The sequence below is a fragment of the Methyloversatilis sp. genome (assembly GCF_030698125.1).
In the GTDB taxonomy this organism is placed as follows: domain Bacteria; phylum Pseudomonadota; class Gammaproteobacteria; order Burkholderiales; family Rhodocyclaceae; genus Methyloversatilis.
The window spans coordinates 1-56810 of the sequence record NZ_JAUYNV010000052.1; the positions used below are offsets into that span (position 1 = coordinate 1).

Annotated in this window: 54 protein-coding genes and 1 pseudogene (1 of these 55 running past the window's edge); 31 read left to right on the plus strand and 24 right to left on the minus strand. The window is 65.4% G+C overall.

What is annotated here, in order from left to right; translation table 11 throughout:
- Window positions 1–636: pseudogene (locus Q8Q80_RS17055) on the minus strand (phosphomethylpyrimidine synthase ThiC); the annotation flags it as partial.
- Window positions 637–1106: 470 nt separating this feature from the next.
- Between Q8Q80_RS17055 and Q8Q80_RS17060 the strand changes: the two are divergent.
- The 3 genes from Q8Q80_RS17060 (at window position 1107) to Q8Q80_RS17070 (ending at window position 4628) form a co-directional block, all read left to right on the plus strand.
- Window positions 1107–2288: a porin gene (locus Q8Q80_RS17060; protein ID WP_305634071.1), complete on the plus strand. Its 1182-nt coding sequence runs from the start codon at window positions 1107–1109 to the stop codon at window positions 2286–2288.
- A 69-nt stretch (window positions 2289–2357) separates the two neighbouring features.
- Window positions 2358–4040, plus strand: coding sequence for a PQQ-binding-like beta-propeller repeat protein (locus Q8Q80_RS17065; protein WP_305634072.1), 1683 nt, complete (start codon window positions 2358–2360; stop codon window positions 4038–4040).
- Window positions 4041–4232: 192 nt separating this feature from the next.
- A complete protein-coding gene (locus tag Q8Q80_RS17070; RefSeq protein ID WP_305634073.1) occupies window positions 4233–4628 on the plus strand; it encodes a cytochrome c in 396 nt (131 codons plus the stop codon).
- 68 nt (window positions 4629–4696) lie between these two features.
- On the opposite strand, the gene Q8Q80_RS17075 is transcribed toward Q8Q80_RS17070, so the two are convergent.
- Window positions 4697–6751 carry a sigma-54-dependent Fis family transcriptional regulator gene (locus Q8Q80_RS17075; protein WP_305634074.1) on the minus strand — a complete coding sequence of 685 codons (2055 nt, stop codon included), beginning with the start codon at window positions 6749–6751 and terminating at the stop codon, window positions 4697–4699.
- 296 nt (window positions 6752–7047) lie between these two features.
- On the opposite strand from Q8Q80_RS17075, the gene Q8Q80_RS17080 reads away from it, so the two are divergent.
- The 8 genes from Q8Q80_RS17080 (at window position 7048) to Q8Q80_RS17115 (ending at window position 14287) form a co-directional block, all read left to right on the plus strand.
- Complete coding sequence (locus tag Q8Q80_RS17080; RefSeq protein WP_305634075.1) at window positions 7048–8127, plus strand: ATP-NAD kinase family protein; 1080 nt, start codon at window positions 7048–7050, stop codon at window positions 8125–8127.
- 142 nt (window positions 8128–8269) lie between these two features.
- Window positions 8270–9244: a thiamine pyrophosphate-dependent dehydrogenase E1 component subunit alpha gene (locus Q8Q80_RS17085; protein ID WP_305634076.1), complete on the plus strand. Its 975-nt coding sequence runs from the start codon at window positions 8270–8272 to the stop codon at window positions 9242–9244.
- 33 nt (window positions 9245–9277) lie between these two features.
- Window positions 9278–10288, plus strand: a complete 1011-nt coding sequence (locus Q8Q80_RS17090) for an alpha-ketoacid dehydrogenase subunit beta (protein ID WP_069038432.1) — start codon at window positions 9278–9280, stop codon at window positions 10286–10288.
- Window positions 10288–11397, plus strand: coding sequence for an acetoin dehydrogenase dihydrolipoyllysine-residue acetyltransferase subunit (locus tag Q8Q80_RS17095; protein WP_305634077.1), 1110 nt, complete (start codon window positions 10288–10290; stop codon window positions 11395–11397). The genes Q8Q80_RS17090 and Q8Q80_RS17095 overlap by 1 nt, the downstream gene beginning before the upstream one ends.
- A gap of 121 nt (window positions 11398–11518) precedes the next feature.
- Window positions 11519–12469: a lipoyl synthase gene (gene lipA, locus Q8Q80_RS17100; protein WP_305634078.1), complete on the plus strand. Its 951-nt coding sequence runs from the start codon at window positions 11519–11521 to the stop codon at window positions 12467–12469.
- Complete coding sequence (gene thiS, locus Q8Q80_RS17105; protein WP_305634079.1) at window positions 12462–12680, plus strand: sulfur carrier protein ThiS; 219 nt, start codon at window positions 12462–12464, stop codon at window positions 12678–12680. The genes lipA and thiS overlap by 8 nt, the downstream gene beginning before the upstream one ends.
- Window position 12681: 1 nt before the next feature.
- Window positions 12682–13503 (plus strand): thiazole synthase, encoded by an 822-nt coding sequence (locus Q8Q80_RS17110; RefSeq protein WP_305634080.1) that lies wholly within the window; start codon window positions 12682–12684, stop codon window positions 13501–13503.
- Window positions 13504–13546: 43 nt separating this feature from the next.
- A complete protein-coding gene (locus tag Q8Q80_RS17115) occupies window positions 13547–14287 on the plus strand; it encodes an SDR family NAD(P)-dependent oxidoreductase (RefSeq protein ID WP_305634081.1) in 741 nt (246 codons plus the stop codon).
- Between the two features lie 18 nt (window positions 14288–14305).
- Here the strand turns inward: Q8Q80_RS17115 and Q8Q80_RS17120 are convergent, their stop codons facing one another.
- Window positions 14306–15058: a YdcF family protein gene (locus tag Q8Q80_RS17120; RefSeq protein ID WP_305634082.1), complete on the minus strand. Its 753-nt coding sequence runs from the start codon at window positions 15056–15058 to the stop codon at window positions 14306–14308.
- On the opposite strand from Q8Q80_RS17120, the gene Q8Q80_RS17125 reads away from it, so the two are divergent.
- The 5 genes from Q8Q80_RS17125 (at window position 15057) to recG (ending at window position 20221) form a co-directional block, all read left to right on the plus strand.
- Window positions 15057–15650, plus strand: a complete 594-nt coding sequence (locus Q8Q80_RS17125; protein WP_305634083.1) for a DUF2802 domain-containing protein — start codon at window positions 15057–15059, stop codon at window positions 15648–15650. The genes Q8Q80_RS17120 and Q8Q80_RS17125 overlap by 2 nt on opposite strands.
- Window positions 15647–16450, plus strand: a complete 804-nt coding sequence (locus tag Q8Q80_RS17130) for an SPOR domain-containing protein (protein WP_305634084.1) — start codon at window positions 15647–15649, stop codon at window positions 16448–16450. The genes Q8Q80_RS17125 and Q8Q80_RS17130 overlap by 4 nt, the downstream gene beginning before the upstream one ends.
- A 157-nt stretch (window positions 16451–16607) precedes the next feature.
- Entirely contained in the window at window positions 16608–17660 is a 1053-nt protein-coding gene (locus tag Q8Q80_RS19870) for a methyl-accepting chemotaxis protein (RefSeq protein ID WP_371132781.1), read from the plus strand.
- 127 nt (window positions 17661–17787) lie between these two features.
- Window positions 17788–18168, plus strand: a complete 381-nt coding sequence (locus tag Q8Q80_RS17145; protein WP_069038424.1) for a RidA family protein — start codon at window positions 17788–17790, stop codon at window positions 18166–18168.
- Between the two features lie 28 nt (window positions 18169–18196).
- Complete coding sequence (gene recG / locus Q8Q80_RS17150) at window positions 18197–20221, plus strand: ATP-dependent DNA helicase RecG (RefSeq protein ID WP_305634085.1); 2025 nt, start codon at window positions 18197–18199, stop codon at window positions 20219–20221.
- A gap of 77 nt (window positions 20222–20298) precedes the next feature.
- Here the strand turns inward: recG and Q8Q80_RS17155 are convergent, their stop codons facing one another.
- The 16 genes from Q8Q80_RS17155 to Q8Q80_RS17230 all read right to left on the minus strand — a co-directional run bounded on the left by Q8Q80_RS17155 (window position 20299) and on the right by Q8Q80_RS17230 (window position 39978).
- On the minus strand, window positions 20299–21684 hold the full coding sequence (locus Q8Q80_RS17155; RefSeq protein ID WP_305634086.1) for an alkaline phosphatase PhoX: 1386 nt from the start codon (window positions 21682–21684) through the stop codon (window positions 20299–20301).
- Between the two features lie 172 nt (window positions 21685–21856).
- Complete coding sequence (locus Q8Q80_RS17160) at window positions 21857–22984, minus strand: response regulator (RefSeq protein ID WP_305634087.1); 1128 nt, start codon at window positions 22982–22984, stop codon at window positions 21857–21859.
- Between the two features lie 26 nt (window positions 22985–23010).
- A complete protein-coding gene (locus Q8Q80_RS17165; protein ID WP_305634088.1) occupies window positions 23011–24087 on the minus strand; it encodes an HDOD domain-containing protein in 1077 nt (358 codons plus the stop codon).
- On the minus strand, window positions 24078–25196 hold the full coding sequence (locus Q8Q80_RS17170; RefSeq protein ID WP_305634089.1) for a sensor histidine kinase: 1119 nt from the start codon (window positions 25194–25196) through the stop codon (window positions 24078–24080). Before Q8Q80_RS17170 ends, Q8Q80_RS17165 begins: the two co-directional genes overlap by 10 nt.
- Window positions 25197–25198: 2 nt before the next feature.
- The gene (locus Q8Q80_RS17175) at window positions 25199–26314 is read right to left on the minus strand and encodes an FIST N-terminal domain-containing protein (RefSeq protein ID WP_305634090.1); all 1116 of its coding nucleotides are present in this window, start codon (window positions 26312–26314) and stop codon (window positions 25199–25201) included.
- A 79-nt stretch (window positions 26315–26393) separates the two neighbouring features.
- A complete protein-coding gene (locus tag Q8Q80_RS17180) occupies window positions 26394–26834 on the minus strand; it encodes a DUF2721 domain-containing protein (protein ID WP_305634091.1) in 441 nt (146 codons plus the stop codon).
- A gap of 9 nt (window positions 26835–26843) precedes the next feature.
- Window positions 26844–27689, minus strand: coding sequence for a 23S rRNA (adenine(2030)-N(6))-methyltransferase RlmJ (locus Q8Q80_RS17185; RefSeq protein ID WP_305634092.1), 846 nt, complete (start codon window positions 27687–27689; stop codon window positions 26844–26846).
- A 559-nt stretch (window positions 27690–28248) separates the two neighbouring features.
- Window positions 28249–29433 carry an acetyl-CoA C-acyltransferase family protein gene (locus tag Q8Q80_RS17190; RefSeq protein ID WP_371132782.1) on the minus strand — a complete coding sequence of 395 codons (1185 nt, stop codon included), beginning with the start codon at window positions 29431–29433 and terminating at the stop codon, window positions 28249–28251.
- Window positions 29434–29474: 41 nt separating this feature from the next.
- Window positions 29475–30314 carry a transferase gene (locus Q8Q80_RS17195; protein ID WP_305634094.1) on the minus strand — a complete coding sequence of 280 codons (840 nt, stop codon included), beginning with the start codon at window positions 30312–30314 and terminating at the stop codon, window positions 29475–29477.
- Window positions 30311–32605, minus strand: coding sequence for an NADP-dependent malic enzyme (locus tag Q8Q80_RS17200; RefSeq protein WP_305634095.1), 2295 nt, complete (start codon window positions 32603–32605; stop codon window positions 30311–30313). Before Q8Q80_RS17200 ends, Q8Q80_RS17195 begins: the two co-directional genes overlap by 4 nt.
- Before the next feature lie 112 nt (window positions 32606–32717).
- The gene (locus Q8Q80_RS17205) at window positions 32718–33482 is read right to left on the minus strand and encodes a 4Fe-4S dicluster domain-containing protein (RefSeq protein ID WP_305634096.1); all 765 of its coding nucleotides are present in this window, start codon (window positions 33480–33482) and stop codon (window positions 32718–32720) included.
- 9 nt (window positions 33483–33491) lie between these two features.
- Window positions 33492–34994 carry an NADH-quinone oxidoreductase subunit C gene (locus Q8Q80_RS19875; RefSeq protein ID WP_371132785.1) on the minus strand — a complete coding sequence of 501 codons (1503 nt, stop codon included), beginning with the start codon at window positions 34992–34994 and terminating at the stop codon, window positions 33492–33494.
- Window positions 34991–36163 (minus strand): complex I subunit 5 family protein, encoded by a 1173-nt coding sequence (locus tag Q8Q80_RS17215; protein WP_305634097.1) that lies wholly within the window; start codon window positions 36161–36163, stop codon window positions 34991–34993. The genes Q8Q80_RS19875 and Q8Q80_RS17215 overlap by 4 nt, the downstream gene beginning before the upstream one ends.
- A 253-nt stretch (window positions 36164–36416) precedes the next feature.
- Window positions 36417–37058, minus strand: a complete 642-nt coding sequence (locus tag Q8Q80_RS17220) for a hypothetical protein (protein ID WP_305634098.1) — start codon at window positions 37056–37058, stop codon at window positions 36417–36419.
- Window positions 37055–37981 carry a respiratory chain complex I subunit 1 family protein gene (locus Q8Q80_RS17225; protein WP_305634099.1) on the minus strand — a complete coding sequence of 309 codons (927 nt, stop codon included), beginning with the start codon at window positions 37979–37981 and terminating at the stop codon, window positions 37055–37057. The genes Q8Q80_RS17220 and Q8Q80_RS17225 overlap by 4 nt, the downstream gene beginning before the upstream one ends.
- On the minus strand, window positions 37978–39978 hold the full coding sequence (locus Q8Q80_RS17230; protein ID WP_305634100.1) for a proton-conducting transporter membrane subunit: 2001 nt from the start codon (window positions 39976–39978) through the stop codon (window positions 37978–37980). Before Q8Q80_RS17230 ends, Q8Q80_RS17225 begins: the two co-directional genes overlap by 4 nt.
- A gap of 199 nt (window positions 39979–40177) precedes the next feature.
- Here Q8Q80_RS17230 and Q8Q80_RS17235 point away from each other — a divergent pair, with 199 nt between their 5' ends.
- Window positions 40178–40375, plus strand: a complete 198-nt coding sequence (locus tag Q8Q80_RS17235) for a ribbon-helix-helix protein, CopG family (RefSeq protein ID WP_305634101.1) — start codon at window positions 40178–40180, stop codon at window positions 40373–40375.
- Window positions 40376–41170: 795 nt separating this feature from the next.
- On the opposite strand, the gene Q8Q80_RS17240 is transcribed toward Q8Q80_RS17235, so the two are convergent.
- From Q8Q80_RS17240 to Q8Q80_RS17260, 5 genes are all read right to left on the minus strand, one after another.
- A complete protein-coding gene (locus Q8Q80_RS17240) occupies window positions 41171–43207 on the minus strand; it encodes a methyl-accepting chemotaxis protein (RefSeq protein WP_305634102.1) in 2037 nt (678 codons plus the stop codon).
- A 92-nt stretch (window positions 43208–43299) separates the two neighbouring features.
- Entirely contained in the window at window positions 43300–44190 is an 891-nt protein-coding gene (locus tag Q8Q80_RS17245; RefSeq protein WP_305634103.1) for a TraB/GumN family protein, read from the minus strand.
- Window positions 44187–45137 carry a Nudix family hydrolase gene (locus tag Q8Q80_RS17250; protein ID WP_305634104.1) on the minus strand — a complete coding sequence of 317 codons (951 nt, stop codon included), beginning with the start codon at window positions 45135–45137 and terminating at the stop codon, window positions 44187–44189. The genes Q8Q80_RS17245 and Q8Q80_RS17250 overlap by 4 nt, the downstream gene beginning before the upstream one ends.
- A 19-nt stretch (window positions 45138–45156) precedes the next feature.
- A complete protein-coding gene (locus Q8Q80_RS17255; RefSeq protein WP_305634105.1) occupies window positions 45157–46029 on the minus strand; it encodes an ATP-binding protein in 873 nt (290 codons plus the stop codon).
- Entirely contained in the window at window positions 46016–46165 is a 150-nt protein-coding gene (locus Q8Q80_RS17260) for a hypothetical protein (RefSeq protein WP_257080157.1), read from the minus strand. Before Q8Q80_RS17260 ends, Q8Q80_RS17255 begins: the two co-directional genes overlap by 14 nt.
- A gap of 112 nt (window positions 46166–46277) precedes the next feature.
- On the opposite strand from Q8Q80_RS17260, the gene Q8Q80_RS17265 reads away from it, so the two are divergent.
- The 14 genes from Q8Q80_RS17265 to Q8Q80_RS17330 form a co-directional block, all read left to right on the plus strand.
- Window positions 46278–47573, plus strand: coding sequence for a murein transglycosylase A (locus Q8Q80_RS17265; RefSeq protein ID WP_305634106.1), 1296 nt, complete (start codon window positions 46278–46280; stop codon window positions 47571–47573).
- Window positions 47574–47598: 25 nt separating this feature from the next.
- Window positions 47599–48408 carry an enoyl-CoA hydratase-related protein gene (locus tag Q8Q80_RS17270; RefSeq protein ID WP_305634107.1) on the plus strand — a complete coding sequence of 270 codons (810 nt, stop codon included), beginning with the start codon at window positions 47599–47601 and terminating at the stop codon, window positions 48406–48408.
- Window positions 48409–48428: 20 nt separating this feature from the next.
- Entirely contained in the window at window positions 48429–48620 is a 192-nt protein-coding gene (locus tag Q8Q80_RS17275; protein ID WP_305634108.1) for a hypothetical protein, read from the plus strand.
- Between the two features lie 75 nt (window positions 48621–48695).
- A complete protein-coding gene (locus tag Q8Q80_RS17280) occupies window positions 48696–49415 on the plus strand; it encodes a flagellar brake protein (RefSeq protein ID WP_305634109.1) in 720 nt (239 codons plus the stop codon).
- A 112-nt stretch (window positions 49416–49527) separates the two neighbouring features.
- Entirely contained in the window at window positions 49528–49887 is a 360-nt protein-coding gene (locus Q8Q80_RS17285; protein ID WP_305634110.1) for a hypothetical protein, read from the plus strand.
- 71 nt (window positions 49888–49958) lie between these two features.
- On the plus strand, window positions 49959–51059 hold the full coding sequence (locus Q8Q80_RS17290) for a mechanosensitive ion channel family protein (RefSeq protein WP_305634111.1): 1101 nt from the start codon (window positions 49959–49961) through the stop codon (window positions 51057–51059).
- 92 nt (window positions 51060–51151) lie between these two features.
- On the plus strand, window positions 51152–52399 hold the full coding sequence (locus Q8Q80_RS17295; protein ID WP_305634112.1) for an NnrS family protein: 1248 nt from the start codon (window positions 51152–51154) through the stop codon (window positions 52397–52399).
- A gap of 3 nt (window positions 52400–52402) precedes the next feature.
- Window positions 52403–52855 (plus strand): Rrf2 family transcriptional regulator, encoded by a 453-nt coding sequence (locus Q8Q80_RS17300; RefSeq protein WP_257092420.1) that lies wholly within the window; start codon window positions 52403–52405, stop codon window positions 52853–52855.
- Window positions 52855–53154 carry a metal-sulfur cluster assembly factor gene (locus Q8Q80_RS17305; protein ID WP_305634113.1) on the plus strand — a complete coding sequence of 100 codons (300 nt, stop codon included), beginning with the start codon at window positions 52855–52857 and terminating at the stop codon, window positions 53152–53154. The genes Q8Q80_RS17300 and Q8Q80_RS17305 overlap by 1 nt, the downstream gene beginning before the upstream one ends.
- 2 nt (window positions 53155–53156) lie before the next feature.
- A complete protein-coding gene (locus tag Q8Q80_RS17310; protein ID WP_305634114.1) occupies window positions 53157–54224 on the plus strand; it encodes a hypothetical protein in 1068 nt (355 codons plus the stop codon).
- A gap of 61 nt (window positions 54225–54285) precedes the next feature.
- Window positions 54286–54687, plus strand: coding sequence for a ribonucleotide reductase subunit alpha (locus Q8Q80_RS17315; protein ID WP_305634115.1), 402 nt, complete (start codon window positions 54286–54288; stop codon window positions 54685–54687).
- 24 nt (window positions 54688–54711) lie between these two features.
- Complete coding sequence (locus Q8Q80_RS17320; protein ID WP_305634116.1) at window positions 54712–55116, plus strand: SirB2 family protein; 405 nt, start codon at window positions 54712–54714, stop codon at window positions 55114–55116.
- Window positions 55117–55141: 25 nt separating this feature from the next.
- A complete protein-coding gene (locus Q8Q80_RS17325; protein ID WP_305634117.1) occupies window positions 55142–55795 on the plus strand; it encodes a 5-formyltetrahydrofolate cyclo-ligase in 654 nt (217 codons plus the stop codon).
- A 16-nt stretch (window positions 55796–55811) separates the two neighbouring features.
- Window positions 55812–56810, plus strand: the 5' portion of a protein-coding gene (locus tag Q8Q80_RS17330) for an AAA family ATPase (RefSeq protein ID WP_305634118.1). Its footprint extends 495 nt past the window's final position; 999 of the gene's 1494 nt are visible here — the first part of the coding sequence; its start codon is at window positions 55812–55814; the stop codon falls past the right edge of the window.

Sequence of the window (56810 nt, forward strand, 5' to 3'; positions counted from 1 at the left end):
TTCGGCGGGGATGGATGCGCCGAAGCTCTGGCCCGGGTGCTGGCGACCGAGCAGGGCGGCCATCTTGGCACCGGTCGGGCCCGACGCTTTGAGTGACTCGATGTATTCGCGCCGCTGCAGGTTCTCGCGGATGGCGATGTATTCCATCTCGGGCGTGATGATTCCACGCCGGGCGTAGTGCATCTGGCTGACGTTCGCACCGGCGATGGCACGGCGCGGTGCGCGGTGCAGGCCGGGAAAGCGCAGGTGGGCGGTGGCCGCATCCATTGCACGTTCGGTGCCGAAGGCGGACGAAAGACCGGACAGCTGTTCGGTGTCGCCGCGCTCGGCAATCCAGCCCGAACGCACGCCGGGCAGGCCCGAGCGGATGTCGATGGAGGCGGCCGGGTCCGAGTAGGGGCCGGAGCAGTCATAGACATAAACCGGCGGGTTCTTCTCGGCGCCGAAGGAGGCGGGGGTGTCGGACTGGGACACCTCGCGCATGGGCACACGGATGTCCGGGCGCGAACCTTCGATGTAGACCTTGCGCGAATTGGGCAGCGGCGCGATGGCCGCCGAGTCGACGTGCGCCTGCGCGGCGAGGAAGGTGTCGCGGGAATCGCGGGAGTCGGGGGACAGCGGGTCTTTGGCGTTCATGGAAGCTCCTGTGGGGCGCGCCTGCGGTGATGTCACCACAGGCGCACGGTGTGCGTCTGTACGGTGCAGCAATTTCCAGTCCACGAAGACGGCGCAAGACGCGGCGACGGCGCGCGTTCTCGCAGCGCTGCCGTCAGTCCTTTCCGGGTCCGGATCGGCGCCCACCGGGCGCAGTGGGCAAGTTGCCGTCTGACCGCATGCGGCTCGTCCGGGTGCGCTGCATGGCGTCTCACGGAACGCCTGCGACGCCGTGCACGGGGCCGATACAGATGTCGCAGTTTTTCTGCCTCGGCCAAGACATCTGTCGCATGTCTCTGCGGGCGAATCTCAGAGGTCGGGAAAAATACCCAGTCAATTCAATGCTGTGAGAGTTGGCATGGATTCTGCCCTTGTGTTCTCCGACGAAGGTGTCGCCGAAAGCGGCGCCGCGTCGAAGCTCGAAGTTTCGACATCAACAATCGGAGGGGAGTATGAAAAAGAAGATCTCTGGCGCGTCGGCGCAGGGCGGACGCAACGCATGCACGCTGGCAGCGGCAGTCGCTGCGGCAATGATGATGGTTCCCGGTGCGGCGCAAGCCGACATCGTGATCGGTGAAGTGGCCGGTACGAAGCTGTCGATGTTCGGCATCATCGACGTTGGCCTGCTGTACAACAGCAAGGCCAACGCCAGCGGCGACAGCAGGACTTCGATGGAAACCAGCGGTCTGCGTCAGACCGTGATCGGTTTCAAGGGCGAGCGCGAACTGCAGCCGAATCTCACCGCGTTCTTCAACCTCGAATCGCACTTCGATACCAACGACGGTTTCCTGCACGGCACGGGTGATGCGCCGCGCGGCGGTACGAACAACACGCCGTTGTTCCGGCGTCAGGCGAATCTGGGTGTGCGCGGCGACTGGGGTAGCGTGACGGTCGGCCGTCAGTACGGCCCGGCACTGCTGGCCCACATCGGTACCGAACCGCGTGCCTTCAAGGAGCAGTTCTCCAACCTGTATGCGTGGGCCTATGGCCAATTGTTCACGACCGCCAATGCACCGGGCGGCGACCGCAACACGAACAACGATGTGGGTATTTTCTTCAGCAATGCTGTGCAGTACAGACATACTGTCGGCCCGGTGAATTTCGGTGTGCTGTACGCGTTCGGCGGTCAGCCGGGTTCGGCCAAGGACAACAGCTCGTACGCCCTGGGCGCAACCTACAACGGCCCGATCACGCTGTCCGCGTCCTACCAGGCGATGAATGACGAACAGACCGGTCGCAGCAACATCGAGCACACCTCGCTCGGTTTCGCGATTCCGTTCGGCGACTTCATCTGGAAGAACAACTGGATGAACGCCAAGAACGACGCGCGCACCGGCGCCGAACTGGCCGACATCAATGGTTTCGGCACGGGTCTGGACTGGAAGTGGCACGCCAAGAACTCGGCTACGGTGGCGTACTACATCAACAAGGACGACAGGAACAAGACCGACGAAACGAAGTTTCTGGTCATCAGCAATGACTACCAGTGGCGGCCGGACACCACGCTGTACGTGCAGTTCGCTTACGCCGATGCCGATGCAGGCGCGACGCTGCGCACCAGCATCGTCGCCGCAGGCGTGACCGCCGGCGAGAAGAGCACGCTGCTCAACGTCGGCCTGAATTTCATGTTCTGAAGCAACGCGACTGTCTGAACACCCGGGGCCGAACCCGGGTGACTGAACCCAGTGAATGGAGATTGATAGATGACCGCCTCACGCAAGATGTTCCGCCTGTCTGCTGCCCTTCTGGCAGGCTCGGCGCTGTCCTTTCTGACCGCGGCACCTGCCATGGCGCAGGGCAAGGCCGGTTTTGAAGACCCGAACAACTGGCCGGAATATCACCGCACCAGCAATGCCTGGCGCTTCAGCCCGCTGAACCAGATCACGCGCGATAACGTGAAGAAGCTGAAGGTCGCCTGGATCCACCAGCCGGGCAACATCACGCACGGCCTGCAGTCGACGCCCATCGTCATCGATGGCGTGATGTATACGATTTCGGCCAACAACAACGTCTGGGCGATCGATGCCGCCACCGGCAAGACGCTGTGGAACTACGCGCCGAAGCTCGACAAGATCGTCGAACAGGTGTTCTACGGTGCAGCCAGCCGCGGCGTGACCGTTGGCCGCGGCAAGGTGTTTGTGGGTACGCTGGACGGCCGCTTCATCGCGCTCGACCAGAAGACCGGCAAGGAACTGTGGTCGACACAGCTCACCGCGCCGAAGACGCAGTACGGCGCATTGTTCTCCGCCCCGCCGCAACTGGCCGGCAACATCCTGTTCGGCGGTACGACCGGTGGCGATCAGCCGATCTCGGGCAAGATCTACGCGGTCAATGCCGACACCGGCAAGCCGGCGTGGACCTTTGACGTCATCAAGAACGATCCGAAGAGCTGGCCGGGCGACAGCGGCAAGGTCGGTGGCGGCAGCGCATGGATGCCGGGTACCTACGACGCGAAGACCGACACCATCTACATCGGTACGTCGAACGCAGCCCCCGACTACTACAACTACGACCGCAAGGGCGACAACCTCTATACGGCTTCGCTGCTCGCGATCGAAGGCAAGACCGGCAAGCTGAAGTGGCACCGTCAGGAAGTCCCGAACGACTCGTGGGACTACGACTCGGCGTACGAAGCGCTGATCGTGCAGAAGGACGGCAAGGACGTCATCGTCCACCTGAACAAGGGTGGCTTCGTGTTCGTCATGGACAAGAAGGACGGCGCGCTCGAAAACGTATGGCAGTTCTCCGAGAACGTGAACTGGGTCAAGGGCATCAACCCGAAGACCGGTGCGCTGATCGATCCGGTCTACCCGGAAGTCGACAAGGTCAAGACCTTCTGTCCGAACCTGCTCGGTGCGCGCAGCTGGAATCACGGCGCCTACAACCCGGGTACCGGCCTGTGGTATTCGCACGCGATGGAGGTCTGCAACGAAGTGGTGGCCGGCAAGGATGATCCGGACAACCTGAAAGCGGTCTCGGCGCTGTCGCTGGGCATCGAGTCGATCAAGCTGGTACCGCCGCCCAGCGGCAAACCGCATGGCCGCCTGGACGCACGTGATCCGCTGACCGGCAAGCTCAAGTGGTCGATCAAGTACGACCTGCCGCCGCTGTCTTCGGTACTCACCACGGCAGGCGGACTGGTGTTCACCGGCGATATGGAAGGCAAGATACTCGGCTACGACGCTGAAACCGGCAAGGAACTGTGGTCCTTCAATTCGGGCTCAGGCCTGCGTGGCGGACCGGTCAGCTACTCGGTAAAGGGCAAGCAGTACATCGTGTTCCCGACCGGTCTGGGCTCGCACGCTCCGGGCTTCCTGGCAGGTGCATTCCCGCAGATCAAGGATCTGCCGGGCGGCGCTGCAATCATCGCTTTCACGTTGGAGTAGCAACGTTGGAACCCCCGGCGCGTGGCTCCGCGCCGGGGTGGCATGTCTCCTCATTCACAGGCGGTTACTCATGTTGCTGCCTGTTTTTTTTTGGTTCATTCACACTGTTGCTGGGGTCTGCTGACATTTCATTCGGGTCGTGATGGAATGTCACGAGACCCTGATCCGGAAACCCGAACAGGACTTAAAGCAATGACTCATGACACGCCACGCAGCAATCCTGCAGGCTGGCTGACCGCAAGCGCACTGGTGATTGCCTTCGGCATGATCTGGGCCGCGCCGTCGCCCGCCTCCACGACTGAAGCCGCCATCGTTGCACCATCCTTCGAGCTGACCGATCCGGATCGGATCGCCCTCGGCAAGAAGCGCTTCAACAAGACCTGCGCAGGCTACTGCCATGGTTCGGATGGTGTCGGCGGGCGCGCCCCCGATTTCAAGGGACGTACCGATCTGGCCGACGAAGAGGCTTACCGCACCATCTTCCACGGTCGTCGCACGTCGGACATCATGCCGCCCTGGGGCGAAGCATTCTCGCCCGATCAGATCTGGGAACTGGTGGCCTACATCAAGTTTCTCGGCACGCAGTAGAACGTGACCGGAAGGGCTGGCGTGTCCGGCCCGCAGCGTGAGGCGGCTGCGGGCCGGACGCCGCCGGATCAGCCCTGTTGTGCCGTCTGCTCGGCGCTGTCCAGGTAGTTGGGCGCCACGATGCGCAGACGCGCCATCTTGCGGTAGAAGGTGGCGCGCGACATGCCGAGCTGGCGCGCCGTCTCGGTCACCTTCCAGTGATTGCGCCGCAGCGCCTCGAGCATCTTCTGGCGCAATTGCAGACACACTTCACTCAATGGTTCGCCGCTGTCGTCTTCGCAGGAGGCGTCGTACGCGATGGTTGCCACGACCGGCTGCTGCTGGGGCGGAGGCGGCAGGGCCACGCGCGCCGGCTTGTTGCCGTCGCGCAGTTCGTGCGGGAAGTGTTCGAGCCGTACCAGCGGGCCTTCCGCAATGGCGCAGGCGTAGCGGATCGCATGCCGCAGCTGGCGGATGTTGCCGGGCCAGCTGTAGGCGAGCAGCACGTCCATCGTCTCCGCTTCGATCGACAGTCCGGTGCGTTCCATCGCGGTGCTTTCTTCCAGCATGACCTGTTCGACCAGCGACCGCTTGTCCTCGCGCTCGCGCAGCGGCGGCAGCGTGAACGAGGCGCCGTTGAGGCGGTAGAACAGGTCTTCGCGGAAGCGCCCTTCGCGCACCAGTTCCGGCAGGTCCTGGTGGGTGGCGCAGATCACGTGCAGGCGCACCGGCGTTGGCTGTTCGGCGCCGAGCGGCACCACTTCGCCTTCGGCCAGCACGCGCAGCAGCCGGCTCTGCAGCGACAGCGGCATGTCGCCGATTTCGTCGAGGAAGAGGGTGCCACCGTCGGACTGCAGTATCTTGCCCTTCGAACCCTTGTTGCGGGCACCCGTGAAGGCGCCGTCGCGGTAGCCGAACAGTTCGCTCTCGATCAGGCTTTCCGGAATCGCAGCGCAGTTGAGCGCCACGAACGGCTGTTTGGCCCGGTCGCTGAAATCGTGGATGCCGCGCGCGAACGCCTCCTTGCCGGTGCCGGTCTCGCCCAGCAGCATGACCGGAATGTCGCGGTTGGCAACGCGCACCGCGCAGCCCACGTTGGCCTTCACGCGCGGGTCACCCAGCGCGAGGTGACGGAAGCCGCGCGGCGCCGTCAGGTCTTCCGCCTCGGCGACCGGCTTGGCGGCAATCTGCGGCAGCGTGCGGGCGTGCGGTGCGCGCAGCACGGCAAACAGTCGCTGGCCGGTGGCGAACATGCGCAGCGGAAACGGTGCGCCGGGGCTGGCGTGCGCGGCGGCCATGATGCCGTTGGCGGTGCACTCGAACAGGTCGTGCAGGTATTCGGCGCGGCGCCCGTTATGGTTGATCAGTTCGTGGCGGGCGCGCCGGTTGCCGCCGACGATGCGGCCGCTGTCGTCGAAGGCGATCAGGTAGTCGGTTTCGACCGGCAGAAATTCGGCGATCGGGCCGAGCTGCAGGATCCAGTGGTTGCGCAGGCTGTAGTGGGCGTAGGCGTCCTCGATCAGGCGCGCCTTGTCGATCACCATGCGGTAGATCAAAAGCTGGCTTTCGCGCTGTTCGGGCGAGTACAGGGCCGATGCATCGAGCACGGCGATCGGCTCGTCTTCAAGCCCGACGATGGGCACCGAGCTGCAGGTGAAGCTGATGTTGTGGGCGCGGAAGTGTTCGCCGCGATGGACCAGCGTGGGCTGGCAGTCGATCAGGCTGGTGCCGACGCCACAGGTGCCTTCGTGTTCTTCCGCCCAGCAGGTGCCGTTGCGGAAGCCTTCGTCCTTCAGTTCGCGTTCGAGGTGCGGCACGGTGCGGAAATCGACCGTCACGCCCTGGGCGTCGGTCAGCAGTACACAGTAGTCCGCCAGCAGCACCTGATGGTGCAGGCGCTCGACGCCTTCACGCGCGATGCGCATGAAGGTTTCGAGCCGGTCGCGGTGCTCGCGCAGCTCGTAGGCGGTGACGACCTTTGGTGTCGTCGCCCGTCCGGGGTCGATCGAGTGCTTGTTCAGCGACCGGTGCCACGAGCGCTTCAGCCGGTCGTGTTCCGCATGAAGCGGAGCGGAGCGGCTGGGTGCTTCGATGGCCTTGAGTACCCGGCCGACGTGTTCCGAGATCGTGTGTCCGCGGTCCATGTCCTTCTCCTCACGAATATATACCTCTATCGAAACACCGCGTGCGATGGGGCCTGCCGCGGCGTTTCACTTTTGTGACTTGAGGGTAAGCCCTGAACCGCCTGAAATCAACGCGACGAATGTCTCCGAAAAGTGAGACAGGTGTCTCATCGTCCCGTTGTCGCAGAGGGCAGCGATGCGACAGGTGGGTGGCTGCGTGTTGCGTCGATGCGGACGAGGTGCCGAAGAGCGCTTAAGAATCATCCGCTTGTCGGCTCCGGCGAGTCTGCCGGGACGCTGCTGGCACGGCCGATGCAATGACACCGGTAACCAACACCTGGAGTCGCATCGCCGTGCTGTCCGTCCCACCCCGTCCCGCCCTCGTCGGCATCATCGCGAATCCCGCATCGGGCCGGGACATCCGCCGCCTGACTTCGCGGGCGTCGGTGTTTCCGAACGCCGAGAAGGCCAGCATGATGGTGCGGGCGATCGCCGGGCTGGAAGCGGCCGGCGTGCGCGATGTCATGATCATGCCGGACTCGGGCGGCATCTGCGGCCCGCTGTTCCGAGCGCTGTCGGTGACCACCGGCTCCCCGGTCACCGTGAAGCCGCGCTTCATCGACATGCCGGTGACCGGCTCGGCCGACGACACGCTGCGGGCGACCGAGCTCATGTGTCAGGCCGGTGCCGGCGCGATCATCGTGCTCGGCGGTGACGGCACGCATCGCGCCGTGGCGGCGCGCTGCGGCCAGGTGCCGCTGCTTGCGCTGTCCACCGGCACCAACAACGCCTTTCCCGAAATGCGCGAAGCCACGGTCGCCGGACTGGCGGCCGGCCTGCTGGCCACCGGCGCCGTGCCGGCGGAGGTCGCCGTACGGCGCAACAAGCTGCTGCGCGTGCGTTGCGATGACCGCACGGACATCGCCCTGGTCGATCTGTGCGTCACGCGCCACAACTACGTCGGCTCGCGCGCCGTGTGGGACAGCGCGCTGCTGGAAGAACTGTTCGTCGCCTTCGCCGGGGCCGATGCGATCGGTCTGTCGGCGATCGCCGGCCAGCTCGAACCGGTCACCCGCAGCGCGCCGCACGGCCTGCATGTGCGCTGCGCCGACACGACGCATACGCCGCAGCAGGTGATCGTGCCGATTGCCCCGGGGTTGATCAGCGCAGTCGGCATCCGCGACTACGCCCGCCTGCTGCCCGGGCAGCCGGTCGAGCTCGCGCCGCAGAGCGGCACCATCGCGCTCGATGGCGAGCGCGAAATCGAATTCGATCCGTCGAACCGGATCAGCGTCGAACTCGACCTGCACGGCCCGCTGACCATCGATGTCGCCGCGGTACTCGAAAACGCAGCGCGCCGGCGCGTGCTGCGCCACTACGCAGGGTGCCCGGCATGAGCCGCGTGCGCACCCTGTCCCGTCTCTCCCCGGAGGTGCCGGCGCCTGCCGCCAGCGCCTTCGTGCCCGGTTCGTCCGGCCAACCGCCCGCAGCTGCCGGAGATCAGCGGGCTTGTCATTCCATCCACAACGAGGAGCACCCATGAGCAGTTCATTGACCAGGGAAGGCCTGCTGCAGGCCTACCGGACCATGCGCACGATCCGGGAATTCGAGGAACGTCTGCACGTCGATTTCGCCACTGGCGAAATCCCCGGCTTCGTCCACCTGTATGCCGGTGAGGAAGCGTCGGCAACCGGCATCTGCATGCACCTGAACCGCGACGACTACATCGCCAGTACCCACCGTGGCCACGGCCACTGCATCGCCAAGGGCGTCGATCCGGTCGGCATGATGGCCGAGATCTGGGGCAAACGCACCGGCACCTGCAAGGGCAAGGGCGGCTCGATGCACATCGCTGATCTTGACGTCGGCATGCTGGGTGCCAATGGCATCGTCGGCGGTGGCGGCCCGCTGATCTGCGGTACCGCGCTGGCGTCCAAGCTGCGCGGCAGCAACAACGTCGGCGTGTGCTTCTTCGGTGATGGCGCGTCCAACCAGGGCACGATTTTCGAGGCCATGAATCTGGCAGCCGTGTGGAAGTTGCCGGTCATCTTCGTCGGCGAGAACAACGGCTATGCCGAAGCGACCGCCAGCAAATTCTCGGTCGCCTGCGAAAACATTGCAGACCGCGCCTCAGCCTTCGGAATGCCGGGCGTCATCACCGACGGTTTCGATTTCTTCGCCGTGCATGAAGCGGCCGGCGAAGCGGTCAAGCGTGCCCGTGAAGGCGGCGGACCGACGCTGCTCGAAGTGAAGCTGTCGCGCTACTACGGCCACTTCGAAGGCGACCAGCAGACCTACCGCGCACCGGGCGAAGTGCAGAAGCTGCGCGAAACCAAGGACTGCCTGATGCAGTTCGCACGTCGCGTGACGTCCCGCGGCGAACTGTCGATGGCCGAGCTCGAAGCCATTGATGTCGAAGTGAAGACCCTGATCGACGCATCGGTGGTGAAGGCCAAGGCAGATCCGCTGCCCTTGCCCGAAGACCTGATGGCAGACGTCTACGTCTCTTACTGAACCTACGCCACACGCTGACAGGAGAAATATCAGATGGCACGAAAGATCACTTACCAGCAAGCCATCAACGAGGCGCTGGATCAGGAAATGGCACGCGACCCGAGCGTCATCGTCATGGGCGAAGACGTGGCCGGCGGCGCCGGCGCACCGGGCGAGGAAGACTCGTGGGGCGGCGTGCTCGGCGTCACGAAGGGGCTGTACGCCAAGCATCCGGGACGCGTGCTCGACACGCCGATCTCGGAATCCGGTTACATCGGTGCCGCGGTCGGCGCAGCCTGCAACGGCATGCGTCCGGTGGCAGAACTGATGTTCATCGATTTCATGGGCGTCTGCTTCGACCAGATCTTCAACCAGGCGGCCAAGTTCCGCTACATGTTCGGTGGCAAGGCGAAGACGCCGGTGGTCATCCGTGCGATGTACGGTGCAGGTTTTCGCGCCGCCGCGCAGCACTCGCAGTGCCTTTACAACATCTTCACCCACATCCCCGGGCTGAAGGTGGTGCTGCCGTCGAACCCGTATGACGCGAAGGGCCTGCTGATCCAGTCCATCCGCGACAACGACCCGGTGATCTTCCTCGAACACAAGGCCCTCTACACGATGGAAGGCGATGTGCCGGAAGAAAGCTACATCGTGCCGTTCGGCGAAGCCGCCGTGGTGCAGGAAGGGGACGACGTGACCATCGTGGCATTCGGCCGCATGGTCAATTACGCCAAGGATGCGGGTGCCAGCCTGCGCAAGAAGGGCGTCCAGTGCGAAATCATCGATCCGCGCACGACCTCGCCGATGGACTTCGACACCATTCTGGAAAGCGTCGAGCGTACCGGCCGCCTGGTCATCGTCGATGAATCGCACCCGCGCTGCAGCATGGCGTCCGACGTGTCGGGCTTCATCGCGCAGGAAGCGTTCCGCGCCCTCAAGGCACCGATCCAGATGGTGACCGCACCGCACGTACCCGTGCCCTTCGCAGCGTCGCTCGAAGACCTCTACATTCCCAGTCCGGCGCGCATCGAAGAAGCCGTGATGCGCGTCAAGGAGTATCGCTGATGTCCTCGATTCTTACCGTCACCATGCCCAAGTGGGGCTTGTCCATGCAGGAGGGCAAGGTCAACCTGTGGCTGAAGGAAGTCGGTGACACGATCGCTCCGGGCGAGGAAATCGTCGAAGTCGAGAGCGAGAAGATTTCCGGCGCCGTTGAAGCGGCGGTGTCCGGCACGCTGCGTCGGCAGATCGCACAGCCCGACGAAGTGCTGCCGGTTGGCGCCCTGCTCGGCGTGATTGCCGACGCTGACGTGTCGGATGAACTGATCGATGATCTGGTCACCCGCTTCCAGGCGGAATTCGTGCCGCCGACCGACGACGAGGCCGACGCCGGACCGCAGACGCAGACCGTGCAGGTCAATGGCCGGCAGCTGCGCTATCTGAAGCGCGGTGAAGGCGGCACGCCGCTGCTGCTGATCCACGGCTTCGGTGGCGATCTGAACAACTGGCTGTTCAACCACGAAGCGCTGGCCGCTTCGCGCGCCGTCTATGCGATCGACCTGCCGGGTCACGGCGCATCGACCAAGGTCACGGGTGCCGCGTCGCTCGACGATCTGGCCGATGCGGTGAGCGGGTTCATGGACGCGGTCGGCATCGCATCCGCCGACGTCGTCGGCCACTCGATGGGTGGCGGCGTGTGTCTGGCGCTGACGCGCCGTGCGCCGCAGAAGGTCAGGTCACTGACGCTGATCGCGAGTGCCGGACTGGGCAGCGACATCAACGGTGCCTACATCGACGGCTTCGTCGCCGGCAACACGCGCAATGCACTCAAGCCGCTGCTCGCCCAGCTCTTTTCGGACGCCGGTCTGGTCACGCGTCAGCTGATCGACGACATGCTCAAGTTCAAGCGGCTGGAAGGTGTCGACGCGGCGCTGGCGACGCTGGCCGGCGGGCTGTTCCCCGGTGGCCGGCAGTCGGAGGTGCTCGCCGATATCGCAGCTAAAAGCGGCAAGCCGGTGCTGGTGATCTGGGGCGAGAACGACCAGATCATTCCGGTTGCGCATGCTTCGGCCATCCCGGCGGCCAGGGTAGTGGTGCTGCCGGCACAGGGCCACATGGTGCAGATGGAATCGGCCAGTGAAGTGAACAAGCTGATCGGCGAGTTCACAAGCTGAGACCCACGGTGAGCCGTCAACGCCGTCCGCTCTGAAAAGGTGCCGGACAGGGCGGAACATCCGTTGTGGATGTTCCGCCTCGCTGCGCCATGCGCCGCAGCAACCCGATGAAGGACAAGAAATGAATACAGCAGTCATGGGGGAAGGACTGCGCGGACGCGACAAGCTGGCGCGCATTCCGGTCAAGGTGCGCGAAGACGTGGCGTCGCCGGCGAAACCTGCCTGGCTGCGCGGCCGCGACCAGGACACGCCGGCGGTGCGCGCGCTGCAGGGCGTGCTGCGCGACCACGCACTGCATACGGTATGCGAGGAAGCGGCCTGCCCGAACATCGGCGAATGCTTCGGCCGCGGCACCGCAACCTTCATGATCCTCGGGGCGATCTGCACGCGCCGCTGCCCGTTCTGCGATGTGTCGCACGGCCGGCCGCTGCCGCCCGACGCCGACGAGCCGCAACGTCTTGCAGACACCGTAGCGGCGATGAAGCTGCGCTATGTGGTCATCACCTCGGTCGACCGCGACGACCTGCGCGACGGCGGCGCGGCGCACTTTGCGCAGTGCATGGCCGACATCCGCGCGGCGTCGCCCGACATCACGATCGAGGTGCTGACACCGGATTTCCGCGGCCGTGAAGCGGCCGCACTCGACGCGCTGGCGGTGTCGCCGCCGGACGTGTTCAACCACAACATGGAAACTGTGCCGCGCCTGTACCGCGAGGTCAGGCCCGGTGCGAACTACGAAGGCTCGTTGAAGCTGATCCGCGATTTCGGCGCGCGCTTCCCCGGTGTGCCGACCAAGACCGGCCTGATGCTGGGCCTCGGCGAAACCGAAGACGAAGTGGTCGAGGTGATGCGTGACCTGCGCGCCCACGGCTGCGACCTGCTGACGCTGGGTCAGTACCTGCGGCCGTCGCCGGCTCACCTGCCGGTGATCGAGTACATCACGCCGGCACGCTTCGACGCACTGCGCGACAAGGCGCTCGAACTGGGCTTCAGCGAGGTGGCGGCCGGCCCGCTGGTGCGCTCGTCCTACCGCGCCGACGTACTGCATCAGGCGCATGCCGATCATGACTGACCCGCGCCCTTCGCTGGTCACCGTCAATGGACAGATCGAGCGGCTGGACGCCGTGATGTCGGTCGGCGGCCTGCTCGACGGCAAGGCCTTGCGCACCCGTCGTATCGCCGTCGAGCGCAATGGCGAAATCGTGCCGCGCAGCGCCTTCGACTGCACCTGGCTCAATCACGGTGACCGCGTGGAAATCGTCGTCGCAGTCGGAGGAGGTTGATGTGCATGCACCTTTGAGCCCCTGTCTGAGCGACCCGCTGGTCATCGGCGGAGAAACTTTCGAATCGCGCCTGCTGGTGGGCACCGGCAAGTATCGCGACCTCGCGGAAACCGCGCGTGCGCTCGATGCCAGTGCGGCCGAAATCGTCACCGTGGCCATTCGCCGGGTGCCGCTGACGACTCGCGATGGCGCCCCCGGGCTGCTTGACGCGCTGCCGGTCGGTCGCTACACGCTGCTGCCCAATTCTGCCGGCTGCTATACGGCTGACGACGCGGTGCGCACGCTGCGGCTCGCGCGCGAGCTGCTCGACGGCCACGATCTGGTGAAGCTCGAAGTGCTGGGCGACGCGAAGACGCTGTTTCCCGACATGCCGGAAACGCTGCGCGCGGCCGAGGTGCTGATCCGCGACGGCTTTCGCGTGATGGTCTATTGCTCGGACGACCCGATACAGGCGCGCGTGCTCGAAAGCATGGGCTGCGTGGCGGTGATGCCGCTGGCCAGCCTGATCGGTTCGGGCATGGGCATCCTGAATCCGTGGAACCTGAAAATCATCATCGCCGAGGCTGGCGTGCCGGTCATCGTCGATGCCGGCATCGGCACCGCGTCGGATGCGGCCGTGGCGATGGAACTCGGTTGTGACGGCGTGCTGATGAATACCGCGATTGCGCATGCGCGCGATCCGGTGCTGATGGCCAGCGCCATGCGCCACGCCGTCGCGGCCGGTCGCCAGGCGTTTCTGGCCGGGCGCATGGACGCGGTGCCGTATCGCGCCGTGGCGTCGTCGCCGCAGGTCGGATTGATCACCCAGATGCAAGAGATGTAAGTACAGCAGGAAGCACCCACTACAAAAACAGGGAGGAATGCAGATGTCTTCAGCAGGAACACGCAAGGTCGCACTGGTCACCGGCGCATCCCGCGGTATCGGGGCGGCCGTCGCCGGCCGGCTGGCTCGCGACGGCTTCCATGTCGTCGTCCACTACGGCAGCGGGGCGGACGAGGCGCGCGCGGTGTGCGAAGGCATACGGCAGGCGGGCGGCAGCGCGTCGGTCGTGCAGGCGGATCTGTCGGCGCGCGACGGCGCCGACCGGCTGCTCGCCGGCCTGGACGAACAGCAGGTCGATGTGCTGGTGAACAACGCCGGCATCGCGCCCTTCGCATCGATCAGCGACATGGATGTCGACAGCTTCGACGAGCTGTCGGCGGTCAACATGCGGTCGGTGTTCTTCGTCACGCAGAAGGTATTGACGCGCATGGGCAGCGGCGGCCGCATCATCAACCTGTCGTCCGTGGTGGCGCGCACGGCATTCCCCGGCATGCCCGCCTATTCGGCCACCAAGGGCTTTGTTGACGTGCTGACGCTGCACCTCGCGGCCGAACTGGGCCCGCGCGGCATCACCGTGAATGCCGTGGCACCGGGCGTCATCGAAACGCGCCTCACCACCGGTCTGCTCGAAGGCGGTGGCGCCGATGCCGTGCAATCCATCCAGGCGCTGTCGGGCATCGCCGGGCCGGATCGCGTGGCCGGCATCGTCGCCTTCCTCGCCGGACCGGACGGTGTATGGACGACCGGTCAGGTGATCGACGTCAGCGGCGGCACCAAGCTCTGAGCGCTGCGGCTGCGGCGCTCACGCCACGCGCAGGTTCATCGCGACCCAGCCCAGCCATTCGTGCAGGGCGACCCATGATTGCGACAGCGCGCGCATGGTGGGAATAAGGTCGCCCGCCACCACGGAAGCCTCCCTGCGGATCAATGTGGGCGCGGCGAGCGGCATCAGTCCGGCACGGCGGAAGTGTTCCATTGCGCGCCGCATGTGGAAGGCGTGCGTCACCAGCGCCACGCGGGTGATGCCGTCGCGGCCGAGCGCGACTGCGGACAGTGCGGCGTTGTCGCCGGTATCGCGCGACGCCGATTCGATCCAGCGCGCCGCAACTCCCTGTTCCTGCAAAGCGGTCGCCATCATGTCCGCTTCCGGCTGGCCCTGCCACACCACGCCACCGCTGACCAGCACCGGCAGGCCGGTCTGCCGCGCCAGTCGGGCGCCGGCGCGCAGACGTTCAAGGGCGAAGGCGCTCACCGTCTGTCCGTCGTAATCCACCAGGTTGTCGATAGTGCCTGCACCGAGAATGACGATGGCCTGGGCATCCGACAGGTCGGCCACACCATCGGTCACATAGGTCGAACGCTCCAGCCAGCCCGATACCAGCGGCGTGGCGAGCAGCCACAGCGCGATCAGGCCGCTCCACGCGAACGCCATTCCGGTACGCGGATGGCGCCGGCGCAGCAGCAGCCCGAAAGTGCTGACCAGCAGCGGACTGACCGGTGGCAGCAGCAAGATGGACAGCAGTTTTTTCAGGGCGAACAGCAGCGAAGCCAGCATGGGCGCCTATCCGGGCAAAAAGACTTATTATCCGGGCCAATGCGCCTCATGGCGACAGGTTGGCCATGGCGCCTCATTGCCCGGAACGGCGCCTCAACGGAGCGTGCTCTTGATCGATGTATCGGCTATCGGCTGGAAGGAAGCGGCGCTCGTCGCGCTGGTCATCCTCGCCGTGTACATGGGTTATGCGCTGATGCGCCTGTCGACCCTCGGCGCAAGCCGCGCGCCACCGGAGCCGGAACCGGTCGTCGATCCCGATCCACCGACCATCGTGCCGGCTGCGCCTGTGTTGCGGTCGGACGACATCGAATCCCTGCTCGACACCCTCCTGGACCACCGGCTTGCGCCGCTGATGCAGCAGATGGAATCCCGTCTCGAACAGGCTGAATTGCGTATCGACGAATTGGGCCGACGGGTGGAAACGGTCAATCAGCTGCCGCCAGTGGCGCCGCAGTACAGCGAGGCGTTGTCGCTCGCGGCACGCGGCTTGAGTGCGGAGGACATCGCCGACCAGTGCGAAATGTCGGTCGGAGAAGCTGAACTGGTGCGGACGCTGGCGAAAAGTCGTGGCATGGGGGGAGACGAAACATGAGTGCGGCAGTGGCGCGGGCGCGTCTGGGCGTGAGAAGCGACGCCGAGGAACAGGCGGCGGAACAGCGCAGTGCGCTGCTGCGCCGGGTGGCGGTGGCAGGCGGCCTGATCGCGCTGCTGATCGGTGGCCTGGCACTGTTCGACGTAAGTCGCAAGCCGGCCGAGCCGTTGCCGCCGCCGATGTCCGGCGTGCAACCCGGGCCGGCCGTCGCCGAAGCCGAACCGCCAGCCGAAGAAACCGCTTTGCCGCCGTTGCCGCCGGTCGACGAAGGCGCAGCCGACCCGGGTGCGCTCGACGACACTGCGGCGCAGGCAAGGACCGTCAATCTGCCCGATACCCCGCCGCCCCTGCCCGAAGGCACGGCGCGTCCCGACGCTCCAGCCGGCAGCGCCGAAGCGGAGCCCGCACTCACTGCTCCGGCACCGGCCACATCCGGTCGCCTGGTGATCGGTGAAGGCGACCCCCGTGCGCCCGCAGCGACGCAGCGGGCCCCGGCGCAGGCTTCGGCGCGCGCGTCTGCAGCCCAGCCGATCACGCGAACGCCACCGCCGGCCGCCGCCAGCCAGGGCGAAATCACCGGTTACCGGGTGCAGGTCGGCGTGTTCAGCAGCGTGGCCAATGCCGAAGACGTGCGTGCGAAACTGGCGCTCAAGGGCATTCCATCGCAGATCGAGGCGCGCGTGCATGTCGGCCCGTTCACGTCGCGCGCCGAAGCCGATCAGGCGCGCGCACGGTTGCGCGCGCTGGGCATGGACAGTGGTGCGCCGGCGCCCGTGCGGGCCACGACAGGCCACCCGTGAAAACTGCCTCGCCCTGAATCCCGACAGACGCTAAAGCCCGTGTTCGATCCGGACGTAATAACGATCCCGATCAATAAAAACATGCGAGGCTGCGATGGCGCTTCTGGGCTGGGTAAAAAAGACGGAGCTGGATGCTCTGGCGGATGAGGGAAAACGTTTGCGGCAGGATGTCGGCGCGCTGCGGGCCGATATCGAACGCCTCGAAAGCGAGCGCGCCGAGCTGCAGCGAACCAACGAGGACATCCGCGCGCAGTGTGGCTTCAACGCCGGGCTGCTGTCCAATCTGACGGCTTATGCCGGCTCATTCCAGCGTTTCCGGACAACGCTTGCATCGCTGGCCGGCATCGTCACCGGCGAAGCCGAGCGGGCGGCCGACACGGCAACCCGCATATCGCAGACAGCCGAAGGCAGCCGGGTCATCGCATCCGGCCTGGAGGGCTATTCGGCGCGGCTGAAGGACACCGCACTCAGCGTCGACACGCTGCGCGAACGCGCCGATCGGATCGGCGGCATCGTGGGCTTGATCCGCGAAATCGCCGACCAGACCAATCTGCTGGCGCTGAACGCCGCCATCGAAGCGGCGCGCGCCGGCGAACAGGGCCGCGGCTTCGCGGTCGTGGCCGACGAGGTGCGCAAGCTGGCCGAACGTACCGGTGCCGCGACATCCGAAATCGTCGGGCTGGTCAATGGCATTCAGCACGACACCGCGCAGGCGACCGAACGCATGCAGGCAAATTCAGCCGATGCCGACGCCTATTCGGCCCAGGGGCTGGCTGCGAGTTCGCAGCTGGACGCACTCAGCAGACAGGCCGGCGCCAATGGCGCGCAGATGGCGGCGACCTCGCTGCGGACCTTTGCCGAACTGGCAAAGGTCGATCATCTGGCCTACAAGATGGATGTCTATCAGGCGGCGTCCGGCGAGTCGGGCCTCACACCCGACAGTTTCGCCAGCCATGTGCAGTGCCGGCTGGGCAAGTGGTACTACGAGGGCGAAGGCCGTCGTTGCCACAGCCACCTGGACGGGTTCCGCGAGCTCGAAGGGCCGCACGAGGCGTTCCACCGCGTCGGCATCGAGGCGCTCGAACACGCCCGGGCCGGGCGTTTCGATGCCGCGCTGAGCAGCATCGCACGCATGGAAAGCCTGAGCATCGACGTGATCAGCCAGCTCGACCGCATGAGCGAATCGATCGATCACCGGCATCCGCACTGAGCGTTTTGCATGACGGGCACACGGTGCTGCGCCGTGTGTCCGCGAATCCGCGATAATCCGGCGTCGTCCGGCGCGCGATCATCAGGTCGTTGCGCCGCATTCCCCTTGCAGACTTCCGGAGATACGCATGTCGCGCACCATCGTTTCCACCCCTGATGCACCCGCTGCCATCGGCACCTATTCGCAGGCCGTGAAGGTCGGCAACACCGTCTATCTGTCGGGCCAGATCGGTCTCGATCCGGTCAAGATGGACATGGTCGACGGCATCGACGCCCAGATCGCCCGCGTGTTCGACAATCTGAAGGCGGTCGCCGAAGCCGCCGGCGGATCGCTCGACGACGCGGTCAAGCTGAATGTCTACCTCACCGACCTCGGCAATTTCGTCAAGGTTAACGAAGCCATGGCTCGCTACCTGAAGCAGCCCTATCCGGCGCGTGCCGCGGTCGGCGTGTCGGCGTTGCCGCGCGGTGCGATGGTCGAGATCGACGGCGTGCTGGTGATCGACTGACCCCGCCCCGGTTGTTGTTGGCTGCGCGGTGAGTACCCGGAGCGAAGCGCTCGCCGCGGCGCTGGAAAAACTCGGCCTCGGCGCCGATGCCGCGCTGGTGCTGCACTTTCCGTTGCGTTACGAAGACGAAACCCGCCTGACGCCGCTGGCGCAGGCGCGTGTCGGCGCGCCGGTGCAGGTCGAGGTCGAGGTGAGCGCCAGCGAGGTGAAGTTCAAGCCGCGCCGCCAGCTCATCGTCAGCGCCTTCGATGACAGCGGCACGGTGACGCTGCGCTTCTTCAACTTCTATCCGTCGCAGCAGAAGCAGCTCGCCGTGGGGCGCCGGGTGCGCCTGTTCGGCGACATCACCCCCGGCTTCTTCGGCGCCGAAATGCTGCACCCCCGCGTGCGCAGCGTGGGTGAGGACACCCCGCTGCCGGATCGCCTGACGCCGGTCTATCCGACCACGGCCGGCCTGTCGCAGGCCAGTCTGCGCCGCGCCATCGACGAGGCGCTGGCGCGCGTCAGCCTTGACGACAGCCTGCCCGAGGCCCTGCGCCGGCACTATGGGTTGATGCCGTTCGCCGAGGCGGTGGACGCGCTGCACCGGCCGCGACCGGGCGAATCGCTGCGCGACATGGACGAACGGCTCGCCCCCGCGTGGCGGCGCATCAAGTTCGACGAACTGCTGGCGCAGCAGATCAGCCTGAAGCGCGCGCACGACGCACGGCGCAGCCGCGACGCGCCTTCACTGGCCGGCAAGGGTGCGCTCATCAAGCGCTTTCTCGCCGCGCTGCCGTTCCGCCTGACCGGTGCGCAGGCACGTGCCTGGAAGGAAATTTCCAGCGATCTGGCGCAGCCCTTTCCGATGCAGCGGCTGTTGCAGGGCGATGTGGGCTCGGGCAAGACGGTGGTGGCCGCGCTGGCCTGCCTGCGGGCGGTCGAAGCCGGCTATCAGGCGGCCTTCATGGCGCCGACCGAAATCCTCGCCGAGCAGCACTACCGCAAGCTGGCCGGCTGGCTCGAACCGCTGGGCATCCGCGTGGCCTGGCTGTCGGGCAGCCTGAAGGTGCGCGACAAGCGCGCGATGAAGGCGCTGATCGCCAGCGGCGAGGCGCCGGTGGCGGTCGGCACGCATGCGCTGATCGAGGACGCCGTCGATTTCGCCCGCCTCGGTGCGGCGGTGGTCGACGAACAGCACCGCTTCGGCGTGCGCCAGCGGCTTGCGCTGCGCGCCAAGGCCGGCGGCATCAGCCCGCACCAGCTGATGATGAGCGCCACGCCCATCCCGCGCACACTGGCCATGAGCTACTACGCCGACCTCGACGTGTCGGTCATCGACGAGTTGCCGCCGGGCCGCACGCCGGTGCTGACCAAGCTCATTTCGGCTGCGCGGCGCGAACAGGTGATCGCCCGCGTGCGCGACGCCTGCGCGGTTGGCGCCCAGGCCTACTGGGTGTGTCCGCTGATCGAAGAGTCGGAAACCCTGCAACTGCAGACGGCTATCGACACCCATGAACAGCTGGTCGCCGCCTGTGCAGATCTGAAGGTGGGGCTGGTGCACGGCCGCATGAAGCCGGACGAGAAGGCGGCCGTGATGGCCGCCTTCGTCGCCGGCGACATCGATCTGCTGGTGGCGACGACGGTGATCGAGGTCGGCGTCGACGTGCCCAACGCCAGCCTGATGGTGATCGAGCACGCGGAGCGCTTCGGCCTGTCGCAACTGCATCAGTTGCGCGGCCGGGTCGGGCGCGGCAGCCGTGAATCGGCCTGCGTGCTGCTGTACGAAGGGCCGCTGTCGCAGACCGCGCGCGAGCGGCTGCGCGTCATCCATGCCTACACCGACGGTTTCATGATCGCCGCCGAAGACCTGAAACTGCGCGGTCCGGGCGAGTTCATCGGCAGCCGCCAGTCGGGCCAGCCACTGCTGCGCTTCGCCGACCTGCTGCTCGACGAGGCGCTGGTCGAACTGGCGCGCGAAGCCGCCGCAACCCTGCTGCGCGACGAGGTCGCATCGGCCGAACGCCATCTGGCGCGCTGGCTGGCCGGGCGGGAAGATCTGTTGAAGGCGTGAACGTTGATCAACCGAGGTTTTCAGGGTGAACGCAACAGGGGGCCGAAGCCCCCTGTTGATGCGTGACTACCGAAGGATCAGCCGACGCGGCGACGCGCCATCAGTCCCATCAGGCCGAGGCCGGCGAGGAACATGACGTAGGTTTCCGGTTCCGGCACGGCCGTGATCTGCAGCAGCGTGTCGTTGCCGCTCGCCGGATGCTGGATGTTAACGTAGGCGACGTTCGGGTTGAACTTGTCGAAGTACAGGCCGGTCGGCTCTGCACCCACGGTCGACATCGACGCCCAGCGGCTGATGGATTCCGCGACGCCATCGCGGTCGGCATCATTCGCAAACCAGATGTCGGCGCGACCGCCCGGCTGGTCTTCGCTGATGTAGATGTTGCCGTTGGCATCGATCGCGATGTTGTCCGGGCTGGTGAATTCGCTGCCGACAGCGGCACCGGTGACCGAGTTGAAGGTCGCGCGGCTGACGAACAGCTTCATTTCGTTGGTCGCAAGATTCAGCGAATACACCTCATGGGTGGTGGTCGTCGCGATGTACAGAATTTCGTCACCGTTGCCGAGCACCTGCAGTTCGATGTCTTCCGGACGCTGGTAGTTGGTGCCGCCGACCATGTCGGCTGCGGCGCGGCCGTCCATCGAGAAGCTGCCGCCGCCCATGTTCAGCATCGCGCCAGCGGTGGTGGCCAGCGGGGTGCCGGTGCCGGTCGTGATGGCTTCCCAGGTGGCAGCGCCGACGGCATTCGAATTGCTGCCGCCGTTGGCCTTCAGCACGAAGGTCTGACCCTTGTCGAAGTAGCTGTTGCCGGTGGTGGCAGCCGGTGCGGCCGACACGTACTTGTAGATCGAGCCGCCGTTGAATTCGTCGATGAAGTAGAAGCTGTTGTTCTTGTCGAACGCACCACCTTCATGCGATACGCGCGGCACGACGTTGCGATGCACGAAATCCGCGCTCAAGGTGTCGGCCAGCGGGTTGGTCACTTCGAACAGGCGACCGTTGGTACTGTTGGTGCCCCATGACTCTTCAGCCGTCATGTAGGTGCCCCACGGCGTCCAGCGCGAAAAGTCGCCGGACCTGAAACCCTGGGTGCCGGACTGGACGATGGTCTTGGTAACGCCGGTCCACAGGTCGGTGCGTTGCACGCCGCCCTGACCGGTTTCGAACGGTGCGTAGAGGTAACGGCCGGCATCGGTGCCGGTTTCGTTGGCGGTGATCATGTCCCAGTTGCCGCTGTTCGATTCGCCGAGGCCGAGCTGGGTGTTGCGATCAGCCAGGACCTTCTGCGAGAAGAACGGCGACGACAGTTGCAGCGGTGCGGTTTCCGGCAGCGAACCGGCGGCGACGTTTCCGGCCAGGGCGGTGAAGTTGTCGAAGTAGGTGTTGTCAGCCGCGGAAACCTGGTGGGCGGATACGCCCATCAGGCCAATGGCGGCAGCTATGGCAAGTTTGCGGAACTGCATTGTCGGACTCCCTGATTGATGCCTTGCGAACGACAAGGTGACAGCAGGGTAGTCAGCACGCGTGATGGTGCCGTGATGCAGATCGATGGGGTCACTGGTCCGATCGGCGCATCGTTTGTTAACCCGGATTAATGTTTCGGGGTCGGATGTGTGAAAACCCGGCTTGCGTACGTCAGTCGGTGCGGCTGCGCACCCGTATCGGTTCGCGGATGGCCTGTGCAGCGAGCAGGCGGCTCAGCGCAGCAATCGCGGTGTCGGTCAGTTCGTGGCCGCGCGACAACACCATCAACCCGTTGGTGCAGCGCACGTCCTCGTCCACCACCCAGCCCGGCATCAGGTCGCGCACGCGTGCCGCGCGATGGTGGTTCACCTCGCTGCGGAAATCGGCCAGTGCCTTCACGATGTAGTCGGGTATGGGGGGGCGCACGGTGCGCAGCACCTCGCGCGGACTGCGCATGGCCTTGGTGTGGGACCACTCGCGTTCCAGTTCGAGCGCGGCGCGCAGCAGCGGCGCGCCGCGTATCACCTCGAGCGGCGCCTCGGGTGGCGGATTGCTCGACTGATAGCGGATGATTTCGGCCGCCAGTTCCAGGCGGGGAATGGCGGCCACCAGCCGGCTGGCCACCTCCGGATGTTCGCGCAGCAACTTTTTCTCGTCGGTGTTGAGCGGGCGCTGCGCGGCGTCGGCCTGCATCAGTTCGGGCGGTATGCCGACGCACCCGAGCTGGCTCAGCGCCGCTGCGATGCTGTAGATCCAGCCGTCTGACCACTCCAGTCGGGACAGCGCATGCTGCACCGCGGAGTGGGCGAAGGTGGCGCGCTGGAAGGCCCAGGGTGCGACCATGGCGAGCACTTCGGTCAGCGTATTGACCGCCGCGGTGAGCGTGGTTTCGAGCAGTGCCTTTTCGGCGCGTGTCCGGTCGTATTGGCGCACCGCTTCATCGAGCGTGGCGATCAGCGTTTCGGTGGGGCAAGGTTTGCACAGGTAGCGGAAGATGGCGCCGCGGTTGATTGCGGCGATCGACGATTCGACGTCGGCCTGACCGGTCAGCAGCAGGCGTACCGCATCGGGCGCCTGTTCGCGCGCGTGGGCGAGGAAGGTGGCGCCGTCCATGCCCGGCATGCGCATGTCGGACACGATGACGGCGAAGGGTTCGCCCCACTGTATTGCGTCCAGCGCGGCTACACCGCCATTGGCGATCACCACGTCGAAGCGGCCGTGCAGCGCGCGTTCCATGGCCGACAGCAGGTTCGGTTCGTCGTCCACGCAGAGCACGCGCGGCAGGGTGTCTTCAGTCATTTTCGGGTTCCGGGGTGAGTGCGCCATTACAGGCGCTGCCAGTGTGGCCACTGTTCAAGCATGCCGGTGCGTTCGAGATAGCCCAGGTCCGGTGTCTGTCCGTTGGCCAGCGCGACAGCCACGTGCACAGCGCCGGCCAGACCGAAACCGCTGGCAGCGGCACGGCCCGGGTGGGTGTGGCGGGCCACAGCGTCGACGATGTCCATGGGCAGGCCCCACAGGCCCAGCAGATAGGCGCCGATTGCCGCGTGCAGCGGCGTGTCGCAGCCGGTCTTCACTTCCAGCCAGGCATCGTCGCGCAGGTCGGGCACCAGCAGGCCAATGCGGGCGAGCAGCGCCGCAGTCGCCGCCTGGGCGTTGCGCCCGTCGATGATCTGTGCGGCCAGCTTCGAGGCATGCAGCGAGCTGCGCTGCAACTGGTCGACGAAAGGGTCTTCTACCGCATCGGCGAACACCTGCGAGGCGAGTACGAGCAGGCGTACCTGGTCGATGCCCAGCCGGTTGATCGCGTCGCCGACGCTCTTGATCGTGCCGCAGCCGCCGCCGGTGAAATAGGCGGAATTGGCCAGTTGCATGATGCGCGCACTCAGCGCCGGATCGCTACCGAGCAGGCGCGACACCTGGCGGGCGTCGCTGGCCGGGTCGGCCAGCAATCGGGTCAGTTCGGCGAACACGCGCGGTGCCGACGGCAGGCGGTTCACCCGGCCGAGGACGTCGAGTACCGAGGGGTCCTTGAACAGGGCGCGCAGCGACAGCGCGCCTTCCAGCGTGGCGAGCAGCACCGCGTTGTCGCAGGGTTTGGAAACGAACTGGTGCGCCACGTCGAGCATGCGCAGCGTGCACTCGATATCCGAGTAGCCCGACAGAATGATGCGCAGGGTGCCGGGCCATTGCTCGCGCACCTTGCCCAGCAAAGCAGCGCCGTCCATGAAGGGCATGCGCATGTCGGACACGACCACGTCGGCCGGGCAGTCGGCGAGCGCCGCGAGCGCTTCCTGGCCACTGGTGAAAAAGCGGCATTCCCAGTCCGCATCGCTCATCGCCAGCGTGCGTTCGATGCCGGCGAGCACCCGGCTTTCATCGTCTACGAAGACTACCTGCATGGCACTTCACCATTGTCGGCTGACAGCGGCAGGCGAATCGTGAAGCAGGTGCCGCGGCCGACTTCGGAGTCGCAGCGGATTTCACCGCCGTGTTTGTCGACCACCGTCGAATAGGCGATGGCCAGGCCCTGTCCGGTGCCCTTGCCCACCGGCTTGGTGGTGAAGAACGGATCGAAGATGCGGCCGCGGATGGCTTCCGGAATGCCGCTGCCGTCGTCGGCGACGCTGATCGCGATATGCTGCTCGCCGGCCCGCTTGACCATGATGCGGATCTTGCCCTTTTCGCGTACGCCGCTCTGCAAAGTGTCTGCCACCGCATGCGCGGCGTTGACGACGAGATTGAGGATGACCTGGCCGATCATGTCGCGCAAGCAGGACACCTGGGGCAGGTCGTCGGCATAGCGGGTTTCGAGTTCGGCGACGTACTTCCATTCGCTGCGCGCCACGGTGACAGTCGTGTTGATCACTTCTCGGATGTCGAGCAACTCCTTGCCGCCGTTGGATGGGTGCGAGAATTCCTTCATCGCGCTGACGATGCGCGCGACGTGTTCCAGCCCTTCTTTCGACTGGGCGAGCGCTTCGGGAATCTGCCGCCGCAGGTAGTCGAGCTTGGTCTTCTTCACCGCGGCGTCCACCTCGGCGACCAGGCCGTCGGAGGGTTGGCCTGCGCGAGCCGCCTCGACCACCTTCAGCGTCTTGTCGAGCAGCGTCATCAGGCTTGAGCTCGCCATGTCTACGAAGCCGATGTTGTCGGCGACATACTGGGTCGGCGTATTGATTTCGTGCGCGATGCCGGCTGCCAGCTGGCCGATGGATTCCATCTTCTGCGCCTGCAGCAGTTGCGACTGCGCCTGGCGCAGGTCGGTCAGCGCCTTCTCCAGTTCCTGCCGCTCGTGCTCGACTTCTTCGGTCTTGAGCGCAATCACCTTGCCCAGGCTGAGGTTCTGTTCGAGCAGGGCGAAGGATGACGTGGCGCCGCCGTCGGCCTGCTGCTGGATGCGCTTTTTCAATACTTCGATGGTCTTGTCGCGCGCGTGCAGCTTGCGTTCGTATTCGGCGGCGGGGAGCGCGTCGGCCGGCAGTGCGTCAGGTGCGGGGGAAATGGTCATGGTCAGCCTCCGATGGCGATCGCGGTCAGCGTCTGGTTCACATGCACGCCGTTGTACTGTTCACCATAGGTGAAGAATCCGAACATGCGGTTCTGCACCATAAACTTGCTCATGTCCTTGTCGATCAGCGTTTGCTCGTATTCCAGCCGGCGCAGGATGCAGTCGCAAGCGATCACCAGCGCCGGCGCCGGCATCGTGCGGTGCAGTTCGGCGAAGGCGGCGGTGATTGTCTGCAGCGGGTCGAGCGCCTTGCCGATGGTGACGATCAGCCCCTCGTCGATCGCGCAGTAGCAGGGCAGCGACAGGTCTTCGTTCACCTTCTGGATGGACCGCACATAGGCATTCCCGCCGATGGTCAGCACCAGCGGGTGGCGCGAGAACACGCGGGAGGACAGGTCGGCCAGCGACAGGCCGAGCGCGTCGGCATAGGCGAGCGCCGCCGGCTCGCCGTCCATTTCGAGGATGATGCGGTTTTCCGGGTCCGCCGCAGTGATCACCAGTTCGACCGGACCGGGGGCGAAGTGCTGCGTCTTGAAGGCGGTCACCGGCTGTTCGCTGGCGAACAGCGCGAATACCGCGGCGTCCGACAGGAAGCGGCCGTCGCCGGCATAGACGTGGGTGTGCTTGAAGTTCAGGTTGTCGCCAGCCGAACCGCCGATGATCGGCAGGTTGCCGACCATCCGGTACAGCTCGGCGACCAGCCGCTCTTCGACCATCGACAGGCCATCGACCAGCAGCATGCCGAAGCGGTGCAGCTGGCGGTCGTTTTCGCGCGTCGCGCGGATGTCGTTTGCGATGACGGCCACCTGTTCGGCGTAGGTGGCCAGCGGTGTGATGAGGTACGGGCGCAGGTGGATGCCGCCTCCGGCGAAGGCCACGCCCAGGATGCCCGAGGGGTGGAAACCGTCGGGGCCGAAGTGGCCGCACGACGTGCAGCCTATGGTCGGGCAGGTGAAGGTGTCCTGCAGAGCCCGCCCCAGCGCCTGCAGGTCGAAATCCGGGGAACAGAAGAACAGGACGGCGTCGACGTCGGGCCCGCCTATCTGTGCGGCAAGTTCCGCCACGGCCTGCGCCGGATCGGTCGATTCACTGGCGCCAAACCGGGTGTTGATGGTCATCGATGCTCTCCCTGTGAGCATCGGTTAACGACCCCTCCGGCCCGGCCTGAAGCGGGAAAGGCCGCCGTTCGTCGGTTGGTTAGCGGTTGGCGTGGGTGGCGGTGAACACCGCCACGAACACTTCGCGCAGGAACAGGCTCAGCGACAGGATCAGCGACAGCATGGCCAGCACGAAGAAGCCGGCCAGCAGGTCGGACAGCACGACCGTGAACAGCACGCCGAAGAAGGCGCACGACACCACCAGACAGACCAGCAGCGCCGACAGCACGGCGAACAGCACCGCCAGATAGACCAGACGCGCGCGCTGCGACAGCAGGGCGAGTTCGGTCGCGTTGCTCATCGTTTCGTCCTCGCACTGCTTGCCGCCGCGCGCCAGCACCACGCGGCGCCGGTCGATGATGCGACCGAGCCGGTTGTTCAGCGTGCCGATCAGCGTGGCGATCGCGGTCAGCAGGAAAACCGGTGCCACGGCCAGGCCGATGGCGTGCGTGATGGTGTCGATGGTGGTCTGCAGAACCATGACCGTACCTTACGGAATCTTGAAATCGAGTTCGAATTTTGCGCCGTCGTCGAGCGCCAGCGTGCGCGTGAGCCAGGGCATGACGGTCTTCAGCGTGGCCGGCAGTGTCCACGGCGGATTGACGATGAACAGGCCGCTGCCGTGCATGCCGAAGCCGTCCGGCGACGGCTTGCGCGTGGTCATCGATACATGCAGCCAGGCCGGCACCGGCAGGCGCTTGAGCTTGGCCGGCAGGTCGCGCGATTCCATGCGGTGCAGCTGTGGGTACCACAGGCAGTAGGTGCCACCCGGAAAGCGCGTGTTGGCGTCGCGCAGCGTTTCAAAGGCCAGCCGGTAGTCTTCGCGGATTTCGTACGGCGGGTCGATCAGCACCAGCGCACGGCGCGGCGGTGGCGGCAGCAAGGTGCGCAGGCCGGAAAAGCCGTCGGATTTGTCGACCTTCACGCTGCGCCCGGCCTCGGCGAAGGCGGCGTTCAGCAGCTTGTTGTCGGCCGTGTGCAGTTCGAACAGGCGCATCCGGTCGTCGTCGCGCAGCAGTGCGCGCGCAATCATCGGCGAGCCCGGATAGGCGCGCAGCTTCGCGCCGCTGTTGAAGGCGCGCACCAGATCGACATAGGTCGCGAGCTGCGGGGGCAGGTCGGGCGCCGACCACAGTTTTGCGATACCGCCGGCGTACTCGGCGTTCTTGGCCGCGAAGCCGCTGTCGAGCGCATAGCCGCCGGCTCCGGCGTGCGTGTCGATGTACCAGTAGGGCTTGTCCTTCTGGTTCAGGTGCTGAAGCAGTTCAACGAGTACGAAGTGCTTGAGCACATCGGCCGGGTTGCCTGCATGGAAGGCGTGGCGGTAGCTGAGCATGGCGGGGCGGGGGTTGTGGCCGCCGAGTATACGCTGGCCGCCACCGCCTTCAGCGGGGCTTCGCGGCACGGGCTGGCTTCGAAGCCTTGTGTGGTGTTCGGTCTGGTGGTCGGCCGCTGTTGTTGGGCATCGCTGCGCTCACCCCAACCTACGAAGTGCGTCACCCTGTTGCCGTGGGCACAGTGTTGCCCGGCATTCCCGGGAAGGCGGCGAGCATGCGCGAGACGCAGTTCCACCCCCGTAGGTTGGGCTGAGCGCAGCGATGCCCAACGCCCCCCGGAAAACGCGCGACACACGAGCCCGGCGCCACACCCGCAGGTCGGGCTGAGCGCAGCGATGCCCAACGCCCCCCGGAAAACGCGCGACACACCCGAGCCCGGTGCCCCACCCGTAGGTTGGGCTGAGCGCAGCGATGCCCAACGTCCCCCGGAAAACGCGCGACACACCCGAGCCCGGTGCCCCACCCGCAGGTCGGGCTGAGCGCAGCGATGCCCAACACCACCCCGACGACGCGCGGCTCGCCCGGTGAGGCGGGTCACCGCGTCGCGGGCTATCGGCCTCAAAGTCGTTCGAACACTGCAGCGATGCCCTGACCTCCGCCGATGCACATCGTGACCAGGGCGTAGCGTCCGCCGCTGCGATGAAGTTCATAAACCGCCTTGGTGGCCAGAAAAGCGCCAGAGCAGCCGATGGGATGGCCGAGCGCGATGGCGCCGCCATTCGGGTTGACCCTGGACAGATCGAACTCAAGGCCGCGCGCGACGGCAATGGCCTGCGCGGCGAACGCCTCGTTCGACTCGATGACATCCATCTGGTCGAGCGTGAGACCTGCTTTTTTCAGCGCCAGCTTCGTTGCCGGAATCGGTCCTTCGCCCATGATTTCGTTCGGAACGCCGGCGACGGCATACGACACCAGCCGCGCCATCGGCTTGTGCCCGGCTGCCGCCGAGACAGCAGCGTCGGCGAGGACGAAGAACGCTGCGCCGTCGTTGATGCCCGACGCGTTGCCGGCGGTGACCGAGCCATCCTTCTTGAACACTGGCTTCATCCTTGCCAGCGTTTCCATCGTAGTGTCCGGTCTCACATGTTCGTCGGTGTCGAAGGTGACCTCGCCCTTGCGCGTCTGCTTGACGATGGGGACGATCTGCGACTTGAAGCGACCCTCTGCGATGGCGGCTGCGGCCTTGCGGTGCGACTCGACCGCAAGCGCGTCCTGCTCCTCCCGCGTGATGTTCCACTTGGTGACGAGGTTTTCGGCCGTGATGCCCATGTGGCCGACGCCGAACGGGTCCGTCAGCGTGGCCACCATCATGTCGATCAGCTTGGTATCGCCCATGCGGGCGCCGCTGCGCATGGCGGGCGACAGATAGCCGCCGCGGCTCATGACTTCGACGCCCCCGCCGATGCCGTAATCGCAGTCGCCCAGCAGGATGTTCTGTGCCGTGGTAACGATGCCCTGAAGTCCAGACGCACACAGCCGGCCTACCGACATGGCCACGCTGTCCATCGGCAGTCCTGCCTGAATCGATGCCACACGGGCGACGTACGGAAAACGACTTTCTGTGGGAATCGTATTGCCCACCGTCACGTAGTTGATGGCTTGCGGATCAACGCCGGAGCGCTTGACCGCTTCCTTCATCACCAGACCCGCCAGTTCGGCCGGCTCGATATCCGCCAGCGAACCATTGAAGGTGCCGATCGCCGAACGTGCCGCACCCAGAACCACTACATCTCTTTTGTTCATCATCTGTCTCCTGGAAAAATCGATGTGTTGCCGCGAAGTGCTCAGTTCGCCTGTGCGTTCGGCGTACCGCCCGCGCAGTCCTTCAGCACGGATCGGATCCGCGCAAACTCTTGTTGCAATGGGGCGAAAGCGCCGTCCGGCGGAAGGTCCAGCGGGCATGGTGTGCCTTTCAGGATCCGTGAGGCCGCTTCACCCTTGCCGGCAAATACGATGGTGTTGTTCAGATCATCGTCGTCGACGACAAGCACCGCATCGTCAAAGCTTTGATGGATCCGATCGAGGTGTCGGTCGTAATCGACCTGACCGAACTGGAGATTGGCGACCATTGTGCCGTCCTGCGCCAGCGCCTTGAAGCAATCATCGTAGAAGCGTTGCGAACAGAGCTTCGGCGGCAGACCGCGGCTGTCGAAGCCGTCGATCATCAGCACATCGTGCTGACCCTCATGCTGGCTCACGTACTGTGCTCCGTCGCCCTGAATGACGCCGAATCGCGCGTCGTCCCGGGGGACGAGGAAATCATCACGCAAGGCGATCACATGTGGATTGATCTCGACGACCCGAATGTCTGTCCGGGGCAGATTCCGGTGGCAGAACTTCGCCAGGGAACCTCCCCCAAGGCCCACCATTGCGATGCTGGACGGCGCAGGATTGAATAGCAGGAAGCCCATCATCGTGCGCGTGTACTCGAGCTCAAGGGCGAACGGATCACTGATTCGCATGCGGCTCTGCACGTCGTAGATGGAAAAATAGAGCGCCTTGAATTTCACGCTTTCATGCAGAAAGGGCTTGCTATGCGGGGATGTGGCCGCGTTGTCCGCGCGCTCGTTATCCGAGCCGAACAACCTGAGCCAGGGTGAAGTGCGAGCGTTGCTGGATTTCATCGCGCGTTGTTGATCTCGGCGACGGTAATGGCGGTCATGTTGACGATGCGCCGTACTGTCGCCGATGGCGTCAGGATATGCGCAGGACGCGCGGCGCCGAGCAATACCGGGCCGATCGCGATGCCGCCGCCGGCGCTTGTCTTCAGCAGGTTGTAGGCAATGTTTGCAGCGTCGATGCTCGGAAGGACCAGCAGGTTGGCTTCGCCGGCCAGGGTGCTCGACTGCATCAACTGTTGCCGATACTCGCCGTCAAGTGCCGCATCACCGTGCATCTCGCCGTCAACCTCAAGGTCGGGGGCCATGCTGCGGATCAGCGCGAGTGCGTCGCGCATCTTTATGGCGGAAGGCTGGTTGCTTGAACCGAAGCTGGAATGCGACAGCAGCGCCGCTTTCGGGGTCAGGCCGAAACGCGTCATTTCCTCTGCGGCAAGCACGGTGATCTCGGCCAGTTGCTCCGCCGTCGGATCGTAATTGACATGGGTATCGACCAGAAATACCTGTCGACCGGGCAGCAACAGTCCGTTCATGCATGCATATACATCGACCCCCGCGCGATGGCCGATGACCTGATCGATGTAGTCGAGATGGATGTTTGTGGTGCCCCAGGTGCCGCAGAGCATGCCGTCGACATCGCCTTTGTGCAGCAGCATGGCAGCGATGAGCGTGAATCGTCGCCGCATCTCGATCCTTGCGGTTTCCTCGGTGACGCCGCGGCGCTGCATGATATGCAGATAGGTTTGCCAGAAGTCCCGATAGCGTTCGTCCTGCGCGGTATTCACGACGTCGTAATCGCTGCCCGCCTGCAACCGCAGACCGAAGCGCTCTATGCGCTGCGCGATGATGTCCGGGCGGCCGATCAGTGTCGGACGTGCAAGTCCTTCGTCCACGACAACCTGGGCCGCGCGCAGCACACGTTCCTCTTCCCCTTCGGCGTAGGCGATGCGCTTGCGCCTGGCGCTCCTGGCCACATCGAAGATGGGTTTCATCGTGGTGCCCGAGGCGTACACGAAGGCCTGCAGCTTTTCCCGGTAGGCATCGAAATCGGCGATGGGTCTCATGGCTACGCCGGACGTGGCGGCGGCACGTGCAACCGCTGGCGCAATGTGCATCATCAGTCGCTGGTCGAAAGGCCTCGGGATGAGGTGATCGCGGCCGAACGTCGTCGCCGTTCCGCCGTAGGCCGGCGACATCATGTCTGTCTGCTCGTCCAGAGCGAGTTCGCGCAGCGCGTGAACCGCTGCAACCTCCATTTCCGGCGTGATCGTGGTTGCGCCGCAATCAAGCGCACCGCGGAAGATGTACGGAAAGCACAGGACGTTGTTAACCTGATTCGGGTAGTCGCTGCGGCCGGTCGCGATCACCGCATCGTCGCGCACCTTGCGGATTTCCTCGGGCAGTATTTCGGGCGTGGGGTTGGCCAGCGCGAAGATCAGCGGATCGGGTGCCATCGCGGCAACCATGAGTGGCTTGAGCACGCCGCCGGCTGACAGCCCGAGAAAGATGTCGGCGTCCGGAATGACGTCGGCCAGCGTCCGCAGATCGGTCTTTTGCGCAAAGGCGATCTTTTCGTCATCCATGAGTTCCAGGCGGCCTTCATGCACGAGGCCCGCAAGGTCGGTGACCCAGATGTTTGCGCGTGGAAAACCCAGCCTGACCAGAAGGTTGAGGCAGGCCAGGGCGGCCGCGCCCGCGCCGGACGCGACCAGTTTGACCTTTTCGATGTCCTTGCCGACGACTGCCAGCCCGTTCAGGATCGCGGCAGCGACGACGATGGCGGTGCCGTGCTGGTCATCGTGAAAGACCGGAATCTTCATTCGTGCATGCAGGGCGCGCTCCACGAAGAAGCAGTCAGGAGCCTTGATGTCTTCGAGATTGATGCCGCCGAATGTGGGCTCCATCGATGCAATGATGTCGACCAGTCTTGCCGGGTCGCGCTCATTGATTTCGATGTCGAATACATCGATGCCGGCGAACTTCTTGAACAGTACGGCCTTGCCTTCCATCACAGGCTTCGCGGCGAGCGGGCCGATGTTCCCCAGGCCCAGGACAGCGGTGCCGTTGGTGATCACCGCAACCAGATTGCCGCGCGAGGTGTACTTGAACGCGTTCAGGGGATCGGCAACGATTTCCTCGCAGGCGGCGGCGACGCCCGGTGAGTAGGCCAGGGCGAGGTCACGCTGATTGGTCAGTTGCTTGGTCGGGCTGATGGCGATCTTGCCGGGCGTCGGAAGCGCGTGATAGTCGAGCGACGCCTTGCGGAACTCGGTGTCTTTGTCGGGCGTGGTCTTCATTGCGAAGTTTCCTTGGTGCGGCGAGCCGGAGAACCTGATTGCCAGCCTGCCGAGCGATGAGTGACGCGTTCGATGTACATGCTTGCCGTCGAGCTGTCTTTTTGCGCGCGCTTCAACTTTGAATGCCCAGAAGATCGAGCAGGGCACAGACAAACGTCAGCGGGTGGGGCGGACAACCCGGGACATAGAGCGTTGGCTTGAATCGGTCGAGAAAGCCGCGTTCGACAGCAGACGATCCTTCGAACGGGCTACCGGAGATCGCGCAGGCACCGACGGCGATCACCAGCTTGGGTGCCGGCATGGCGTCCCAGCAGGACTGCAGCGCATCGGCCATGTTGCGCGTGATCGGACCGGTCAGCACCAGTCCGTCGGCGTGGCGCGGAGACGCCACGAGGTCTATGCCATAGCGACCGATGTCGAAGTTGACGTTCGACAGCGCATTGACTTCCAGTTCGCACGCGTTGCAGCCGCCAGCGGACACCGAGCGCAGCTTCAACGAGCGGCCGAAGCGTTGGCGCAATGCCGCCGATACCCTGACCGGATCCGGCGCGGTCCGTGAGCGGTTCAGCACCAGCCCGACGCGGTCGGTGCAGGCGATCCGGAAATCGCTGCTGAACGACAGCTTGTTGCTCGGGCAGATGGGCTCGCAGTCGCCGCACAGGACACATCGGCCGAGGTCGATCTGTATGGGCTCTCGAGCTTGCGTGTCCTGTGAAATCGCCTGTGTCGGGCAGGCGGTCACGCAGGCCTGGCATCCGGATTCACAGGCTTCAGCGCCAATGACCGGCTTGCCGCGAAACCCGGTCGGGTTGGCCCGGCGTGGATCTGGAATGAACTGCGAGCCCTGCGAAATCCTGACTTTGATCGACTTGAACACGTGTGCGTCCTAAAGGTCGTTGCCGCAATAGGAAAGATCGAAACTTTTGTTGCAGATCGGGAAGTCAGATATTTCGCTGTCGCGCATCGCCAGCGTCAGACCGAACCAGTTCACCAGTGACGGGTCCTGTACCTTGTAATGGACGAGCTGTCCGTCGGCGCGGGTTTCGAGCGCCTGAACCACCGGACCGCGAAAGCCTTCGCGGATCGATATGCAAAGCGTGTCGTGCCACAGCGGTCCGATGGCGGTCAGCAGGTCGTCGTCCGAGTCCTCGCCGTCATCGAGAGGCAGATCGGGTGTGTCGAGCAGGTGTGTCACCCAGTGAACGGACTCCTCCACTTCCCACATGCGCAACTGCATGCGGGCCCAGCAGTCGCCGGTCTCTTCGGTCAGCAGCGCCAGCGGATGGCTTTCATACAGACGGCCGGGCAGGCTTGAGCGCATGTCGATGGCGACGCCGCTGGCGCGCGCTGACAGGCCCACCAGCCCGATGTCCGCAGCAGCCTGATGGCTCACTGTGCCGATGCCCTTGAGGCGTGACTGCACGCTGTGCGACGTGAGCATCAGGTCGTTGATTTCTGCCATGTCCCTGGAGAAGTCAGCCAGCGTGACGAGCAGGTCGTTGCGACGCTTGGTGTCGATACCAAAGCGCACCCCCCCCGGCCGCAGCCAACCCCGTCCGAAACGGCTACCGCAGAGGCGCATCGTTGCATTGATGATGGCGGTGCGCAGGCGACCGTAGGTGGCGCCGCCCTGCAGAAAAGCGATGTCTGTCGCGAGTCCGGTCAACGTGCTCAGGTGCATCGCCACCCGTTCCAGTTCCAGCGCGATCCCGCGCACACGCTCCGTGGTCATGCTCACCTGCGTGTCCGACAGCGCTTCCAGCGCTGCACAATGACTCCACGCATAGGCAATGCTGCTGTCACCGGCAATCGACTCAACGGTTGAACTCAACGACAGCAAGGGTCGCTTGAGCAGCAACGCTTCTACGCCACGGTGCTGATACCCGAACTGCAGTTCCAGATGATGGACCTGCTCGCCATGGCACATGAACCGGAAATGTCCGGGCTCGATTACGCTGGCGTGGATGGGGCCAACGCCGACTTCATGAATTTCCTCGCCGCGCACGCTGAAAAAGGGATGCGCATGCATGGTTTGCTGGCGGTCCGCCTCGTATCGAACCGGCTTGAGCCAGGGGTGGCCCACGGGCGTCAGACCGGTCTGCTCCCACAGTTCGCGCTCGAACATCTGGACCGACGGGTAACGCGTTGTAAGCGCGTCGAACGAGTCAGTACGCAATGCCCTGGCGCGCAGAATGGCAAGCCTTCCATGTGTCGCCTGCAGCACGGCGGTGGCGATGACATGGTTGTTGCCATCGGCGCGGCCGAACAGTGTGAGCACACGTTCGCCAGCGGCAATCCGCAGGCCTATCTGCCCGACCCAATCGTCGAGTCCCATGATGGTGAGCTCATTGGTCACCGCCATGACGACTGGCTTGTTGGGACCCATCATTGACCTCCTATGGATAGCGCCACGTGCATCAGCAAATCGCTGATGCGGGCAGGTGTGTAAATGCCGAGCATGACCAGCACAGAGACGAATCCGAGCTTGGGCAAAGCGGTGACCCATGTTTCGGTAACTTGCGGCCCGGGGTAGTCCGATGCGCCCCAGATCATCGGAAAGATCGTGCGGCCGGTCGCAACGAAAATGACCGTCAGCGCGACGCACATGAGCGTGAATGCAAGCAGGTTGCCGGCTTGCACGATGCCTGACAGGATCAGCATTTCGGCCAGGAAGCTGCTGAACGGCGGAAAGCCGAGCAGTGCGAAGATGCCGACTGCAAAAAGCGCACCTGAGAATGGCAAAACTCTTATGACGCCGCTGAGCGCTCCGACCTCGTTGGTGCCATAGACGGCACGCAGACGCCCCGCAGTGAGGAAGAGAAGCGCTTTGACGAAGGCGTTGCTCACGATGTAAAGCACGACGCCGTAAGCAGCCGCCTTGCCGACCGACAGGCCAAGGGCAATGACGCCGGATGAGCTGACGCACGCGTAGGCGATCAGCCGCTTGTAGTTGCGGGAGGCCATGATCTGGATGGCGGCGACGGTCAGTGACAGGCAACCCATCAGCAGCAATTCCTGGGACACGAAATCGGTGTTTTGCCAGCGAAAAACCTGCAACACGCGCAGCACGGCCACCACGCTGATGTTGAACTGCACTGCCGCAAGAAGCGCGCTCGTGCTGGTGGGCGCTGCCTCGTAGGTTTCAGGCATCCAGCCGTAAAGCGGCGCCAGGCCAAGCTTGCTGCCCAGGCCGAACAGGATCAGCGCGAGTCCGAAGCGTTGCCAGCCGTCTGCCGGACTGGGGACGCCCGCGGTCATCTGATCGAGCATGAAGCTCATTTCCAGGCCGTTGAGGTGCGCAGAACGGGTCAGGCACATGATGCCGAGGAAGGTCAGTGCCAGCGAGACGCTTGAGTACAACAGATAGCGCCACGCAACGCGACGCGGCGCGGCGGTGTCACCCTGAGCCACCAGCGGAGCGGCGCACAGCGTCGTCAGTTCGATGAAAGCCCAGAGCAGCAGCAGATTGTTGGCCATCACGCCGAGGTTCATGGCCACCATGAACGCCACCGTCAGGGCTGCGCGAGGCAACAGGTTGTCGGCGAGCAGCTTCGACATGCCGACACGCGAAGACATGTAGACGCTGATGCCGAGGAAGACGCTGTTGATCACCAGCAGGAAGAGCAGCGACGTCGCGTCGATGACGAAATAGCCGCCGCCGAAGCGGATCGGCAGATCGGCAAGCGGCGTACGCATGAATACCGCACTCCAGCCCGTCAAAGCGATGACCGCCAACATCACCAGGAGCGGACCCACCCACAGCCGACGCGTCGGGGTCACGAAAATGCCGACTGACCGGGAACTGATAACTTCAGTCATGGGGCACCGCGTCGGATACGGTCACCGAGTCCTTCGATGCGCCGGCGAGCGCGACTGTCGAAGCTCCGGGGTCGATCGTCGCTATCAGCCAGCTACCGATTCCGATCGTCAGCAGGTAGATCGCACTCAGTGCAGCATGCACCGGCAGCGGCCACGGCTCGGGAAGCAGCGATTCGAACAGCGCAATGCCGTTTTCAATGAACAGCACTGCCACGAGCTGTGCCGGTGGCGAGTCGTTTGTTGACAACAGCAGGAGTGACACAGCCACTGTCGCGCCCACCGTCCCGAGCGCAAGCGCCTGGTGGTCGCTCATGGCAGGTGCGGCGAACTCGAAGGCGAGTACAAGGAGGGCGATCGCAATCACCCAGGTGAACAGATTCGACGGCATCAGATCGAGGTTGGGTTCGTCACGCTGCACGATGGCGTGCCGGAGCAAACGGGGTGCGATCAGCGCCCGCACGACCAGCACCTCGATCACGGCGACCAGCGCGTGAGCGGAGGCGCCATCCTGTTGCGCCGTGTTCCACGCCAGTGCAATGGCTTGAAGCGTGAGCCAGAACGGCGCCGAGCGGATCTTGCCGAAGAAGACAGGAATGATGATGGCGAGCAGAAAGATGATCAGCGGCAGCTTCATGTGCGGACCACCAGCAAAGTTGTCGCACCCAGGCAGAGGGCCGCGAGCACGGACGCGCCCATCAGGTAGTAGGGGACGTAAGGCATGCGCAGCCGTGCGGTCAGCGATTCGACACAGCCCACTGCCACAGCCACACCGGCCATGATGAGCAATGACGCCACGACGCCTGCGAACGGCTGGGTCGATACATCGAATGGATTCAGCAGTGCAGCGATCAGGCCGGCGTAGATCGTCATCTTCATCGCCCCTGCGAACTGCATCGCAGCCAGCTCCGGACCACTGTGATCGAGGATCATCACCTCGTGCACCATCGTTAGCTCCAGGTGCGTCAGAGGGTCGTCTACCGGCACACGCGCCGCCTCAGCCTGCAGGAGAACGAACAGCACGGCGACGGCGGGCGCCACCAGCCAGGGGAAGTCCGGTGCTTGATGCCAGTGGCCGATCAGACTGGCGAAACTCGTCTGTCCGGTTGCCAGGCAGGCTGTGCCGATCAGCAGGAACAGCGCCGGCTCGATGAAGGTACTGAAGGCCGCCTCGCGCGCAGCACCCATGCCTTCGAATGAACTGCCGACGTCGAGCGCCGACAACATCAGGAAGAGGCGTGCCAGCCCGAGCGTATAGGCGAACACGATGAAGTCATGACTGAACTGCAGCGGCGCTGCACTACCGAGCATGGGCGCGATCAGCGCGGCAAGCAGCGATGCCGCCAGCACAACCCACGCGCCGGCGCGGAACAGCGGGCTGATGACGACGCTGAATACCGGTTGCTTGTGCAGCAGGCGAAGCAGATCCCAACCTGACTGCAGCAGGCCCGGGCCCCTGCGACCTGCCCACAGCGATTTGGTCCGGTTGACCCATCCCACCATGAGAACCGGCATCGTCAGCATCATGACGACGTGGATGAGCAGTGTGACCGTACTCACGCCAGCGGACCTCCGGTCAGCACGATGAGCCCGGCCACCAGTGTCACGGCAATCAGCGCCGCGGCAAACGCGACGCGCGGATCATCTTCCCGCAACTTGCCCGACAATTCGGTCGCTGAAGCATCGCCGCGCTTGATGACTGAAAAGAGGCGTCTTTCCACCGCGTCCACGCAGTTGGTGATCAGGTAACTGTCGGACGGGAAGTAACCCGCTGGCGCTTTGCGGCGCCTCACGGTCACCATCACGCTGCGGAAGCGGGCGCTGAAATCCGACGAAAAACTGGAACCGGTGTACTGCATGCGCGCGTTCGCCGCGCTGTAGCCGCAACCCCAGGTCCGATGGCGGGCCGCCGGCTGGCGCGCGACCATTACGCGCAGTGCGATCAGAACGCCAATCAGCAGCGCAAGCGAGCCGGAAATCATGCCGATCTTCGTCAGTGTGTCGGCAATCGGCTGCAGCACGTCGGTGCCCGAGGCGGGCAGCGATGACAGCGCGATTTCCGTCGGGCCGCGCACGAGCATGAACCCCAGCGCAGGGGCGACACCAAGCAGGACCACGCCCAGCGCATGGACCCCCATCGGCACCAGCATCCAGCGACTGACTTCGGTCGGCGCATGCACGCTGCTGTCGCGCGGTGTGCCGAGGAACACAATGCCGAAAGCACGGGTGATGCTGAGCGCTGAAACCGCGCCGACGAAGGCGAGAACGGCTCCGCCCGCGGCGAGCGCCGCCTTGGGCAGATAGTCGATGGGCTCACCGGTGAACAGTCCGGAATAGATCACGAATTCGCTGGTGAAGCCGTTCAGTGGCGGTAGTGCCGAGATGGCTACGCCACCCAGCAGGAAGCAGAGCGCGGTCCATGGCATCAGGCGCGACAGGCCGCCAAGCCGCTCCATGTTGACCGAGTGTGTGGCCTGGTAGACCGCACCGGCGGCGTAAAACAACTGGCACTTGAAGAAGGCGTGATTGAGCACATGCAGCAAGCCTCCGGCAAAACCGAGTGCCACCAGCGCTTCGTTTCCCCAGGTGAGGCCGAGGCAGCCGATTCCGAATCCGATGCCTGCAATCCCGACGTTCTCGGTCGACGAGTAACCGAGCATGCGCTTGAGGTCGCGCTGACCGACGGTGTAGAGCGCGCCGATCACGGCCGACAGCGCCGAGAATCCGATCAGGAACCAGCCCATCCATTCGTCGGGCTGTCCGATCAGAAACACGAAACGCACGAGCGCATAAAGCCCGGCCTTGTGAATGACGCCTGACATCAGTGCCGAAACATGTGCAGGTGCGGCCGCATGGGCGCGTGGCAACCATGAGTGAAACGGGAAGAACGCTGACTTGATGCCGAAGCTGGCGACCAGGAGCAGGAACACGAGGTTGCGTTCCGAACCACCGTTGGCGCGCATCCATTGGCCGAAGCGATCAAGATCCCACGATGCCGTATGGGTGTACAGGATCATCGTTGCCGCGACCAGAAAGATCAGGCCGATATGCGTCGACACGAGGTAGTTGAAACCCGCGAAACGTACTTTCTGGTTGGTGTAGTCCCAGATGACCAGAAGCCAGGCGGCCAGCGCTGCGATCTCCCAGCCAAGCAGGAACACGAGTGCATGGTCCGCTGTGTAGATCAACACGAACGACAGCGAAGTCAGATTGAGCAGTGCGTAATGCAGCCCGAGCATTCTCGGTGTGTCGAAGAATGGACGCAGGTAGCCGACTGCATAGATGCTGCCCAGCAAGGTCATCGGCAATGACCACACAAGAAAGAAGGCGCCGAGGGCGTCGAGTCGCACCCGCAACGTGCCGACGGGATAGGCCCAATTGAGGTCGGCGGCAAGGGGCGGCGCGCCAAGCACAACCGGAAGCGCCACGGCGAGGACCAGGGACGTCGCCACGAACTGGGTCAGAACACCGATCATGGCCGCGACGCGGTTACCCGGCAACAGACACGCAAGCGTGCCCGCGATCAGTGCCAGCACCGAAATGACGAGCGCGCTCATGGTCTGCGCAATGAAGCACTCGCGTCTGTGAGGCGCAGATCGCGGTGCTGATCCGGGGCGGGCACGGGGGTCTCCATGATCAAGAAGGGTGGTCTCCGGCACGCGAAAGGAGTTCAGCCGGATATCATTGGTGTCAAATTATACTTTAAGTGAACTCAAAATATAATTTCATTATAATCAGATGAGAATTGGAGACTGTATGGAACTTAAAACGGCACGACTGACGGTGTTGGTTGATCCTGCGAAAAAGAAGGCACTCGAAGCCCTGTGCATGCGCCAGGACGTTACGCCGTCGCAGGTGATCCGGCGGCTCATACGGGACTATCTTGCGGAGCACGGTGTGACGTTCGAGCCGAGCGGACAGGAGGATGTCGAAAAGGACCCGGCAGGGCTCTAGCGCCGGTTGCAGTTCAATCGCGGTCGGCGCGCGAGTACCGAAGCGAATGAATCACGGCAGGCGGACGTCGCTGACGTGTCGTCAGGCCAGCGACATGACTGCTCCGAAACGTGAAGTCGAGCGCATCGCTGCCAGGGCCGGCATGCGTGTCGATATCCTCGCAGGCCTTGGTCCGTCGGGTTCAAGTGCTGAACCGGTTCAACAAGCACGAAGTGCTTGAGCCCGTCGGCCGGATTGTCGGGCGGAAAAAGGGGGTAGGGGAACTGGCGGGGCAGAGGTTGCATGACATACGCCGGGCGCCGCTTCGCAGCAAGGTGCGCGCCGCGGTACAGGGACGGGTCGGGCGCGCTGCAGGCGAGTCGGCCCGTGGGTCGGCCGCTGTTGTTGGGCATCGCTGCGCTCACCCCAACCTACGAAATGCGCCACCAAACTGCGGTGAGCGCAGCGATGCCCAACACACCCGAGCCCAGCGCCACACCAACACCACCCGGACGACGCGACACACCCGAGCCCGGCGCCACACCCGTAGGTCGGGGTGAGCGCAGCGATGCCCAACGCCCCCCGGAAAACGCGCGACACACCCGAACCCGGCGCCACGCCAACACCTTCCGGACGACGCGACACGCCCGAGCCCGGCGCCACACCCGTAGGTTGGGGTGAGCGCAGCGATGCCCAACGCCCCCCGGAAAACGCGCGACACACCCGAGCCCGGCGCCACGCCCGTAGGTCGGGCTGAGCGCAGCGATGCCCAACGTCACACGAAAGACCGGCGGCGACCCCTCCGGTCCTCGATACTCAGACCACGAAGCGGCCGACGTTGTCCTGCAGCTGGCTGGCCAGCTTTTCCAGACCGAGCGTTTCGCCGTCGGCGCGCCGGGTGACGTCGGCATTCTGTTCTGCCATGCCGGCGATGCGTTCCACGCCCTGCGCCACGCTCTGGCTGGCGCTGCTCTGTTCGCGCGTGGCGGCGGCGATTTCCTTCATCGCGGCTGCGGTGCGTTCGCTCTGCTCGCTGATGACACGCAACACGGCACCGGCTTCGGTTGCCCGGCTCACACCGGTGGTGACCTGACCGCTCACTTCGCCGATGCGTTGCACGACCTTGTCGGCGTCAGCCTGCACGCTGCTCACCATGCTGGCGATCTCCTTTGTCGAAGCGGCGGTGCGTTCGGCCAGCTTGCGTACTTCGTCGGCCACCACGGCGAAGCCGCGGCCGGATTCACCGGCGCGTGCCGCTTCGATGGCCGCGTTGAGCGCCAGCAAATTGGTCTGTTCGGCGATCTCCTGGATGATGCGGCCGACGTTCGAGATTTCGCGTGTGCGGCCGGCCAGATCGGTCACCGCGGTCGAGGCGTCATTGATGTCGCGGGCGATGTGCTGCATGCCATCGACCACGGCGTTCAACTGGCGCTCGCCGTCCATCGCGGCGCTGCGCGCTTCGCGGCTGACAGCATCGGCCACACCGGCGCTGTCGGCCACGTGGGTGATGCTGACCGATAATTCTTCAATCGCCGCGGCGAGGCCGGCGGCGGCGCTGCTCTGTTCGGTCGAACCTTCGACCACTTCGCTCGAGCCGGCGCGCAGCGAACGCGCTGCTGCACCGACGGCGCGGGCTGCGTCGGCTGTGGCGGTGATCAGCGCTGCAGTCTTGCGGGTCGCCTCGTTGATCTGCACGGTGATCAGGTCCAGTTCGTTGCGGCTTTCGCCAGCCTGCACCGCCAGACGCTGACTGAAGTCGCCGTTGCCCAGTCGGTTCATTGCCGCCGACACATCCTTCAGGCGCACGAGACGGCTGTGCGCCAGCCACCAGGTGAGCGCAGCGAGCAGCAGCGCGGCGCCGACGCAGATCATGATCAACTGGTTGCGCAACTGCACGCCAGCGGCCGTGAATTCAGCGACGTGCGCGCCGGAGGAAACCATCCAGCCCCAGGTGTCCGATGTGCGGAAGGTGGCGAGCTTGGGTGCCAGGCTGCCGTCGGCGAGCGGCCAGTCATAGACCAGCTGTCCATTCTTCTTGTCGAGTTGCTGTGCGATGACGCCAGTCAGCGCCGGGTTGCCGATGTCGGCGATCGACTTTCCGGCGTGTTCGGGGTGCAGGATCATTTGACTGTTGTCCGCTGACTCACCCGGCTTGACGATGTACAGGTAGCCGGTGTCGCCGATGCGCAGGGTTTTCAGCGACGCGAACAGCTGGTCGATGCCCTGCTGGACGTCCACCCGCGCCGACAGTGCGCCGACGACGGTGCCCGCGGCGTCCTTGATCGGTTCCAGCGAGGATATGTAGAAGCGGCCATTGCGCACCACGACGCCCGAATACGGCTTGCCGGCGAGCAGGGTATCGGTTTCCGTGCTCTTGTTGATGGCCTTGCCGGCCATCGACTTGCCGTCCTTGTCCTTCAGCAGCGTTGCCACCCGGACGAACTCGTCGCCGACGCGCACCATGACCGCCGGATCGGCACCGATCAGGTCGCGCAGCCCGCTGACGCGGTCAGTGTCTCCATTGAGTACTGCGCCATTGACGCGTGCGACGCGCACCGCGCCGTAGCTGCCCATGGGCATCGTGTCCTCGCCGATGACCACGGCACCGCCGAGACCGCGTTTCAGCGCGCTCATGCCTTTTTCGGCACTGTCCATCGCGTTGTGATAGCTCAGGTCGAGCAGCTTCACCGTGGCATCGGCCTGCTCACCAAGATGCGCTTCGGTCTGCTGCAGCGTGGAGCGCTGGGTGGACATCGATACGATGAAGATCAGCGACGCAAAGATGACTGCGCAAAGCAGGCCGATCGAAATCGAAAGTTGATGGACCACCGAAAGGCGGCTGAATGCGTTCATGGGACGTCTCCTGTAGGTCCCCGCGGTGCCTTGGAGTGGCCGGGCGAGGCAACTTGCCAGGAGATTCACGGCACAGGCGCGGAAAACTGGAGTCAGGCGATGCGGTCTGTGGTACAGCCGGCCTGCAGCAGGCGCGCGAGCACGCCGTCAGGGCCGGTCAGGTGGGAGGCGCCGAAAGCCGCAAATATGCCGCCTTCGCGGATCTGCGGCAGCAGGCGTTCCGCAAAACGTGCGTTGCGCCGGCCGAGCAGCGACTGCATGAACAGGTCGGCGTGGCGCCGCAGCGCCTTGTCATCGCCGATCAGCCGGCTGTTGATGCGCGCCAGCTCGCCGGTATCGCCGGCCAGCCAGGCGTCGGTCATCGGCGCGACACCGGCCTGTATCGCGTCGTGCCGGCGCGCGCTGTCGATCAGCAGTGCCATGACGGTCGCGTCGGGCAGGCGCGCGATCGCATCGATCTGTTCCTGCACATTCTCGATCGGCAGGATTTTCCGGCCGGCAGCGCGCGCGCGGCGCACCAGCACCTCGTCGAGCGTGGGCTGCGCGCCGCCGACCGGCTGCAGCAGCGTCACCAGCGCCGCCCACGGGCGCAACCGCGGCTGCACGCGTTCGTCGACGCCATGCAATGCAAGCATTTGCGACACCCGCGGCCAGTGCTTGCTGCCGACCTTTTTCGGCAGCTCGTCGGTATCCGAGGTGCTGGCCGCCATGAAGGCGTTCACGGCGTCTGCGTCGGCCACCAGTTCCGGCATGAATACGCGCGCTGCGTCTATATAGGTGTAGAGCGGAGCAGCCCGGTCGAGCACGCGCGGCTCACCGCTGTGCAGCGTGCCGAACAGGTGGCTGACCGGCGCGTCACCGAGCGTGATCTTCCACAACAGGCCGTGATCGTACGGGCTGGTCGCCGCGCGCAGTGCCGTCGGCAGCGCGCTTGCCAGGGCGATGGCGCCGCACTGACGAAGAAAGAGGCGGCGCGCTGTCATGGCGTCCAGGCGCCGCGGATCGCGGCGACGCCGTGCGCGCCGCAGGCGTGCGCCGCCTGCCTGTGCGAGGCGTCGAGCCCGCCGATGGCAAACACCGGAATGCCGCATGCCGCAACCAGCGCCGTCAGCGCGCTCCAGCCCAGGCCCGTCGCATCGGGGTGGGTGGCGGTCGGCAGCACCGGGCCGACCACCGCGTAGTCGAGGCCGAGCCGCGCAGCCTGCGCCAGTTCGTCAGCCGAGTGGCAGGACGCGCCCACCCATTCGAAGTCGGGGCGGGCCGCCAGCGCGGCAAGCTGTGACGACTTCAGATGCACGCCGTTCGCCCCCAGCGTGCGGGCGAGCGCCGGCTCGCCGTTGAGTACGGCAGGCGAACCGCCGGCGTGCGCCAGCCGTATCGCTTCGGCGGCGAAGGCCTGCGTCGCGTCATCCATCACCGGTTCGCGGATCTGCAGCAGCAGCCGCTGCCGTGCACAAGCCCGGCGGATGGCGTCGAGCTGCGCCGCATGACCGATCTGCCAGGCGTGGGTGATGGCCATGAAACCGGGCAGGCGCAGCGATTTGAGCACCGGACCGTTGGCCGGCAGCATCGGCCCGACGGTCAGCACATCGGGCTGCTGCCAGCTCAACGCGCTGTGTACATGGTCCTGCAGCGCGCCCTGCCAGGCTTCGACCCGGAAAAAATGCAGCCGCACGAAGGCGTGCTCGTATTCGTGCGACAGCGTCAGCCAGGGCGAACAGGCTGTGACCGTGATGCCCAGTTCCTCGTCCAGCTCGCGCTTGAGCGCATCGACCGGCGCTTCGCCCGCTTCCACCTTGCCGCCGGGAAACTCCCAGTAGCCGGGATAGAAGGTGCCCGGCGCGCGCTGGCCGAGCAGGAATTCCCGCCCGCGTGCGCTGTCCCGGAAGATGACGGCCGCCGCGACGGCGACCTGTTTGCGTTCGGTCATGCGCCGGCCCTCGATGCGCTCACTGTGCCGCGTGCTGCCCCGCCCAGTCGCGCGCGAACTGCCAGGCGACGCGGCCGCTGCGCGAGCCGCGTTCCAGCGTCCAGCGCAGCGCATCGGCGCGGCAGGCTTCGATCTGGTCCGGCGGCACGCCGAGCTTTTTCAGCCAGTGCCGCACGATGTCCAGATATGCCTCCTGATCGAAGGGGTAGAAGGACAGCCACAAGCCGAAGCGCTCGGACAGCGAAATCTTCTCTTCGGTCGCTTCGCCCGGATGCACTTCGCCGTCGACATGCTTCGCTTCGTTGTTCTCGGAGAAGTACTCGGGCATCAGGTGGCGCCGGTTCGACGTGGCGTAGATCAGCACGTTGTCGAGCACCGCCGACACCGAGCCGTCGAGGATGCTTTTCAGCGCCTTGTAGCCGGGCTCGCCGGATTCGAACGACAGGTCGTCGCAATAGATGATGAAGCGCTCGGGCCGGTTGGCGATCAGGTCGGTGATGTCGGGCAGGTCGACCAGATCGTCGCGGTCGACCTCGATCAGGCGCAGGCCCTTCTTCGAAAAATCATTCAGCAACGCCTTCACCAGCGAGCTCTTGCCGGTGCCACGCGCGCCGGTCAGCAGCACGTTGTTGGCCGGCTTGCCTTCGACGAACTGCTTGGTGTTGGTGGTGATGCGCGCCTTCTGCACGTCGATGTCCTTGAGGTCGGACAGGCGCAGCTTGTGCGGGTGGGCGACTGCTTCCAGCCGGCCGCGGCCGTTGCTGCGCCGCCAGCGGTAGGCGGTCGCCTTCCAGTCGGGTGGCGCCGGCGGCGCCGGGATCATGTGTTCGAGGCGATCGAACAGCGCATGCGCGCGGGCGATCAGGCTTTCGAAACCGTCACGGTCTGTCATGGTCGTCCTTGTTGTCGGTGAGCGCTTTCGGCGGCTCGGTGTCGGAGGCGTCCTTTTCCTTGCGCGGCAGCGTCCACCACAGGATGAACAGCAGCAGGGCCAGCGCAACGCCGGCTTCGAGGAGGAATATCCACATGGGTGAAGTGTCTGCGAAACGTCAGTCTTCAATGCAGCCGTCCGGCAGGACCGCTGCTCGTTATCATTGCACCCTCAGCGTCTGCGGGCGCGCCAATCTAAAGCACATCACGATGTTCCAGCAAATCCGCCGCGGCGTCCGGCTCGCCTTGCTCGCTTCGGCCACCGCGTTGTTCGCCGCCTGCGGCTCGGCTCCGCGGCCAGGGCCGGCGAGTTCTCCCGTCGTGCCGTCGTGCCCCGATGTGCAGCCTGCCGCCGTGACGCCGCAGGTCTGCCCGACCTGCCCGACGTGCGCCGCCTGCCCGGTCTGCCCGCCGGTTGCCCCGGTGCCCGAGGCAAAGCTGCCGCCACGTCTGGTCGCCGCCGAGTGGTCTGCGCTCGAAGGCTGGGCCGACGACGATCTGCGCGAGGCGCTGCCGGCGCTGCGCGCCAGCTGCAGCGCACTGGCCAGTCGTGCCGAGTGGCGCTCACCCTGCGCTGCACTCGGCTCACTCGCCCGGGAAGACAGCGCTGCGGTGCGGGCGTTCTTCGAATCGGCTTTCCGCCCGTGGCAGCTGCTCAATGGCGACGGCACCGACCAGGGGCTGGTGACCGGCTATTACGAACCGCTGCTGCAGGCGAGCCGCACGCGCGGCGGTATGTATATGCACCCCATTCACGCGGTGCCCGACGATCTGCTGGTGATCGATGTCGCCAGCCTGCATCCGGATCTGAAGCATCTGCGACTGCGCGGTCGTGTCGAGGGGCGCAAGGTGGTGCCGTACTGGTCGCGCAGCGAACTCGATGCGCGCGCGGCCGAATTCGACCGCAAGGTGCTGTTCTGGGCGGCCGATGCGCTGGATGTGTTCTTCCTGCAGGTTCAGGGATCCGGCCAGGTGGAACTGCCGGACGGCAGCCGTGTGCGTGTGGGCTATGCTGACCAGAACGGCCACAGCTACCAGTCGATCGGTCGCTGGCTGGTCGATCAGGGCGAGCTGAAGCTCGAACAGGCGTCGATGCAGGGCATCCGTCAGTGGGCGCGCGCCAACCCGGCGCGGGTGGCGACGATGATGGCAGCCAACCCGAGCTACGTGTTTTTCCGCGAACTGCCCATCGGCAAGCAGGCCCCCGGTCTGCCGGAAGGCCCGCTCGGCGCGCTCGGCGTACCGATTGCCGGCGAACGGGTGATCGCGGTCGATCCGCGCAGCGTGCCGCTGGGCGCGCCGGTGTGGCTGGACACGACACGCCCGAACAGCGCCGACCCGCTGCGTCGCCTGATGATGGCGCAGGACACCGGTGGCGCCATCAAGGGCGGCGTGCGCGCCGATTTCTTCTGGGGTTTCGGTCCGGAGGCCGGCGCACTGGCAGGCCGCATGCGCCAGCAGGGCCGCATGTGGGTGCTGCTGCCGGCCGGCGTCACACCGCCGTAAGCAGCGCGATGACAGGGAGGGTTCGATGAACGATCAGGCGGACGGCCACATATTCAGCGCGTGCGAACAGGGCATCGCGACGATCACCATTTCAAACCCGGCACGGCGCAACGCATTTTCGGTCACCATGCTGCAGGCCATGCGCCGGGCGGTGGATACCAGCCTGGCCGACCCGGACTGCCGCGTGCTGGTGCTGCGTGGCGCGGGCGGCTGCTTCAGCGCTGGCGGCGACATCAACGATTTCCGCGCCACCCTGTATCTGGAGGCGCCGGCGCGACTGGATGCCTTCCGGGCACTGATCGAGAACTGGGTCAATCCGGTCATCCTCGCGCTGCGCCGCGCGCACCAGCCGGTGCTGTCGGTGGTGCAGGGCGCCTGCGCCGGTTACGGGCTGTCGCTCGCGCTGGCATCCGACTGCGTGATCGCCGCCGCCGATGCGGTGTTCAGCACCGCCTATACCGGGCTGGCACTGCCGTGCGACGGTGGCCAGTCGGTGTTCCTGATGCAGGCGCTGGGCGAGCGGCGCGCGCGCGAACTGATGTGGTCGGCGCGGCGTGTTGCGGCGCCGGAAGCGCTGGCTCTCGGGCTGGTCGAACAGGTGGTGCCGGTCGCCGGGCTGGATGCCGCAGCGCAGGCGCGCAGCGCGCACTTCGCCCACGGGCCGCGCCATGCGCTGTCCGAGATCAAGCGTTTGCTGGTGGCTGCCGGCCCGTCACTCGACGCGCAACTCGCGGCCGAGGCGCTGGCTTTCGCGCGCTGCGCTGCGACGATGGATTTCGTCGAAGGGGTGACGGCGTTCGCCGACAAGCGCGCACCGGTGTTCCGCGGGCGTTGAGCGCTCGGTCAATTGCGACGATGTCGCGCTTCATCGACGCGAGACGGCGCAGCCTCGTTCCTTCCGGCCGCTCGCGGCGCGGGTCGATCGGGGCACCAAGCCGATTCAGCGCAGCGGGTATTTGCCCGTTCAGCGTGCATTCCGAGAAACAGTTCCCAAAGGAATCGTCATTCCTGACCGTTATCGATAAAGAATTTGTTGTGCTGACCTGAGCGGGCACGGCGCGAGCCGCCCGGGTTCCGAATTTCCGATGCTGCGCAGCATCGACCACTGATTCCGGCAAAACGATGAACAACAGCGAAGCGGGCATGATCGAGGCGGTGGCGCAGGGCGTCAATGCGCCCGGTGTCGTCAAGGACGTGCTGTTCAAGGACATCGGTCTCAAGATCGGCGACCGGCTCATTCTTGAACCGCCGCCGAAGCTCGGCGAGCAGCTCGGAATGGTCAAGCTGATCGGCTACGTCAACGATGTGAGCGTGCTGGTCACCATGCCCGACACCCGCGCCTGGGCCGGCCCGCCGATCGAAGGCGACGAATTTGCGGTGCGCGCGTTTTCGGGCCGTCATGCCTACGGTTTCTCGACCACCGTGGGCAAGCGCTCGGTCAGCCCCTTCGAGTACCTGCACCTGCAGTTTCCGCGCCGCATCACGATGCGCCAGATCCGCAATGCGGAGAGGATTGCCACGACCATCAGTGCGCGTGTGCTTGATGGCGCCGAGCCGGTGTCGACCACGGTCACCAACCTCAGTGCCACCGGTGCCGAACTGCGCGCCTGGGACCCGCCGCGTGTCATCGGGGAAACGATTTCCCTGGAATTGATTCTCGACATCCACAAGGTGCGCACCCGCGTGGTGGTCAGCGCAACCATCCGCAATACGCACGACATCGTCGACACCGGCGAGGCCGCCTACGGCGTCGAATTTTCCGATGTCAATGCACAGACCAACATCTTCCTGAAGAGCTTCGTCTACCAGAATCTGGTGGAACAACCGCACAAGCGCCTGTGACCTGCGTGGCCGGTGCCGGGCGCATGACGGCCGGCGTCAGCGGGCGCCGATAGGCGAGAACCGCGCTTGCGATGTACTGTCCTGTCTGTTGCAGACAACAGGAATCGCAGTCATGGAACGTAACAGGCACAATCCCCGCGCGCGTGGCGCGTCGACCGGCATTCAGCAGGCGGGGCCGTTGGGCAAGATATTCGCCGCGTTGATCGGTGCGATCCTGCTGGTGCTCGGCCTGATGTTTTCCGTGGTGATCATTGCTGTCGCGATTGCCTTCGGCCTGGTCATCTGGAGCTGGATGTGGTGGAAGACCCGTGCGTTGCGCCAGCAGATGCGCGCACAGATGGACGCCCGCATGGCGGCCGGAGAGGGCGCTTCGGCGCCGTTTTCCGACGGCGAAGGGGCGCAACCCAGCGGACGCGTGATCGAGGGTGAGGTCATCCGCGCTGACGACACCCCACCGCCGCCGGAGCGCTGACGGCACACCCTGCCACCCCGGAGTGCCTGCCCCGGCGCTCTTTCTTCTTCAATGTCCGTCCGGAACAATCCATGACAGAGTTCATCCATCGCGTCGGCCTGGGTTTTCTTGCCGAGCCCTGGATCGCCCGCATCATCATCATTCTGGCGGTCACGGCGGCGGCCAACCTGCTGGCCGAGTTCGTGCTGCGTCACGTCCGTCGCGTCACGGTGCGTACGGTCAACGTCTGGGATGACGCGCTGGTGGGCTGCGCCAGCCGGCCCATGCTGGTCGTGATCTGGCTCATCGGGCTGTCGCTGGCTGTTGACATATTGCGACGCCACGTCGACGAACCCTTCCTCGAGTACGTCGTGCCGTTGCGCAACATCGGCATCGTCCTCTGCCTTGGCTGGTTCCTGCTGCGCTTCATCGGGCGGGTCAGCGAAAACATCGTCGCCGCGCGACTGGTGCGCGGCGACGAGATCGATCGCACCACGGTCGATGCGTTGAGCAAGCTCGGTCGGCTGGTGGTGGTCGTTTCGGCGCTGCTCCTGGTTCTGCAGACGCTCGGGGTAAGCATTGCCGGCGTGCTGACGCTGGGCGGTATCGGCGGTATCGCGGTGGGCTTTGCCGCGAAGGACCTGTTGGCCAATTTCTTTGGCGGGCTCACGATTTACCTCGATCGGCCCTTCAGTGTCGGCGAATGGATACGGTCGCCCGACAAGGCGATCGAAGGCACCGTGGAGTACATCAGCTGGCGCCACACGCGCGTGCGTGCCTTCAACAAGAACCCGATCTACGTGCCGAACGCGCTGTTTACCACCATCGTGGTGGAGAACCCCTCGCGCATGACCAACCGGCGCATCCGCGAAGTGATCGGCGTGCGCTACGAAGACCTGCCAAAAGTGGCGTCCATCGTGAGCGACATCCGGGCCATGCTGCAGGCGCATCCCGACATCGATGCCACGCAGACGCTGATCGTCAATTTCACCGCCTTCGCCGCGTCGTCGCTCGACATCCTGATCTACACCTTCACCCGCACCACGGTGTGGACCGAGTACCACATGGTCAAGCAGGACGTGCTGCTGAAAATTGCCGACATCATTGCGGCACACGGCGCGCAGATCGCCTTCCCGACGCAGACGCTGCATGTCGACCTTGAGCCATTGCCGCCGGACCCTGCACAGGCTTGATCCGGATCAAGCGGGTGTTGAAGACGGGATAGAAGATATATGTACAATATATGTTCAATCCAGTCGTCAACATTCAACCTCCGGAGCCGATCATGGCCACCCTGCTGTCGATACAGGAAGCGGAACAGCCGCTGCCGCTTGCGCCATCGTGGGCCGCCTTTCTTGAACTCGGTTTTCGCCCGGTCTATCTGGCCGGCGCGCTGTGGGCACTGATCGCGGTCGGGCTGTGGATATTCGCGCCGCACTGGCTGAACGGCCCGCTTGCCGGCGTGGCCTGGCACGCGCATGAAATGCTGTGGGGCTTCGTGGCCACCATCGCGGTCGGCTTCCTGATGACGGCGGGCGCCGCCTGGACCGGCATCAATCCGGTGCAGGGCCGCGCGCTGGCCATCCTGTGCGCACTGTGGCTGGTGGCGCGGCTGGGCTTTCTCGCCGGTGACGGGGCGCCTTTCCTGATCGGCACCCTTGCCGAACTGCTGTTCTTCACCCTGGCTGCCGCGGCACTGCTGCGCGCCGTCGTGGTGTCGCGCAATGTGCGCAACTACGCCGTCCCGCTTCTGCTGCTGGCACTGGGCGTGTCCGATGCCCTGTTCCTGCTGGCCGCGCATGACGGCGACTACGCACTGCTGATGCGCCAGTTCAACGCCGGCCTGCTGATCATGACGCTGATCGCGCTACTGGTGGCGCGCCGGGTCATTCCGTTCTTTGCCATGCGCGCCGTCCCGGGCCTGCAGATTCCGATGCAGCTGCGCAGCGGCCATATCCAGCTCGGTGCCAGCGGTGTTGCCGTGGTGTGCCTGCTGGCCGATTTCCCGGTTGCGCAGGCACTGGCGCTCGCGGTGGCCGGCGCCCTTTCGCTGCAGCACTGGTTCAGCTGGAAGCCGCAGGCCGTACTGCACAAGCCGCTGCTGTGGATACTGTATCTGGGCTACGCCTCGCTCGGCATCGGCCTGCTGCTTGCCGCAGCATCCGTCGCGGACTTCGGCGCGCGGCCGGCGCTGCACATCCACGTGATTGCGATGGGCGGCTTTTCGCTGCTCATCATCGGCATGATCACACGCACCGCACTGGGGCACCTCGGGCGGCCGCTGGAAACCGATCGCAGCATGGTCGTCAGCTACGTGCTGGTGATCGTGGCCACGGTACTCAGGCTGCTCGCGCTGCAACCCTCCGCCGCCGCCATCCACCTGCTGCATGTTGCCGCGTTGCTGTGGGTGGCGGCCTTCGCGCTCTATCTGTGGCGCTTCCTTCCGATGATGATCCGGCCGCGTGCCGATCGCCCGGCGCCGGCCGCTGTGGCGGTGGCCACGCCTGTGACCATCGTCCGCCCGGGGCGCTGAACCATGCGTCTGACCACGATGACCGATTACGCGCTGCGCCTGCTGATGCACGTTGGCCAGCATCCGGACCGCCTGTGCACGATTGCCGAGGTCGCGCACGCGCATCAGGTGTCCGTGGCGCACCTGATGAAGGTGACCCACCAGCTCGGTCTGGCCGGCTGGATCGAAACCGTGCGCGGCAACGGGGGCGGCATGCGGCTCGCGCACGCGCCAGAGGCGATCGGCCTGGGTGCCGTGGTGCGCAGCGTCGAACCCGACTTCAGACTGGTCGAATGCCTCGATGGCGGCGGTCAGTGCCGGCTGCTGGGCGGTTGCCGTCTGGCCGGGATATTCGAAGACGCGCTGCAGGATTTTCTCGCCCGTCTGGACCGCCACACGCTGGCCGACATCCTGCCGCCGGCCGCGCCTCCCGGGGCGAGCGGGATAGCTTTCCCGACCCGGCAGAAGGTGTCGTGATGCCCACCGAAGACGAACTGCGGGCCGCGCTGCACACCGTTGCGGACCCGGAACTGGTCGAAAGCATCGTCGAACTGGGATTGGTCAAGTCGATTGTCATTGGTGAGGCGCGCGTCGACGTGGTGCTGATACCGACCAGCGCGACCTGCCCGATGGGCGAGCTGATCATCGAGGATGCCACGTCGGCGCTGCGTGCCGTCTGCCCGCCGGGCTGGATCGTCCAGGTCGAATTCGACTGGGATTGCGCATGGCACCCCGGCCGCATGAGCCCGGCCCTGCGCGAGCGGTTCGGATGGTGAGCATGACGACGCCCGCGCTGTGGCGCACCGGCATCGCGGTGTGTGCGCTGCTGGCGGTGTCCGCCATGCTGGCCGGCATCGCCGCCGGTCTGGTTCGTTTCGGTGTGCCGATACCGGCGGTGCCGGTCGCGCTGCACGGGGCGGTGATGATCTGCGCCGTGTTCGGCACCGTCATTTCGCTCGAGCGCGCGGTGGCGCTGCAGCGTCTGCCCGGCCTGTTGTCACCGCTGGCGGCAGGGCTCGGCGGGCTCGCCGCGTGGGCGATCGGCTCCGTGGTCGCGGCGCAGATGCTCTGGGCATTCGCGGCCGCGGCGCTGGTGCTGCTCTACCTCCATGCCGGACGCAGCCGCGCGTGGTCGCTGCACCTCGTGGTCGAAATGGCCGGCGCGCTGTGCTGGCTGATCGGCGTGCTCGTCTGGGCGGCCGGAGACCTGGCGGCAGCCGTCATGAGCTGGGTCGCCTTTCTCGTGCTGACCATCGCCGGCGAACGTCGCGAACTGATGCAGATGATCCGCCTGCCGCGCATCGCCCGCGTGCTGTTCGGGCTGGCGGTGGCGATGGTGCTGCTGTCGGTCGTCCTGTCACCGGTGTGGGCGGCGCTGGCAGCACTGCTGCTCTGGCTGGCCTGCGCGCTGCTCGCGCTGTGGCTGCTGCGCTGGGACATGGCGCCGCGCAAATGGTCGGCGCCCGGCTGGCCCGGCCATGTCGCGCAGTGCCTGACGGTCGGCTATGTGTGGCTGCTGGTCGGTGCGCTGCTCGGGCTGTACGGCGTGCTGTCACCGGGCCCGCTGCCCGCGGCCGGGTTGCACGCCGTGCTGCTCGGCTTCGTGCTGGCGATGGTGTTCGGCCACGCGCCCATCATGCTGCCGGCACTGCTGCGCCTGCGACCGGTGTATTCGGCCTGGGCGCGGGTGCCGCTGTGGCTGCTGGCGGCCAGCCTGTTGCTGCGCCTGGGCGCCAGCCCGTCCGGCGACCTGTCTGCGCTGGCCCTGGCCGGCATCGGTCATGCGCTGGCCATCGTGCTGTTCGGCGCTGTCATGGTCGCAGCCGTGCGGGGCAAACTGTCATGATGCATTCTGTGCAACGCCGCCTTGTTCCTCTCGTTCTCATTCCATCTTGCGGAGACCTGCCTTGACAGCAACTTTCGACGGCCTGATCGCGGCCATGCGCGAAGAAACCGAACCGCAGCGGCTGCTGATGGTATTCACCGTGGCCGAACTGCCGGACGACGCCTCGGCCGAAGAGCGCGCGCGCTTCGAAGCCGGGCAGGGCGGCGCACTGGTGCCCTACGTGTGTGTGGACAAGACGATCGACGAGTTGCAAGGCTTCGCGGCCCTGCTCGAAGAGACGGCCACCTTCGATACGCAGTGGGCTATCGTGTTCGTGGCCGCGCTGGCCGGGCGCGACGGCCAGGCGCCCGCCAGTGCGGATGCGGACGCTCCGCTGGAAAGCATGATCAGCGCGATCCGCACCGGGCGGCTTGACAAGCTGATCGCCTTCGACCGCACGGGTGAAGCCGTCGATGTCGGCTGAGCGACATGCCGACGCGCCGTTCGCGTGGACCTGATCGACCTGTATCCGCTGGCGCGACAGGCCCACATCGGACTGGTCATTGCGAGTGGATCGCTGTTCGCGCTGCGCGGTATCGGCGTGCTGTCGGGGGCGCGCTGGAGCATGCGGCGCAGCGTGCGCATCGCCAGCCAGATCATCGATGCCGGCCTGCTGATCGCCGCGCTGTCGTTGCTCGGCCTGCTGCAGCTGAATCCGTTCGTCGTGCCCTGGCTGGCGACCAAACTCGTATTGCTGGTGGTCTATATCGTGCTGGGCAGCCTTGCGCTGAAGCGCGCGCGCAGCGCGCGGGCCCGCTTCGTGTGTTTCATCGCGGCGCTGCTGACCTTCGCCTTCATGCTGGGCGTGGCACGCGCTCACCATCCACTCGGCCTGTTGCACGGCGTGTTGTGAAACCGGGCCTGCCAGGGAGCTGAATGTGGACGTACTGACCGATCTGCCGGACTGGCGGCGCACCGAACGGCAGCGACTGATCGCTGCGCGCGAAAGCGTGCCGGCCGTGCAGCGTGCCGCGCGCAACGTGGTGATCACCGCCTTGCTTGAACACGGCTTCCCGGCACTGCGCCGGCTGATCGTCGGCTTCTGCTGGCCCTACCGCGGCGAGTTCGACGCGCGCTTCGCGATCCGTGCCTTGCGTGACGCAGGCGCTCGCGCTGCGCTGCCCGACGTGGTGGCACGCGCCACGCCGCTGGTGTTCCGCGAATGGTGGCCCGGTGTGACCATGACGAAGCGGGTGTTCGACCTGCCGGTGCCGACGGACTCCGCCGTCGTGCAGCCGCAGGCGCTGCTGATTCCGCTGGTCGGGTTCGACGCATGTGGCTACCGGCTCGGCTATGGCGGCGGCTATTTTGACCGCACGTTGGCCGCGCAGCCGGTGCCGCCGCTGAGGATCGGTGTCGGCTTCGAGTCGTCGCGCATGTCGACCATCCATCCGCAGCCGCACGATGTGGCGATGGATTTCATCGTCACCGAAGCCGGCATTCATGTCGTCGGTGCCGGCGCATTGCAGCGCATCGACGCGAGCGAAAGTGCGCGCCGTGCGCAGACCCTCATCGAAGAACGTTTTCCCTGATTTGCGATTGACTGTCATGAACCCTCTGATATCCCCGCTGCTGTCCGACCGTCTGCGTGCGCTCGCCGGACAACTCGAATGCGGGCTCGTCGAACGGCGTGTGGTCGTGCGCCGCTGCCTGCTGACCGCGCTGGCCGGCGAGCACACCTTGTTGATCGGACCGCCCGGCACGGCCAAGAGCGAACTGGCGCGCCGGCTGCGTGCGGCGTTTCGCGATGCACGCTATTTCGAACGCCTGCTGACCCGCTTCACCGTGCCCGAGGAGCTGTTCGGCCCGCTGTCGATCCGCGCGCTGGAAGAGGATCGTTACGAGCGGCATACCGCCGGCTTTCTGCCCGACGCGTCCATCGCCTTCATCGACGAGGTGTTCAAGGCGAACAGCGCCATTCTCAACGCACTGCTGACGCTGCTGAACGAACGCGAATTCGACAATGGCGCCGGCCGCCAGCGCTGCCCGCTGGTCAGCGTCATCGGCGCGACCAACGACGTGCCGGAAGACGAGGTGGGCGAAGCCTTCTTCGACCGCTTCCTGACCCGTCTGCCGGTCGCGCCGGTCAGTGCAGAGGGGTTCGCCGCCCTGCTCGACACCGGTTGCGCCGACGCGTGGTCACTGGGAGATGAGTCTTTGGCGCTGGCCGACGCAGACCTCGCCGCGCTGGCGGCCGCAGCGCGCCAGGTGGCGCTGCCGGCCGGCGTCGTGGCGGTGCTGTCTGCGCTGCGCACCCATCTCGCGACGGAAGGCGGCTACGTGTCCGACCGGCGCTGGGTCAAGACGCTGTGGCTGCTGCGCGTGGCCGTTGCGAGCGAAAGCCGCACTGCCGTCCGCGTGTGGGATCTGCTGCTGCTGCCCGCTTGCGTCGCGCCGGACGCGACGCGCCAGGCCGCTGTGGCCGACTGGCTGACCCGGCACCTCGGGGTAGGCGAATCCTGCGCACCGGCGCGCCTCGCGCGCGTCGTGCAGGCTTTCGAAGCGCAACTGGAAGCGGAACAGAAAGCCAATGATCTCGACTACGAC

Coding starts and splice junctions, on each gene's coding strand:
- Q8Q80_RS17250 (WP_305634104.1), bottom strand. CDS start 45,137: ATGACCGAACGCAAACAGGTCGCCGTCGCGGCGGCCGTCATCTTCCGG.
- Q8Q80_RS17235 (WP_305634101.1), top strand. CDS start 40,178: ATGGAACTTAAAACGGCACGACTGACGGTGTTGGTTGATCCTGCGAAA.
- Q8Q80_RS17255 (WP_305634105.1), bottom strand. CDS start 46,029: ATGACAGACCGTGACGGTTTCGAAAGCCTGATCGCCCGCGCGCATGCG.
- Q8Q80_RS17310 (WP_305634114.1), top strand. CDS start 53,157: ATGACGACGCCCGCGCTGTGGCGCACCGGCATCGCGGTGTGTGCGCTG.
- Q8Q80_RS17080 (WP_305634075.1), top strand. CDS start 7,048: ATGACACCGGTAACCAACACCTGGAGTCGCATCGCCGTGCTGTCCGTC.
- Q8Q80_RS17085 (WP_305634076.1), top strand. CDS start 8,270: ATGAGCAGTTCATTGACCAGGGAAGGCCTGCTGCAGGCCTACCGGACC.
- Q8Q80_RS17200 (WP_305634095.1), bottom strand. CDS start 32,605: ATGAAGACCACGCCCGACAAAGACACCGAGTTCCGCAAGGCGTCGCTC.
- Q8Q80_RS17305 (WP_305634113.1), top strand. CDS start 52,855: ATGCCCACCGAAGACGAACTGCGGGCCGCGCTGCACACCGTTGCGGAC.
- Q8Q80_RS17260 (WP_257080157.1), bottom strand. CDS start 46,165: ATGTGGATATTCCTCCTCGAAGCCGGCGTTGCGCTGGCCCTGCTGCTG.
- Q8Q80_RS17280 (WP_305634109.1), top strand. CDS start 48,696: ATGAACAACAGCGAAGCGGGCATGATCGAGGCGGTGGCGCAGGGCGTC.
- lipA (WP_305634078.1), top strand. CDS start 11,519: ATGAATACAGCAGTCATGGGGGAAGGACTGCGCGGACGCGACAAGCTG.
- Q8Q80_RS17075 (WP_305634074.1), bottom strand. CDS start 6,751: ATGGACCGCGGACACACGATCTCGGAACACGTCGGCCGGGTACTCAAG.
- Q8Q80_RS17240 (WP_305634102.1), bottom strand. CDS start 43,207: ATGAACGCATTCAGCCGCCTTTCGGTGGTCCATCAACTTTCGATTTCG.
- Q8Q80_RS17290 (WP_305634111.1), top strand. CDS start 49,959: ATGACAGAGTTCATCCATCGCGTCGGCCTGGGTTTTCTTGCCGAGCCC.
- Q8Q80_RS17195 (WP_305634094.1), bottom strand. CDS start 30,314: ATGAAATCCAGCAACGCTCGCACTTCACCCTGGCTCAGGTTGTTCGGC.
- Q8Q80_RS17165 (WP_305634088.1), bottom strand. CDS start 24,087: ATGCAGGTAGTCTTCGTAGACGATGAAAGCCGGGTGCTCGCCGGCATC.
- Q8Q80_RS17155 (WP_305634086.1), bottom strand. CDS start 21,684: ATGCAGTTCCGCAAACTTGCCATAGCTGCCGCCATTGGCCTGATGGGC.
- Q8Q80_RS17270 (WP_305634107.1), top strand. CDS start 47,599: ATGAACGATCAGGCGGACGGCCACATATTCAGCGCGTGCGAACAGGGC.
- Q8Q80_RS17285 (WP_305634110.1), top strand. CDS start 49,528: ATGGAACGTAACAGGCACAATCCCCGCGCGCGTGGCGCGTCGACCGGC.
- Q8Q80_RS17215 (WP_305634097.1), bottom strand. CDS start 36,163: ATGTCGAAGCTGCTCGCCGACAACCTGTTGCCTCGCGCAGCCCTGACG.
- Q8Q80_RS17160 (WP_305634087.1), bottom strand. CDS start 22,984: ATGACTGAAGACACCCTGCCGCGCGTGCTCTGCGTGGACGACGAACCG.
- Q8Q80_RS17185 (WP_305634092.1), bottom strand. CDS start 27,689: ATGCTCAGCTACCGCCACGCCTTCCATGCAGGCAACCCGGCCGATGTG.
- Q8Q80_RS17170 (WP_305634089.1), bottom strand. CDS start 25,196: ATGACCATTTCCCCCGCACCTGACGCACTGCCGGCCGACGCGCTCCCC.
- Q8Q80_RS17300 (WP_257092420.1), top strand. CDS start 52,403: ATGCGTCTGACCACGATGACCGATTACGCGCTGCGCCTGCTGATGCAC.
- Q8Q80_RS17220 (WP_305634098.1), bottom strand. CDS start 37,058: ATGAAGCTGCCGCTGATCATCTTTCTGCTCGCCATCATCATTCCTGTC.
- Q8Q80_RS17230 (WP_305634100.1), bottom strand. CDS start 39,978: ATGAGCGCGCTCGTCATTTCGGTGCTGGCACTGATCGCGGGCACGCTT.
- Q8Q80_RS17095 (WP_305634077.1), top strand. CDS start 10,288: ATGTCCTCGATTCTTACCGTCACCATGCCCAAGTGGGGCTTGTCCATG.
- Q8Q80_RS17090 (WP_069038432.1), top strand. CDS start 9,278: ATGGCACGAAAGATCACTTACCAGCAAGCCATCAACGAGGCGCTGGAT.
- Q8Q80_RS17120 (WP_305634082.1), bottom strand. CDS start 15,058: ATGCTGGCTTCGCTGCTGTTCGCCCTGAAAAAACTGCTGTCCATCTTG.
- Q8Q80_RS17060 (WP_305634071.1), top strand. CDS start 1,107: ATGAAAAAGAAGATCTCTGGCGCGTCGGCGCAGGGCGGACGCAACGCA.
- Q8Q80_RS19875 (WP_371132785.1), bottom strand. CDS start 34,994: ATGATGGGTCCCAACAAGCCAGTCGTCATGGCGGTGACCAATGAGCTC.
- Q8Q80_RS17070 (WP_305634073.1), top strand. CDS start 4,233: ATGACTCATGACACGCCACGCAGCAATCCTGCAGGCTGGCTGACCGCA.
- thiS (WP_305634079.1), top strand. CDS start 12,462: ATGACTGACCCGCGCCCTTCGCTGGTCACCGTCAATGGACAGATCGAG.
- Q8Q80_RS17245 (WP_305634103.1), bottom strand. CDS start 44,190: ATGACAGCGCGCCGCCTCTTTCTTCGTCAGTGCGGCGCCATCGCCCTG.
- Q8Q80_RS17180 (WP_305634091.1), bottom strand. CDS start 26,834: ATGGTTCTGCAGACCACCATCGACACCATCACGCACGCCATCGGCCTG.
- Q8Q80_RS17265 (WP_305634106.1), top strand. CDS start 46,278: ATGTTCCAGCAAATCCGCCGCGGCGTCCGGCTCGCCTTGCTCGCTTCG.
- Q8Q80_RS17275 (WP_305634108.1), top strand. CDS start 48,429: ATGTCGCGCTTCATCGACGCGAGACGGCGCAGCCTCGTTCCTTCCGGC.
- Q8Q80_RS17190 (WP_371132782.1), bottom strand. CDS start 29,433: ATGAACAAAAGAGATGTAGTGGTTCTGGGTGCGGCACGTTCGGCGATC.
- Q8Q80_RS17295 (WP_305634112.1), top strand. CDS start 51,152: ATGGCCACCCTGCTGTCGATACAGGAAGCGGAACAGCCGCTGCCGCTT.
- Q8Q80_RS17175 (WP_305634090.1), bottom strand. CDS start 26,314: ATGACCATCAACACCCGGTTTGGCGCCAGTGAATCGACCGATCCGGCG.
- Q8Q80_RS17130 (WP_305634084.1), top strand. CDS start 15,647: ATGAGTGCGGCAGTGGCGCGGGCGCGTCTGGGCGTGAGAAGCGACGCC.
- Q8Q80_RS17115 (WP_305634081.1), top strand. CDS start 13,547: ATGTCTTCAGCAGGAACACGCAAGGTCGCACTGGTCACCGGCGCATCC.
- Q8Q80_RS17145 (WP_069038424.1), top strand. CDS start 17,788: ATGTCGCGCACCATCGTTTCCACCCCTGATGCACCCGCTGCCATCGGC.
- Q8Q80_RS17125 (WP_305634083.1), top strand. CDS start 15,057: ATGGGCGCCTATCCGGGCAAAAAGACTTATTATCCGGGCCAATGCGCC.
- Q8Q80_RS17065 (WP_305634072.1), top strand. CDS start 2,358: ATGACCGCCTCACGCAAGATGTTCCGCCTGTCTGCTGCCCTTCTGGCA.